The sequence below is a fragment of the Aeromonas sp. s10 genome (assembly GCF_040907975.1).
Lineage (GTDB): Bacteria > Pseudomonadota > Gammaproteobacteria > Enterobacterales > Aeromonadaceae > Aeromonas > Aeromonas caviae.
Genome location: NZ_JBFOCV010000038.1, coordinates 1 through 56,944, shown reverse-complemented (window position 1 = coordinate 56,944; position 56,944 = coordinate 1). Strand labels below are relative to the sequence as shown.

Here is a 56,944-nt window from a genome sequence, read left to right as displayed (position 1 = left end):
TCGACAGCACCCAGACGGAGGCACCGCGAGGAGTCGAGTTGTGGAAGCTGTCGGCATGCACCGACACCAGCAGGTCTGCCTTGGCCTTGCGGGCGATTTCGGAGCGTTTGTTGAGATCGACGAAGTAGTCGCCACGGCGGGTCAGCACGGCTCGCATGCCGGGCTCCCGGTCGATGAGGGCCGCCAGCTTCTGGGAGACCGCCAGGGTCACCCGCTTCTCGTAGGTGCGGCGCGGGCCGATGGAGCCCGGGTCTTCCCCGCCGTGACCAGGATCGATGGCGATGACGATGGCCTTGCCGTGCCCCCCGACGGGAGCGGGCTGCGCCGCAGCGCTCCCCTTCTCTTCATAGGGAAGATCGATCACAAGACGGTGGCCATAGGGACCTGCTGGCGCCAGCGGGAAGACCACCGGCTTGATGGCAGAGCCGAGATCCAGCACCAGTCGCAGGCCGCCCTTCTCCAGCGGCGTGCTCTCGCGGATCTTGCGCACCAGCTCGCTCTTGTTCTCGATGCGGGCCAGGTTGGTGGCGTTGCTCGCCCCTTTCAGGTCGATGACCAGACGGTTCGGACCGGTCAGGGTGAAGTAGTTGAAATTGGGGGCGCTGCTCATGTCGAGCACCACCCGGGTGTTGTCCGGTGATGGCCACACCCGCACACTCTTGAGCTGATTGGCCCAGGTGGGCAACGCCATCAGGGAGAGAACAAAGACAAGGATCACGCGCACTGAGATGACAACCGTTCCAGAATGGCTTCGCCGATAGCAGTGCGGGCATCAATCTGCACCTCGCGCTGCTCGTTTGCATAACTCAGGGTGATCTCGAGATCCGGGGCTGGCAGCCAGCCCTCGCCCTTCTGTGGCCACTCCACCAGGCAGAGGGTATCGGCGGCGAAATAGTCGCGAATGCCCATGAACTCCAGCTCTTCCGGGTCCGCCAGTCGATAGAGATCGAAGTGATAGACCTGCCACTGGGCAAGCTCATAGGGCTCCACCAGGGTATAGGTCGGACTCTTGACCTTGCCCTCATGACCCAGTCCCTGCACCCAGCCTCGGGTCAGGGTGGTTTTGCCGGCCCCGAGGGCACCGTGCAGAAATACCGTGGTGGCCTGTTGGCACGCCTTTGCCAGACGGCCACCCAGCGCCACTGTTGCTGCCTCGTCCGGCAGTGTCATCATCAAGGTTTTTGCCATGTTCTTCTTGTTACTTGTTACTGTGTCGGATTGACCAGACGACGGATCCAGGGCAGCAGATCCGATGCCAGCATGCCCCTCTCACCCTCGGCGGCGGCCAGATCGGCGGCCTCTGCGTGGATCACGGCCCCGAGTCGGGTGGCCATGCCCGCGGACCAGCCCTGAGCCAGGAGGGCGGCGATTATACCAGACAAGAGGTCACCCATGCCGCCACTGGCCATGCCGGGGTTGCCCTCGTCGCACAGGGAAATGCGCCTGCCGTCGCAGATGAGCGACCCCGCCCCCTTGAGCAACACCACACCACCGTAGCGCTGTTGCAGTCGCGAGACGGCCGCAAACCTGTCCCCCTCGATCTCGGCGATGGTGCAGCCCAGCAGGCGAGCCGCCTCCCCGGGGTGGGGCGTGAGCACCCAATTATCCTGATGACGGGGGGCCTGCGCCAGCCAATTCAATCCATCGGCGTCCAATACCAGTGGCACGGCGGCTCCGATGCCCTGTTCGAACCGGGCCCGGCCCCACTCATCCTGACCGAGCCCGGGGCCCAGTACCTGCACAGATGCCCACCCTTCATCCATGTCCGCCGGGCATCCCATCAGCTCGGGTTGAACCAGGCTGGCCGCCGGGCAATCTGGGTGCTGGCGCAGGCGTACCAATCCCGCCCCCGCCCGCAGACAGGCCTGACCCGCCAGCAGGATCGCTCCCTGCATGCCGAGGTTCCCCCCCGTCAGCAGTACCTTGCCGCTGTGTCCCTTGTGAGCCGAGCGCCTGCGCGGGGTCAGCAACCCCTTGAGGCTGGGATAATCGATCCGCTCGGCAGCGGGAACCCGTTCCTCCCCCGGCGTCACTCCCAGGGGATCCCGGTCGAGGTGGCCGACTCCGTCCACCCCGTCGGCGGTGAGCATGCCCTGCTTGATGCCGATGAAAGTGAGGGTGCGGGTGGCGCGCACCAGTGCGCCCATGGCGCGGCCGGTGTCGGCATTGAGACCGGAGGGGAGATCCACCGCCAGCACGGGCGCGTTCAAGCCATTGATTGTTGCGACGATCTTTGTCATTGACGAGGAGAGGGGAAGCTGGACGCCGGTACCGAGCAGTGCGTCTATGACCAGATCCGGCGGCGGCAGCGTGGCGGGCAGCAGATCCTCGGCCATGGTCACGCTCCCCCCCGATGCGAGCCACTCTTCGGCAGCCCGCCTGGCATCTCCCCTCAGCAGACCGGGAGCCCGGGCGGCAATCACCAAAGGCTCGAGGCCGATGCGCCGGGCAAGGCGGGCCAGCACGTAGCCGTCACCGCCGTTGTTGCCAGGGCCGACGAAGATCCACCACTGGCGGCTGTCGGGCCAGTGGTGACAGGCATAGTTGCACAGCGCACTCCCGGCCCGCTCCATCAGCACATAGAGGGGAAGCCCCTCCTGCTCGGCCCAGCGCCGTTCCATGCTGCGGATCTGCTCGGCCCGCCACAGGGGTTGTGCTAGACTCTCCCACTCATTTTTGCGGATAGCGTCCCCGAACACCTCTACCATGACGGCCCCCACGTTTCATCATCCCATGACCCGGCAACTGGCACGCCATATTGCCGCCCTGCGCCTGCCACACTCCTGCAGGCAGAGGGGGGATGCTGCATGACGGCTGCCGAACTTGCGCAACTGGCCCACGATATCAAGCTCTGGGCAAGGGAGCTAGGATTTGACCAGGTCGGCATCGCCGACACCGATCTCACCCTGGAAGAGCCGAGGTTGCAGGCCTGGCTGGATGCCGGTTATCACGGCACCATGGACTACATGGCGCGCCACGGCATGATGAGGGCCCGCCCCCACGAGCTGTTGCCGGGCACCTTGCGGGTCATCTCGGTGCGGATGAACTACCTCCCGTTCGAGGCGGGCTTTGCCGCCACCCTGCGCGATCCCACCCTCGGCTACATCAGCCGCTATGCCCTCGGCCGCGACTACCACAAGGTGCTGCGCAACCGGCTCAAACAGTTGGGGGAGCGCATCGAGCTGCGGTGCGAAACCCTGTTGCAGGCAGCGGGACAAACCCTGGGCGAGTGGCGCCCCTTCGTCGACTCGGCCCCTATTCTGGAAAGGCCGCTAGCGGCCAAGGCCGGCCTTGGCTGGGTGGGCAAGCACTCGCTGCTGCTCAACGAGTCCGCCGGTTCCTTCTTCTTTCTGGGAGAATTGCTCATCGCCCTGCCGCTGCCCGTGGATGCCCCGGTGGAGAAGGAGCTGTGTGGCAAGTGCGTGGCCTGCATCAACATCTGCCCCACCGGTGCCATCATCGCCCCCTATGTGGTAGACGGGCGGCGCTGCATCTCCTATCTCACCATCGAGAATGACGGCCCCATTCCCGAGGAGTTCAGGCCGCTCATGGGCAATCGCATCTATGGCTGTGACGACTGCCAGCTCATCTGCCCCTGGAACCGCTATGCCGATGCCAGCCCCGAACCCGATTTCAGCCCCCGTCCCGACCTGCATCGCCCTCCCCTGCTAGTGCTGTGGCGCTGGAGCGAGGCCGAATTTCTCAAGCACACGGAAGGCAGCCCCATCCGCCGCATCGGCTATCAGCGCTGGCGCCGCAACCTGGCGGTGGCCCTTGGCAACGGACCGGCCAGCAGCGAGGTCCTGGCCGCCCTGCAACAGGCGCTGCCTGAGGCCGGGCCCATGGTGGCCGAGCATATCGAGTGGGCGCTGGCGACCCTGGCCAGGCGTCAGCAGGAAGAGAATAAAAAGACACGATTGCTGATCCGCTGCATCGAAAAAGGTCTGCCGGATCACGCATAAGTGATCTGGCCCTTGCCGGATCGCAGCCATTTTTTCATGCTCTGCCGACCATTGAACATCGGCACAATAAAAGGAAGATTCTGATGCAGATGCTGGGAGTAGATATTGGGGGGTCCGGGATCAAGGGCTGCCTGGTCGACACCGAAACCGGGGAGCTGATTGGCGAACGCCACCGCATCGCCACACCGCAACCGGCAACCCCGGCCGCCGTGGCACACACCCTCAAGGCGCTGGTCGAACACTTCCAATGGAAGGGTCCCGTGGGGTGCGGTTTTCCCGCCACCATCCACAACGGCATCGCCAAGAATGCCTCCAACATCGACAAGAGCTGGATTGAGACCGATGCCGCCCACCTGTTTGCCGATGTGACCGGCCTGCCCTGCCATGTCCTGAACGACGCCGATGCGGCTGGTCTGGCGGAGATGCGCTTTGGCACCGGGCAGGATCGCCAGGGGGTCATCATTCTCATCACCGTCGGCACCGGCATCGGTACCGCCGTCTTCGTCAATGGCCAGTTGCTGCCCAATACCGAGCTGGGTCACCTGATGCTGGAAGGCATGGTGGCCGAACACTATTGCTCCGATGCGGTACGCAAGCGCGAGGATCTTTCCTGGGGCCGCTGGGGCAAACGTTTCAACAAATACCTGGCTCGCCTGGAGTTTCTGTTCTCCCCCGACCTCTTCATCCTGGGGGGCGGCAGCGCCGCCAAGCTCGACAAGTTCATCGACAAGATTGAGACCCGGGCTCCCCTGGTGGCGGCCGCGAACCTCAACCAGGCCGGTATCATAGGCGCCGCCCTCTATGGCGCGGCTCGGCAAGGGGGCTGACCGCCAGCAACATCAGAAGACCCGGCCCGTGCCGGGTCTCTCTCATCCGGGCTCAGAGATCGTCGAGGCGATGAGCACCGTGTACCAGACGGGTCAGGCGGGATTGGGCCATGGAGGCCAGGGCTTTCAGCAGCGCCGCCGTGTCGGGCGTGGGACACTCCCGGGCCAGACGTTCCAGCTCGCCGATGAGCCTCTCCTCCTGGCGTGACACCAGGGCCACTATCTCCGCGGGCTGGGTTGTGGCGGGCAGCGCCAGACGATCCCCCTCGGCCAGCAGATCCTCGCCAAACCCCTGATCCAGCCAGGTCTCCTTCACCGCGCTTCCCATCTGCTCGCGATAATCGTGCAGATGAGCCGCCGCGGCATCCTCCCGCCCTTGCAGATAGGCCAGCAACATTCTGCTGCGCTCAGCATCCACCCGGGGGATCTGGCGCCCGTAAATGTGCCCTTGCCGATGATGAAGCTCCTCGAGATAGAGCATCAGGTCCTTGATCTGTTGGAATCGCATCTCGCCTCCCTCCTGGCATCCACCTGCAGCCAGTATAGGGAGCTGGCATGTCGACACGGCCACGAACTGGTCATTTATTGTTCTGCATCAAGGAGATGGAAAAGAAAGCAGAAAAAGAGACAGCAGGAGGAAGGGGAAACCGGCAGCGAGGCTGCCCGGACAACCGGGCACCTTGTCCGAAGGGGAGGCATCAAATCGACGACATAAAAGATATTTACCAGCTTATATTCGGACTGGAGTCATCAAATCGGAATCTAATATTGATGCTGGTGGTGATACCTCCACACCATAGTCAAATGGCGGGAATTCTTATCCATTTTTTAGACGTCTAGACGTAAAAACATGCGTTGACACAGCCATCCGGACATCTTAGCATCATCCTCCATGATGACAGAGCTACCCAGTGAAACCTCTGCCCAATTTACCCGCCTGTAGCGCCCTGTGCTTTAAGGCTGTTAGCACGGAAGAATCCATGATTAAGTTGATCGGTCTCAACAAAGTCTACGGTAAAGGCAGTGATGCCGTGCACGCCCTGCGTGACGTGAGCCTGCATGTGCCCCAAGGCAAGATCTTCGGGGTGATCGGTGCCTCCGGGGCCGGCAAGAGTACCCTCATCCGCTGCGTCAACCTGCTGGAGCGCCCCACCGAGGGGCAGGTCATCGTCGATGGCCAGGACCTGGTCGCCCTCAGCGAGCGGGATCTGACTCAGGCTCGCCGCCAGATCGGCATGATCTTCCAGCACTTCAACCTGCTGGCCTCTCGCACCGTCTCCGCCAACATCGCCTTCCCGCTGGAACTGGCGGGCTGGAGCAAGGACAAGATCCAGAGCCGGGTCAGCGAACTGCTGGCCCTGGTCGGGCTGGAAGCCCGTGCCCACGCTTATCCGTCCGAGCTCTCCGGCGGCCAGAAGCAGCGCGTCGCCATCGCCCGTGCCCTGGCACCGGCTCCCAAGGTCCTGCTGTGTGACGAGGCCACCTCGGCCCTCGACCCGCAGACCACCCGCTCGATCCTGACCCTGCTCAAGGAGATCAACGTCAAGCTGGGGCTCACCATACTGCTCATCACCCACGAAATGGACGTGGTGAAGGGGATCTGCGACGAAGTGGCCATCATCAGCGACGGCCGTCTCATCGAGCAGGGGGAAGTGGCCTGGTTCTTCAGCAATGCCAAGACCCAGCTGGCCCGGGATTTCATCCACTCCACTATCCACCTGGAAGTGCCCCAGGAGTATCAGGATCGGATGAGTGCCGAGCGGGTGCCCGGCAGCTATCCCCTGGTGAAGCTCGGCTTTACCGGGACCACGGTGGATTCGCCGCTGATTTCCGAGGCGAGCCGCCGTTTCAACATCGACATCAGCATCCTGAGCGCAGACATCGAATACGCCGGTGGCGTCAAGTTCGGCTTCCTGCTGGCGGAACTGTTCGGGGACGAGGCCCAGTGCGAGGCCACCCAGCAGTTCCTCATCGACAACCACATTCAGCTGGAGGTAATGGGTTATGTCCGAAGCAATGATTAATCTGCTGATTTCGGCTCTGGGCGACACCCTCATCATGGTGTTTGCCTCCGCCCTGTTCGGCTGCCTGCTCGGCCTGCCGCTCGGCGTGGCGCTGCACGTGACCAAGGCGGGCCAGATCCTGGCCAATCCGCTGCTCAACAAGGTCCTGGGCGTCATCGTCAACGTCGGTCGCTCGGTGCCCTTCATCATTCTGCTGGTCGCCATCATTCCGTTGACCCGCTTCATCGTCGGCACCAGCATCGGTACCATCGCCGCCATCGTGCCGCTGACCGTGGGCTGCATCCCCTTCATCGCCCGCCTGGTGGAAGGGGCTCTGATGGAAGTGCCTGACGGCCTGCTGGAAGCGGCCAAGGCCATGGGGGCCAAGCCCCTGCAAATCATCACCAAGGTGCTGCTGCCCGAGGCCCTGCCGGGGATCCTCAACAGTGTCATCATCACCCTCGTCACCCTGGTGAACTACTCCGCCATGGCAGGTGCCATCGGAGGCGGTGGTCTCGGTGATGTGGGTATTCGCTACGGCTACCAGCGTTTCGATCCCACCGTCATGCTGGTCACCGTGGTCATTCTGGTGGTGCTGGTTCAACTCATCCAGAGCGCGGGTGAGCGCCTGGTCAAACAATGTGATCATCGTTAATCGTCGATTTCTGACAGGAGGTTTTTATGAAATTGGGCATCAAATCCGCAGCAGCTGCGCTGCTGGCAACCCTGGTACTGGTCGGTTGCGGCCAGAAGGAAGAGAACAAGACCCTGAAGGTGGGCGCCATCGCCGGTCCCGAGACCGAGCTGGTTGAGACCGCGGCCAAGGTTGCCAAGGAAAAATACGGCCTGACCGTCGAAGTGGTCACCTTCTCCGACTACGTCACCCCGAACGTGGCCCTGAACGACGGCAGCGTCGACGTCAACGCCTTCCAGCACAAGCCCTACCTGGATGCCCAGATCCGTGATCGCGGCTTCAAGCTGGTGCCGGTCGGCAACACCTTCGTCTACCCGATCGCCGGTTACTCCAAGAAGGTCAAAGCCCTGTCCGAGCTGAAAGACGGTGCCCAGATCGCGGTGCCGAACGATCCGACCAACCTGGGTCGCTCCCTGATCCTGCTGGAGAAGCAGGGCCTGCTGAAGCTGAAAGAGGGTGCCGGTCTGGAAGCGACCGTACTGGACATCGCCAGCAACCCGCGCAACTTCAAGATCGTCGAGCTGGAAGCCGCACAACTGCCGCGCTCCCTGGAAGACGTGGATCTGGCCATCATCAACAACACCTTCGCCGGTCAGATTGGTCTGACCCCGACCGAGAACGGCCTGTTTGTCGAAGACAAGGAGTCCCCCTACGTCAACCTGATCGTTGCTCGCGAGAACAACAAGGACGACGAGAAGGTCAAGGAGTTCGTCCAGTCCTTCCAGACCGACGAGGTCTTCAAGAAGGGGACCGAGCTGTTCAAGGGCGGTCTGGTGAAAGGTTGGTAATCACTCACTCTGGAAAAAAGGCCACGTCAAGCGTGGCCTTTTTTTTTACCCCCGTTATCATAGCCAGAAGCACGGCAACACGAAAAACAGAACAACAATGAAGAAATGGTATCTGGCCTACTGCAAACCCAAGGAAGAGGCCCGCGCCCGCGCCCATCTGGCAGCCCAGGGCGTTGAATCCTATTACCCCATGGTCGAGATTGAAAAACTGCGGCGAGGCAAGCGCGTGCCCCAGCGCGAGCCCATGTTCCCCAACTATCTCTTCATCTACGTGGATCTGGAAGAGGTCACCCCGGTCACCCTGAAATCGACCCGGGGCATCAGTCGCATCATCCACTTCGGCAAGGAGTGGACCCCCGTCAGCAGCCAGCTGATCTACCGGCTCATGAGCCGGGACGACAGCGACGAGGCGCGCGCCAGCTATGCCCGTCTGCCGACCCAGGGAGACAAGGTACTTATCGAATCCGGCCCCCTCGCCGGGTTTGAAGCCATCTATCTGGAACCGGATGGCGAAAAGCGGGCCATCCTGCTGGTCAACCTGCTCAACCAGGAGACCTGCAGCAGCTTCGAAAACCAGGCCTTCCGCCGCCTGGAGTGAACCGTCCTGTCGGCAGAAAGAGACACAGGGCAGTACACAAGACACCATCCCCCTGCTTCCGAACGGTCAGGACCGCTCCTGCGTCGTGCATCCTTCCACCACCAGGTTTTCGGGCCGAAAAAAACGGGGCAGACCCAGAGGTCTGCCCCGTTTTTCTCTCCCTTGCGTCAGGCATCCAGTTCGAAGCGGCTGATGGCCGATGTCAGTCTCCCGGTCTCCCGGGTCAGGCGGGCGGCGATCTGCTCCCCCTGCTGGCCATGCTCGCTGGACTGATGGCTGAGCCCGGCAATCTCCTCCACCGTGCCCGCCACCTCCTGCGCCGCCCTTGACTGCTGCTCGGTGGCGGTGGCGATGGCGGCAAGCTGGCCGCTGAGATCCTGCACCAGCGTCGCCATCGACTCCAGGGTCTCGGTCACCGAGGCCACGGCGCCGCGCCCCTGCTCCACCAGCAGGGTACCGCTGCCCACGGTATCCGCGGTCTCCCGGGTCTGCTGCTGGATGCTGGCAATGGTCTGGTTGATCTCCATGGTCGATGCGCTGGTGCGGCTGGCCAACTGCCTCACTTCATCGGCCACCACGGCAAATCCCCGTCCCTGCTCACCGGCCCGCGCCGCCTCGATGGCCGCATTGAGTGCCAGCAGGTTGGTCTGCTCGGCGATGGTGGCGATCACTTCGGTGACCCTCCCCACCTGCTCGCTCTGGCTGCTGAGCTGCGTCATCGCCTGGTTTGCCTGGGCAATCATGGCACCAATCTGCGCCATGGTGGTCCCCATGCGGGCGAGGGCCTGCTCCCCCTCCCTTGCCTGTTGCTCGGTCTGGCGAGCCGCTCCCGCCGCGTCCGCAATGTTGCCCGCCACATCCCGGGTACTGACCGACATCTGCTCGATGGCGGCTGCCACCGCATCGAGCCGCTGATTCTGGCTCGCCAGATCATCCACGATGGCATTGGTGGTCTGGCCCACCTCGCGGCCAGCCCCTTCCACCTGACCGACCGCCCCCTGGATCTCCCCCACCAGCTCGCGCAACTGTGCCGACATCCGGTTGATGGAGCCCGTGAGCCCTCCCAGCTCATCCTGACGAAGCACGGGCAAGGGGGTGACGGGGAGGCGGCCATCGGCCACCAGGCCCGCCCGTTTCACCAGGCTGGCGATGTCCCGGGTCAGGCGCCGGCTGAACAGCAGGGCCACCAGGGTGCCCAGCAGGATGACGCTGGTGGTGGCCAGCAGCAGGGTGCGGTGAATGGTCTGACTGGCGGCCGCCATCTCCCCCGCCATCTTGTCCACCTCGGCACGGGTATGGGTCACCTGGGTCGCCAGCTGATCCGCCAGCCGGGTCAGGGCGGGCTCTATCTCGGTAGCCATCAGGTGGTTGGCCCTGTCCCAGTCCGGGGCCTGGCGCTTCTCGATCACCTGACCGACCAGCTCTGCAAAGGGGGCTGACATCTCTTCAAAGAGCGTCCAGAGCCCCTTTTGTGCCTCGGTGAAGTTGGCCTCTTGCTGTTTCAGCTCGGCCACCCGCTGCTGGTGGAACTGGTAGTAGTCCCGATACTTGTCCAGGTACTCCTTCTCCCCCGAGATGAGGAAATCCCGCAGGGCGGAGAGCGCATTGCCCAGGCTGTTGTAGGCATCCCCCACCTGCTTGAGCAGCAGGCGCCTGTCACCGGGCAACGTCGCCTGGGGCGTTGCCACCTCTTCATTGGCAAAAGACTGCAACTGATCGAGGGCCGACTCCGCCAGGGGGCCGGCCTCCAGCAGCATCAGGGTGTGGGCGGGCAGGTTCTCTTCGGTGTGAGCCAAGGCCCACACCTGTGACTGTGCCCCCTTGAAATCCTTGAGTGCCCGGGTCAGGTCAGGGGCGAAACGCTGGCGTTCGATGGCGTGCCAGGCCTCTTCCCACTCCTGCTTGATGCGATCACCCTGTGCCGGATCCTTGCCGAGGATGAGATAGGCCCGCAGGGATGAAACGGTGGCAATCAGGGCTTTCTGGCTCGCCTCGTCCCGCTGCAGGGCGGGCAGGGCCTGGGCCAGCAAGGCATCTTGCGAGCCTTCGATCCGGCCGAGCTGATGATAGACAAGGGCGGAGGAGAGAATGATGAGCAGGTTGATAAAACAGAAGCTCAACAACAACTTGCTTGATATTTTCATGGCCATCCTTGGAATTCGTCGGGCATCCTGCCCGGGATTAGCGTCTGATGAGCGCGGGCAAACGAGCCTGCCAACCCTGATGCCATCCCATCAGCTCCTCGCGGGGCATGGGACGGGCGGAGAAGAAGCCCTGGCATTGATCGCACCCCAGCTTCGCCAGCAATTGCCAGGTCGCCTCATCTTCGACCCCCTCGGCCACCGATTTCAAGCCCAACTTGCGAGCCAGCTCGATGCTGGACTCGATGATGGCTAGGCGAGAGGGATCTTCATAGCAGCGATCCACGAAGGATCTGTCCAGTTTCAACTCGGTAAAGGGGAGCAGGGCGAGCTGCTGCATGGAGGAGTAGCCAGTCCCGAAATCATCGATGGAGAGGCCAAAACCGTGCATCCGCAAGCGGGTCAGCACCTCCAGCGACTTGCCGAGATCCTTGACGAAGGCGCTCTCGGTCACTTCGAGGGTGATGAGCTCGGGGTTGATGCTCCAGCGCTGGCAGTGGCTGAGCAGGGTGTTGCACAGATCCCCCTCGATGAGGGAGGTGGTGGAGAGGTTCATCGACAGGTTCAGGGAGAGCCCGGTCTTCTCCCACAGGTGGCCGTCCCGCAGCGCCTTGCCGATGATCACCTCGGTGAGCGGGTCGATGAGCCCGTTGTGCTCCGCCAGCGGGATGAAACGGGCCGGCGAGATGAGGCCATATTCGGGGTGCTGCCAGCGGGCAAGCGCCTCCATGCCGAGCCACTCCCCGTTGTGAAAACCCACCTTGGGTTGATACCAGGGCAGCAACTGGTCCTGATCCAGCGCCCGGCGCAGCTCATCCAGGGTCAGGTGATAACCATCCTCTTCCTGGCTGCGCACCTGCTGGGGCCGCCAGGCACCGATGAGCTGCGCGATCTGCTGGGGAGACGCGGGTTTCTCGATGCGCCCCAGCACCTGCAGGCCATAGGCCCGGCTCATGCGCAGCACGGCATCGACCACGTCATCCTCCAGGGCGCTGCACAGCACGATGCCGCCGCGGAACCCGCCAAGGGAGAGGCGGCGCAGCAGCGCCATGCCATCCATGCCCGGCATGCGCAGATCGCAGAACAGGATGTCGACCCTGTGGTGCTGGCACTGTGCCAGCGCCTCCTCCCCGTCCTGCGCCTCCAGCAGGTTGCCGTAGCCCAGTCCGCGGATCTGGTGCATCAGGGCCTTGCGCTGGAAGTTGTGATCCTCCACCACCATGATCGCCAACTCATGCCGTGCGCTATTCATCGAGCCATAACCCCGTTTCACCTCTGATAGAGTCCATCAATGCCTGTACCGCCCTGGCCAGGTCATCGAGCTTGTCCAGTTGTTTCAATCTGGCCGCCGCCTCCAGCCGGGCCGCCTCCTCTGCCAATGCCTGCTGTCCTACCATGCGCGCGGCCCCCTTGATGCGATGTGCCGTCTCCACCAGCGCCTGGGTATCCTGGCTGGCCAGCGCCAGCCTCATGTCCTCGCCATCCTGCTCGTTGGCGTCCAGGTATTCGCTGGCCATGCTGCGTGCCACCGCCTCATCCCCAAACAGGGTCAACCAGCTTATGCCTGGCAGCTGAACCCTGGCTTGCCGGGGCGCCTCCGAGGCGAGCTGTTCTTCCTGAGTCGGCAACCAGCGCCCCAGGGTCTGGCTCAGGGCATCCAGGCTGTAGGGCTTGAACAGCATGTCGTTCATGCCGGCATCACGCATCTGCTGGCTCGCCTCCTCAGAGGTATCGGCCGTCACCCCGATAATGGGAGCACTGTCCCCGGCATCCCGCAAGGCTCGCGTGAGGGCATAGCCATCCATCACCGGCATGTGGCAGTCGGTCAGCAGCAGGGCGAAGTCCTGCCCCTGCCAGGCGCGCAGCGCCTCCTCGCCATCTTCCACCACCTCGGATTCGAGCCCCAGGATAGCGAGCTGCCTCGTCAGCAATGCCCGGTTGACGGGGTGATCATCGGCCACCAGCACCCGCCCCCTGAGCTTCTCCCCCTCCATCCCCATCGACTGGCTCGCCTGCTGGTTGAACAGTGACTGGCAGGTTTCCAGCAACAGATCGGGGTAGAGAGGCGATTGTCCCAGTCGCCACCAGGCGTCACCACCCATGCGTCCCCGCAGGGCCTCATGGGGAGAGAGTACTATGCCCTTGAGGTTCGAACGCTGCAAACAGGCCAGCCAGTCACTGCCAAGGGCCTGTTCCAGGTGATTCTCCTGCGCCAGCAGATGCCCCTCGAGGGGCTGCTGCCAATGGTGTGCCTCCATGCGAACCAGTCTGGCGCCCAGCCTGACCATCACTGATTCCAGCCCCTCATCCTCCCCAAACCACCACCATACCTGACCGGTCAGGGGCGGCGCTTCCCACTGGCACTCGGCCAAGGGCAGCGTGAAGGTCACGCAGGTGCCCATTCCGGGGGTACTTTCCAGGGTCAGGCTCCCCCCCATTTTCTGGGTGAGTTGATGACAGATGGCAAGCCCGAGCCCGGTGCCGCCAAACCGGCGATTGGTGTCGGACTCCACCTGCTTGAACGGGATGAAGAGGGTGCGCTGCTGCTCCAGGGCGATGCCTATCCCGGTATCCCGGACCCGGAAGGCCAGCCGGTCGTCTTCATAATCCACCTGGATGGCGATCGCCCCCGCCTCGGTGAACTTCACCGCGTTGTTCAACAGATTGGAGATCACCTGCCCCACCCTGATCCCGTCGATGCAGGCCAGATCCGGCACCGTCTTCCCCCACCGCAGCGTCACGTTGAGCCCCTTGCCATAGGCCAGGGCCGCATGTCCCCGGATGACATCGCAAATCACCGAGGTCAGGCGGCAGTGATGGGGGTGCAGTTGCAACTGCCCGGCTTCCATCTTGGAGAAGTCCAGGATGTCGTTCACCAGATAGAGCAGATGGTTGGTGGAGGTCGAGATATTGCGCAACATGTAGCGCTGATCGTCGTCCAGCGCGCTCATTTGCAGCAGCTCCAGCATGCCGTGCATGCCGGAGATGGGAGTGCGAAGCTCATGACTCATGGTGGCGAGGAAGCGGCTGCGCGCCTGGGTCGCCTCCTCCGCCACCCGCCTGGCATGGCGCAGCTCCAGCTCCTGGCGCTTGAGCTTGGTGATGTCCTGCACCACGCCGTTCAATATGACCCCTTCAAGCCCCTCCTGGTGAACGAAATGACCACGGATCTGCAAATAGCCCGCCTCCCCCTGGCGCCGGATCTCCACCTCGAGATCCAGCGGCTGCATGCTCAGGGCATGACGATCCACCGTGGCCACGAAGTCCTCGTGCGCCTTGCCTGTCAGCCCCAGGATGGAGGCACCGGTGACCGCCATGCCGGCATGCTCCTCTTCGACCCCCACCATCTCCCTGACCCCTTGCGAGGTGTAGAGGAAGTGCCCCTTGCCCGGCCCAAGCCAGTGATACTGATAGACCAGACCCGGCATGCTGTCGGTGATCTGGGTCAGCCGGGTCTGCGCCTCCTGGGCCGCAAACCGCGCCTGCTCCAGCTCGGTCACGTCGGTCAGCACGGTCAAGATCCCGAGCCGCTTGTCATCGGGCCCCGCAAAGAGCCGCTTGGTGTAGATCATCTGGTGCAGGCGATCGTCATCAAACCGGATCTCGCCCCGGCCATGAAGCTCCTCTCCGCTCTCCCAGACGCTGGCATCCTCCTCCATCACCCTGGCGCGGATCGACTCGGGCAATCGATCCTGGAGCAACCGCTCATAGGAGCCCGTCAGGTTCTCCCCGCCGAGAAACATCTGCCGGTACGCCCGGTTCGTCATTGCCACTTCATAGCGCTCGTTGGTCAGCACCACCTGGTTGGGCAGGGCATCCAGCATCATCTGGACAAACACCAGCTGCTCCTCGAGCCGCCGCTCGGCCTCCCGCCGCTGGCTGATCTGGCGGCGCAACGTCCGGTTCCAGCCCATGAACAGCAAGAGGCAGAGCAGGAAAATGCCGCCGCCGAGGGAGGACCAGAGCAGCACCGTCTTCGGATCCAGTCCCGTCTGTATGGTCAGGGAGAGCCACTTTTTCTCCAGGGCGGAGAGCTCGTCGGGGGGAATGGCGATCAGCACCTTGGTGAGGATCTGCTGCAGCATGGGATCCTGCAACTGGGTCGCCATGGCGATGGGTACCCGCAGATCGCTGCCGGAGAAGACCACCTGGTAGCGGTCGCTGAATCCCTTTTGCAGCGACTGCTCCAGGGTGGTGGTGCTCATCAGCACATAGTCGACCTTCTGCTGGTCCAGCAGGGGCAGCAATTCGGCATCGCTGGCCACCGGCACGGCGATGGCCCCCACCTCGTTCAGCAAGACCTGCTCCACCGAGCCCCCCACCATGCCCACCCTGTGCCCTTTCAGTGCCCTGGCGGCGGTGAGCTCGGCCATCCCCTGCCTCGCCACGACCACCCGGTTGATCGACGCGTAGTTGGGGGTAAACCGGGCAAACTGCTGACGCTCCGCGGTGGGAGTCATGGCCGGGATGAGATCCAGCTTGCGATCCTGGAAGAGCGCCATGCTCTGGGCCCAGCTCCGGGTCGGCACCAGGGTGAACTGAAGCCCGGCACGCTGGCTCATCAGTGTCAGCAGATCGGCAATAAGCCCCTTGAGCCGCCCCCTGTCGTCCACCTCGCTCATCCCGGGCCAATCCGGGGCAACCCCGTAGCGGATGACCGGATGTGCTTGCAACCACGCCTGCTCCTGCGGATTGAAGACGATCTCCCTGCTCCTTTTCACCAGGGCATAGTCGAGGATATCCCCCGCCTCCAGAATGGCGCGACGCTCGAGGGGAGAGATATCCTCGAGGGCCCGCTCCAGCAATCCCTGCAAGACATTATTCCTGGGCGCCACGGCCATGGCGAGGGAGGTATCTCTCATCCAGTCGATCCTGGCCAGCGCCATGCCCGCCATGGCTTGCAGCCTGTTCAGCATGGGCAACTCGGCCAGGTAGGCATCCGCCTTGCCCTCCTTGAGCATGAAGATCGCCTCGTCCCGGCTGTCGGCCGTGATCAGGTTCGAGATCCCCAGGCGCAGCAGCTCATCGCAGGCGCTGACACCGAAGACGCAGACCCAGCGCACCCCATAGGCCTCCTCCAGGGAGAGGCTCTCCCGCCCCCCCGTCAGCAGCACGGCGCGGGGCAGTGCCATCAGCTCGGAGGTAAATTGCATCTGCAAGGTGCGAGTCGGGCTCGGTGCCACCCCGATCAACATGTCGACCTTGCCATCCAGCAAGGCCTGCTGGACCGCCGCATTGTTGACATAGGCACGGTAGCGAAGGCTCACCCCCAGCCTGGCTGCAATCTGGGAGGCGAACTCATCCAGGGGGCCGGTGAAATTGCCGCGCCCATCGGTATAGACATAGGGTGGCCAGGCCGCCGAAGGCATGCCGACAACCAGTTCATCATGGGTGGCAAGCCAGTGCAGTTCGTCCAGGGTGAAGTTGCTCTGGTCCAGTTGCGCCGGCGCAGCCGCAACCATCAGGCTCCAGAAAGCCAGACCACATAGCAGGATGAGACGACAGCAGCGGCGGAACATTATCAACTCCCATACGAAACGGAGGGGGATCATAGAGTGTTTGGCGCAATGTGCGACAACTAAATTGAGACAATGCTCATCAGGAAAGAAAAATGGCAGGCCCAGGCCTGCCATCCACCAGGTCGGGGGCCAGGCCCCCTCCCATCAGGTTATTCGGTTCCCGAGCCGGAAACCGGTTTGAAACTCCCGCTCACGGATGTGGGCGATCTGCACTTCCTTGCCTTCCAGCCCGATGTCTTTGAGCAGGGCAGGTGAAAGATGCAGGTAGCTGACGCGACGCTCCAGCCGGGTGATCCTTTTTTGAACCAGGGTCTCTACGTGGCGCAGCAGGGCGAGTTCGATAGACATAATATTCTCCAGTTGAACGTGCGGTTCCCCCGGAGAGAGGTGATCACCCTGCGGGACAACCGCGGGTGATGAAAAAAGCAGGTGTTACCTGTCCCCTCCACGCGGCAAATAAAGAGCACGAGTCTTCGCGCTGCCAGAGCAGCGATCGAACGCAACGTTGAACATGGAATGTTGCATGGTCGTCTCCTTACCGTGTGAAAGTTGAACAAGTTGCCGCAGTGTAAAAAAACACCGAATTTTACGCAATATCTCTCCCACCCATATGGGTGGAATGCGGTCAAAAAGAGGTTCAGTCAAATCCCTGACAACAACCGAAACTCCTCCAGCGCATAGGTATCCGTCATGCCGCTCACATAATCGAGCAGCAGCCGCACCCGGTAGTACCACTCCTGCTCGCTCTCCTTTTCGAAACGGGGATCCCGGCTCGCCACCGCCAGCCGGTACGCCTTGAGGTGGCGGGCAGAGAGGCGGTGGAACAGCCGCCGGGCAAAGAAGAGCTCGCTCCCGCCGTTGCCGGCGAGCAGCCGCTCGAACTGGCTGGCGGGCAGGGCCAGCAGGCAGGCGTAGGTGGAGAGCACCCCGCGCAGGGCGGCATAGCCTTCCAGCTCCAGCGCCTCCACCTCCGGGCGCATGAACACCAGCTCGCGAGCCACCCGCTTGAGGGTATCGAGTACCCGGGCTGCCGGAGCCTGACCGTGCAGCAGCGCCTGGGGATAGGCCCCGCTCAGGATCTGATCGTGCTCGGCCACATAGGTATGGGCGGCCAGCGCCACCAGATCCCGGGTCAGATGCTGGCGAAAATGGGGGAAGAACCCCCGACCGGAGGCAAGCGCCTCATCGAGCAGGTCGGCCATGTAACCGCCCTCGTCCGCCTCGCGCAGGGCTGCCAGCAGCTCGATCTGGGTGAGGATGCGCCTGTCCACTGCATCCTCGAGATCGGCGATGCAGTAAGAGATGTCGTCCGCCGCCTCCATGATGTAGACCAGCGGATGACGGCACCCCTCGGCCAGCCCCAGGCTCTGGCCGAGGGCACGATAGAGGGGTTGTTCGCTGAAGAAGATGCCGCGCTTGCTGGTCCAGCCGTGGTGCTGACCATAGCCCTGGGGATGGTGCAGGCCCGGCAGGGGCTGCTGCGGGTATTTGCACAGCGCCGCCAGCTGCCCCAGGGTGAGGTTCAGCTCATGCAGGCTGTGCACCAGTCGCAGGCTCTGGGCATTGCCGTCAAACACCAGCAGATCCTGGCGAAGGGTTGCCCACTGGGGGCTCGGCAACTGGTCGTGGGCACGGGCGAAGAGGCCGTCCAGCTCCTGGGCAAGCCACTGACTCATCACCTGCTCGCCGAAATGGCCAAACGGCGGGTTGCCGACATCGTGCAACAGGCAGGACATCTCCACCAGATTGATGAAGGCCCCCTCGCACACCACTCCGGCTGGCAACGCCGCCAGGATGCGGCGACTGATCTGGCGACCGGTCTCCTGTACCTCCAACGAATGGGTGAGGCGGCTGCGCACCGAGGCTTTCACATCGAGCGGGAAGACCTGGGTCTTCTGCTGCAGGCGGCGCACCGGCGCCGCCTGCACGATGCGGGTGCGGTCCTGCTCCGTCGCCTCCAGCAGGTCTTCGTCTCCCCAGGGGTGAATGCGCTCGGGGGGGATCAAACGGTCATACATGTCGTGGCTCCTTGCCTGAGGCGTCGTGTCTACGAGAGCAGCCAGCGCCGCAGGCGGGCGATGTCACCCGGGTATTCCCGGCGCAGGGTTTCAATCCAGTCCTCCACGTTCTCCCACCAGGCGGGGTGTTCCGGGCTCTGGATGAGCTGGGCCGTCTGCTGCAACCGGCGCAGGCCGATGGAGCCCGCCGCTCCCTTGATCTTGTGGGCCTCCTCCACCACACCGGCCTGATCCCTGGCAATCATGTTGGAGTCGAGCACCGCCATGTAATCCGGCATCATCTTCTCGAACAGCTCGACGCTGGAGAGCAGCACCGGCTTGCCGACCGTGCTGGCGTAATCGGTGAGGAAGGGCAGATCCAGCAGGGCATCCTGATGGTGGACATCGTCCTGCTCGTCCGCCTCGTCCCCGGCAAGATCCGCAAACAGGTGGCCTATCACCTCCCGCACCGCCTTGGAGCCCAGCGGCTTGTTGATCACATCCTGCATGCCGTGATCCCGGTAGTACTGGCGATCGCCGGTGGCGTTGGCGGTGAGCGCCACCATGGGGGGCAGGCTGTCGCCGTAGCGCGCGAGCAGCTGCTCCGCCACATCGAACCCCGTCATGTCCGGCAACTGGATGTCGAGCAGGATCAAGTCGAAATCATCCGGGTTGGCCATGGCCAGCGCCTCTGCACCATCCCGCGCCACCTTGACCTGATGGCCGAGCTTGTTCAGCAGGGCGCAGGCCACGGTCACGTTGAGCTCCACATCCTCCACCAGCAGGATGTCGAGGGAGGGCATCTCGGGCTCCGGGGCCGCGGCCTTGGGCTCGACGCAGTCCACCTCCAGCTCGGCGGTGAAGCAGGCGCCTTCGCCCGGGTCGCTGTCCACATAGAGTTGACCGCCCATGGCCTGCACCAGCTGGCGGGAGACCGCAAGGCCGATGCCGGTGCCGGTGGCGTGCTTCTTGCCCTGCACCTGATAGTACATGGCGAAGATCTTCTCCTGCTGGGCGCGGGGAATACCCACCCCGGTGTCTTCCACCTCGAAGTGCAGCGCCAGCTTGCCCGGTTCATCAGCGGCGTGGGCGAGACAGCGTATGGTGACGCCCCCTTCATCGGTGAACTTGACCGCATTGCCCACCAGGTTCCACAGCACCTGGCGCAGCCGGGTGCCGTCCGCCATCACGAACTGGGGCATGTCGCCGTCCCGGTCGAAGTGCAGGTAGAGCCCCTTCTGCTCCGCCTGGATGCGCGACAGCGTCTCCAGCTCGTCGAGGAAGGCGGGCAAATCCAGCGGAGCCGGCGCAATCTCCAGCCGACGACGGTCGAGCTTGTCCAGATCGATGATGTCGTTGAAGATGTTGCCGAGCGTCACCGCGCTCAGGTGGATGGTCTTGAGTTGCTGCTGCTGTCTGGCATCGAGAGGCGTATCCATCAGCATCCGGCTCAGGCCGACGATGCCATTGAGCGGGGTGCGCAGCTCGTGGCTGATGGTGGAGATGAAGGTGGTCTTGTCCCGACTCGCCTTCTCCAGCTTGTCCTGGTACTGCTTGCGCTCGGTGATGTCGCGACCAAAGCCGAGCAGGCCGAGCCGCTTGCCGAAGCGGTCGAAGAAGGGCACCTTGCGCAGCTCGAAGTAGGCCTTGCGGCCATCGGGATACTCCAGCCACTGCTCATAGGTGAGCGGCTCGTTCTGGGCGAAGACCTGCTTGTCGGTCTCCACCACCTTGCTGGCGATGTCGTGCTTGTAGACATCGAACGGGGTCAGGCCGATGAGTTCCGCTTCCACCTTGCCGGTGAGCTCCTCCATGGCGCGGTTGCAACCGGAGAACTGCTCGTCCTCGTTGCGGTAATAGACCAGATCGGGGGAGCAGTCGATGAAGGAGCGCAAGAGGGCGGTACGCTCCCCCAGATGCAGCTGGGCCTTCTCCCGCTGGAACACTTCGTTTTCGAGATCCTCGATGGCTTGCTGGCGCAGGGTCTCGGCCCGGTTGGTCTCGGCGATCTGGGCATTGAGGCGGCTGATGTTCTCCTGCAACTGGCTGTTGAGCTCGAGATCCCGCTCGCGCATGTCTTGCAGCTTGCGCACCATCCGGGTCAGCCGCTGGCGGGAGTCCTCCAGCTGATCCACCACGATGGAGAGAAAATAGACGGCCCAGGGGGTCACCAGCAGACCGAAGAAGACAGAGCGCACCAGGTCGACGATGTCCACGGTGCCGCGCAAAAACAGGGTCACCCCCATCTGGATCGACACGGCCAGCACTATGATGGCGGTGGCCAGGAACATGCTGAAGCGCACCAGTCCCAGCTTGGTCATCAGGTCGACGTAATATTGCGCCCAGGATTTGATCTGCTTCATCTCGTTGTTTTCTCCCCTTTTCTTGCGCAAACAGGATACCAGTACGGCGCCATGAACTCTTGTCCGTCGCGTATTCAATTATTGATTAACGTCACACTCCGGCTGGGGTAGCATGCCTGCCATGCCTCAGTCAGCACCGGTTCCACCGGAATACCGGGGCACACTGTCACCCTTCTCATTCGTTATGTCAGGAGCATACCCGATGCGAAATCATGTTCTGTTGAGCCTTGGCCTGCTGGTCGCCACCACCGCCCACGCCGATCTGGGGGAGATCCCCCGCCAGACCGGCTGGTCCGGTTTTCTGCTGGGCGGAGTCAATGCCGGCAGCCACAAGTCCAACTTCTATGCCGGTGACGACAGCAACAGCCGTATCGATGATCTGGGCTCCCCCGGCCGCGAAAGCGGTCTGAGCCCGCTGCTCAATGCCGATATCCGCTACACCTTCGCCGATACCCGCACCCAGGTCTTTCTCGGCAACCTCATCCAGGACGCGGTGCGCTTCGACTTTACCCAGCAACTCGGTCTGCGCCAGGAGATGGGTGACAAGGGTATCGTCGCCACCTCCCTGGTGTTCAACCTCATGCCGGTGGAAGTGTGGAGCGATCCCTTCGCCACCGGCGTGGACCGCAGCGCCACCGATCTCACCTCGAAAGGGGTGCGCTTTGCCTGGGACAGGATCTGGGGCAGCAACGTCTACGCCACCCTGACCAGCCGGGAAGTGGAGCTCGACGAGGAGCGCAGCGGCCAGCAATATGACCTGACCCACGGCACCCACTACGCCTCCATGCTGAGCCGCAACGGCAAGGTCCACGACCTGGCTGTCTCCTACCAGTACCACTTCGGCGGCGACCAGCTGCTGGAGCCCGCCTTCCTCTACAAGGAGGCCCGCCTGGACGGGAGTGCGGAGAGCTTCAAGAATACCGGTCTGCAGCTGACCTATGCCAAGCGCGCCTCCCAGTGGTCCATCGTGAGCAACCTCTACGCCGGCAAGCGCAAGTATGACGAGGCGAATCCCCTGTTCGGCCAGCGCGCCGATGCCAGCGAATTCGCCCTCAATGGCACCTTCTTCTGGCACAACCTGTTCGGCATCAAACCCCTTGCCGCCACCTTCACCGCGGCCTATTCCAGCGCCGACTCCGACATCGACTTCTACGATGCCGAGGCGCTTCGCTTCAGTACCGGGCTGCTTTACAACTTCTGACCCGCCCCAAGCAAGGAGGCCACCCCCGGGGTGGCCTCTTCATTTGCACAACCCTCGACCATCAGATGCCGAGGGAATCCAGCAGATCGTCGTGCTCGTTGCTCGCCGGCGCGGCCGCCGGTGCCGGTTTGGCTGACTGCTTGGCCTGGGCGATCAGCTCGTCGGGATCCACCTCCTCCTGCACGCCGCCATCATGGATCCGGATAAACTCCGTCTTGTCCATGGCCAGCTCCAGATAGAAGATGTTGTTGCTGGCGGTGAAGAAGGTCACCCGGCGGGTCTCGGGATTGTCGAGGTTGGTGTCGACGCTCAGCATCACCTGCTTGTTGAGCGCCAGCATCTTGGGCTGGTTCTGGGTGATGTGGGTCTGCAGCTCGCGCCCCACCTTGGTGGTGAAGCTGCCGACGATCTGGTTCATCAGCTCGCCCATGACGTTGCTCACCTCGTCCGAGGTGTGGGAGATGGCAAGATCCTCCTTGGAGAGCCCCATGCTCAGCATGTAGCTCTGGTAGAGCTCCATGGCCGCGGCGGCGGAGAAGTTGATCACCACCAGCCCGGAGAAGCCGCCGTCAAACAGCACGAAACAGCCGATGTCAGGCTTGAGGCAGGTCTTGCTGATCCGCTGCACCATGCCGGAGAAGCGCACCTGGGTCTGGGTCGCCGCACTCAATACGCTCGTCACCGAATTGCACAGGCTCAGCAGTACGTCCTCTGTGGTCAATACGGCATCATCCTCGGATCTTGTCACTATCATGGAACCTTCCTGCTGATCGAAATAATGGGGCTGTCACTCGTGTCGCCCATGTCACCATGCACCGGCGCGATACGCTAACAGATTGCGTGATCCCGGTGCCCAAAGCGCGAGCCACCTCTCACTTGACTGGATTATCAGTCAGAAATGGCTGAAATCCATCCAGGGTAGCCAGACGGGTTTGCCAACTGGCAGCCGCCCCTTGCAAGGCCTGCTCCTCATAGGGAATGGCGGGACAGGCACCCCAGATGGGACCGGGCCAGGCCGCATCCGAGCTGAAGCGGGCCACGTGGTGCAGGTGCAGCTGAGGCACCAGATTGCCGAGGGCCGCCACGTTGATCTTGTCCGGGCCGAGTGCCCGCTCCATCAGGGTGGCGACGGCGCAGGACTCCTGCATCAACTGCTGTTGCTGCTCGGGGGCCAGATGATGGATCTCCCGCAGGTTGGCGACCCGGGGCACCAGAATCAGCCAGGGATACTGGCTGTCTTTGGCCAGCAGGACGCGGCACAGAGGCAGATCCCCGAGTATCCGGGTATCCGCCTGAAGGCGGGGGTGCAATTCAAACATGGGGGCCTCGCTGATCAACATGGGCACATCGGGAATCAAAGATGTGCCCACGTTACTGCAACGGGGAGCAAACTTAAAGGCGCGGCACGGCCCAACCGATGAAGCGCTTGCGAAGAGCGGGGTCCGCCTGCAGGAAAAGCTGTTGCAACTGCCCTTCCAGGGCGCTGGCCGGCACGGAGGAGGCCCGGGGCGTCGCCACGGCGGCCGCAGCCACATCCGCCGCACCGGCGAGCACGGCAGGCCCCTCGCCACGGTTGTACTCCATCAGCCTGGCATGCCAGTCCATGCCGATCTGCATCCCCTGCACCATCAGCGTATCCTGGCGCACCTCGAGGGGCTGCCCCCCCGCCACCAGGCCCAGGACAGGAGCCTTGGCGTAGCGTTCCATCCCGGCCTCGTCCGCAGGCACGGGAGCCTGCAGGCGCACCGACTGCCCGCGGGCCTCATAGCGAAGCACCTGGGGCTCGGAGCGAACCTGGCGATCGTTGTCGCTGCTGTTGCGACTCGGGATCACCCCCTCGTAACGCACCAGCAGTTGCTGCTCTCCGTCGGCCAGCACGGCGTGCTGCTCGTCCTGCACCTTGCCTGCGCTCACCGCCAGGATCTGGAAATCCCGGGGCACCTCGACCCTGACCTCGGCCTGCACACCGCCGCAGCACAGCAGCGCAACCCCTGCCCAACCCTGATGACGCTTCATTCCCTGACTCTCCTTTCGCGATGAAGGGCGCAGGGTAGCAGCCCCAGATGACAGAAAAATAACGGGATGCAGGCTCACCCCAGCAGATAATGGGGCCGCTCGGCAAACCACTGGGCCAGCACCTGCTTGAACAGCCGGATCTTGCGCGGCACCCGGCGCTGCTGGGCGTGCAGCACATGGATCGGGTGCAGGCCGGTCTGCCACTCCGTCAGCACGGCCACCAGCTCCCCTCGGGCCAGGCTGGCTTCCACCAGCATCAGTGGACACTTGGCAAAGCCCATGCCCGCCCGGGCCAGTTGCAGCAGGGTGCTGTAGTGGTTGGCCCGCACTCGCCCCTGCACCAGGATGTGCGCCTCCTCCTCCCCCTGGCGAAAGTGCCACTGCTCCCAGTCCGGGTTGTGGCCCTGCAGCAGGCAGGAGCGCCCCCCCAGCTCATAGGGAGTGGCGGGGATCCCCTCTCGCGCCAGCAGGGCGGGGCTTGCCACCACCACATCCTTGAGCCTGCCGAGCGGCAGGGCCACCAGGTTGTCGGGGATCAGTTCCATGGCCCGCAGAGCGATGTCATTCTCCCCCTGGCTCATGTCGATCATGGCATTGGTGAAGTTGAGCTCGACCTGGACGCCGGGGCAGAGCTCGGCAAAACGGGCGAGCAGCTCGCTCACCATGCGGTCCCCCGTACTGACCGGGCAGGTGAAGCGCAGGCGGCCGCTGTCCTCCTCGGTCAGGGCGCGGATCCCCTCCTCCGCCTCCCGGGCCAGGGCGAAGATCTCGCCGGCCTGCTGGTGAAGCACCCGCCCCGCCTCGGTCAGGCTGAGTCTGCGGGTCGTGCGCTGGAGCAGCTGGGCATTGAGGGCGGACTCCAGGGAGCTGACATGGCGACTCAGCATCCCCTTGCTCACCCCCAGGGCATCGGCAGCGGCGGAGAAACTGCCCCGCTGCACCACTTCATAGAAACTGGCCAGGTGAGTGATATCCATCATTAGCTCCAATGTGGAAACAATGGGTTCATCATAAGCGCTTTTTCTCCCTTTTCATCCCGCTATCATCAACTCATCTCAACCAGGAGCGATAGATATGAAGATTGTGATTGTGGGTGCCTCCGGCACCATTGGCGCCGCCGTCAGCGAACTGCTTGCCCAGGATCACCAGGTGATCCGGGTCGGTCACAGCCAGGGGGATGCCAGAGTGGACATGCGCGACCCCGCCTCCATCCGGGCGCTCTTCGAGCAGATCGGATCCTTCGATGCCCTGGTGGTCGCCAGCGGCAGCGTCGCCTTCAATGCCCTGACCGAGATGACGGACGAGCAGTGGCAGGTGGGGCTTCAGAGCAAGCTGATGGGCCAGATAAACCTGACCCGGGCCGCCATTGCCCACCTGAGCGACCGTGGCTCCATCACCCTCATCAGCGGCATTCTGAGCGAGGAGCCCATCCACTGGGGGGTGAGCGCCACCACCATCAACGGTGCCATCGAGCACTTCGTGAAAGGGGCCGCCTGCGAGCTGCCAAGGGGCATTCGCATCAACGTGGTCAGCCCCACCGTGCTGGAAGAGTCCATGAGCAAGTATGCCGACTTCTTCCCGGGCTTCGTGCCGGTACCCGCCGCCCGGGTGGCCCAGGCCTACAAGAAATCGGTACTGGGGGTACAGACCGGCCAGACCTTCCGGGTCAATGGCTGAGCGCTCCGGACAACCCAATGAAAACGGGCCCCGTCATGGGGCCCGTTTTGTCATCTGCGTTGCAAGTGCCTCGCCAGCCACCGGCAAACGTTTGTGCGCCTGCGGCAAAAAAAGCGGTCGGCCTCAGTCGATCAGGCCGTACTGCTCCCGCAGTACCTCGATGATCTCCTGCTTCGGATTGGCACTGCGTACCAGCGGCTGACCGATGATCATCTCGGCGATCCCCACATAGGTGCGGGAGATATCCATCATCACCTCGGTGGGCAGCTTGTTGTCCCGGGCCAGGGCGAAGCGCTCGGGCATGCGGTTCTTGTTGAGCAGGATGTCCGGATCCGGGAAGTGGTTCAGCAGCCACTGGCGGAAGCCCTCTTTGGACTTCTCGATGATCTCGCCGCCGCGAAGGGCTGCGCCGTCCCAGATGCGGGAGCTGTCGGGGGTGCCCACTTCATCCATGTAGATGAGCTTCTCGCGACCGGCGGCATCGGTCACGTAACCGAACTCGAACTTGGTGTCGACGAAGACCTGATCCAGGGCAGCCAGCGCCTCGCTGATGACGTTGAAGCCCTCTTTGAGCAGCGCCTCGTAGCGGTCGATGTCCGCCGGGGAGCGGAAGCCGAAGGCCTGATGGTGGCGCTCGATGTCGCCGCGGGAGACGTTGACGTCGTCCGCTTCCGGCACGCCATCCAGCCCCTTGAGGATCCCCTTGGTGGACGGGGTGATGAGGATCTCGGGCAGCTTCTGATCCTTCTTGAGCCCTTCCGGCAGGGTGATACCGCAGAATTCCCGCTCACCATCCTTGTAGGCACGCCACATGGAGCCGGTGATGTACTGGCGGGCAATGGCCTCGATCATCACGGGACGGGCTTTTTGCACGATCCAGACGAAGGGGTGCGGGATGTCCAGGATGTGGCTGTCCGCCAGCCCCTGCTCCTTGAACAGCTTGAACCAGTGGCTGGAGATGGCATTGAGCGCCGCGCCCTTGCCCGGCACGCCGTTCAGACCGTCCACCCCTTGCCAGATGCAGTCGAAAGCCGAGATGCGATCACTGATCACCATGAGGGCCAGGGGCGTATCGGCCGGCACATCATAGCCTTTCTCCCGAATGAGCCGGGCACTGTCTGCCGGGGTCAACCAGTAGACGCTGCGCACTTTGCCGGAATGGACAGGTTTATCGGTACGGATCGGCAAATCGTCGTTCACCGCCAATACTTGATCTGCAAGACTCATGGCTAATAACATTTCCTGTTGTGGGACTAGTTAGGCAGGGGCACCAGACCCCTGTCTGTGGGGGATTCACATCATCAGGTACTCAGGCCCGGGGCAACCGGCTCGGCACGCTGACCCTGCGGCAACCCGGACATAACAAAACAGGGGCGCGAGGCCCCTGTTTCCATGCTTACTTCGCCCCCTGATCGGCCAAGCCCTTGGCAAAGGCCTCGGACAGGCTGATGTACATCTGGGAGATGACACCGGATGCGACAGGTTTCTTGTCCTTGTCGAACAGGGTGATGGAGGTCTTGCCGCCCGTCATCTCGCCGAGCTGGAAGCGATACGTGTCTTCCTCGAGCTTGAACGGCTCCGCTCCCTTGGCCTTCCAGAACTCGCTGTCCGGCTCGTCGTACTCCACGTCGATCCAGCCCAGGGACTGCTGGGTGTCCTTGATGGTGAAACCATAGGCAGGCAGCACCTGATTGAGGCGGCGCCACACCTGGTCAAACGACCCTTCGGCAATCCAGGCGCTCAGCTCGTTGTTGTCCAGACCCAGCTCCAGCCCCATGCCATCGCTGGATTTGTGCTGTTCACGGGCCTTGAGCTGCTTGTCGTAATAGAGGGAAAACTGGTTCAGGGCGCGGGTGGCATAACGCTGGGCGTCCGCCGGCGTCAGCACAGTGCTGGTCTCGCCGTCGATGGTCTCTTCGTGATCCAGCACCCGTACCGACATCTTGATGGCGTGACGCTGCACATCGTTGCGCAGGGTGAACTGGTAACGCTGACGGATCTTGAAGTCATCGTCATCTTCCGCCCAGCCATCGAGCACCGCTGAGTTGTCAAACCAGCCGGTCTGCAAGACGCCGTCCTGTTGATCCAGCTTCTCGGTGGTGACCTTGTGTTCGGCCAGGAAGTTCATCAGGAAGGCCCAGGTATCGCGCTCCACGCTCTGGGAGGTGCTGAGGGCATAGAAGGCGACGGTCGGCTCGCTGGCATTGGCCACCACCTGGCTGCCGGGCACCACGGTGAGCAACTGGGCAGGCGGACGCACGTCCACCTTGGCCCCGAGGGCGCCCTCACGGCTGCTCTCGGGCAGGGCCGGAATGTCGAAATTGCTGTTAAAGGCGGGGGTACTCAACCCGGCGGGCACAAGGAAGGCGCGGCCTTCGAGGCGGCTCTCTTCATACTCGAAGCCACGGTTGGCCATTTTGCGTTCCTGGGGTGAGCTGCAGGCAGCCAGCACGGCCACCGTCGCGACACTCAGTACCAGGCGCACTGCATTTCCCTTTCCATTTGCTTTAAACACTCGCCATCAACTCCGCAGTCGTCAGTGCTCGCGCCATCGCCGCTTCCCCCTCGGGGGTGAGATCGGTCAGGGGCAGACGCAAGGTCGCCGTCGCCATCAATCCCAGCCGGGCACAGGCCCATTTCACCGGGATGGGACTCGGTTCACAGAACAGAGTCTGATGCAACGGCATCAATCGATTGTTGATGTCATGAGCCTGCCCGGCATCACCGGCCAGGGCAGCACGACACATGTCGGCCATCTGGGGCGCCGCAATATTGGTGGTGACCGAAATGACACCATCGCCCCCTTGCAGCATAAAATCACATCCGCTGGCGTCATCGCCACTATAAAGCGCAAAATCCGGCCCGCACAGTTCGCGCAGCAGCGGGGTACGGCCAAGATCGCCAGTCGCTTCTTTCAAACCTATGATGCCGGGCACCTTGGCCAGACGGGCCACCGTCTCGGGTTTGAGGTCACAGCAGGTGCGACCGGGCACATTATAGAGAATTTGAGGCAGACCACTAGCCTCGGCGATCGCACAATAGTGACGATAGAGGCCTTCCTGGGTGGGTTTGTTGTAATAGGGGGTAACCGAGAGACCCGCCACCACGCCCATGGTGGCGAAACGCCGGGAAAGGGCGATGGCGTGAGCAGTGTTGTTGGAGCCGCACCCCGCGATGACGGGAATGCGTCCGGCGGCGTATTCCACCGTCTTCTCAACCACGGCGATATGTTCCTGCTCGCTCAGGGTGACCGACTCTCCCGTGGTTCCCACGGCGACAATGGCGCTGGTCCCGGCATCCACATGATATTCCACCAGCGCTGCCAGACTGACCCAATCGATGTCGCCCGAAGGCAACATGGGGGTAACGAGCGCAACAATACTACCGCGTAACATGGATAATTCTCCCGATTTTCAGGGGCGTAATGGTAAAGCTGCCCCTTTTGAAAAACAAGGGAGGCACGGGACAAGCCGTGTTACCATCCGGCACAAAACGTATGAATGCACGAGCGCACAAGAGGCCTCCCGGCAGGGTGCCGGCACCCGCGGTCAACGCATTCTCAATAATGGACGAGAGACGATTTATGACTCACTACCTGGTCGTAACGGCCATCGGCACGGACAGGCCTGGCATCGTCAATGAGGTGACCCGTCACGTCAGTGGCTGCGGTTGCAACATTGTCGACAGCCGTCTTGGCATCTTCGGCAACGAATTCACCTTCATCATGCTCCTGTCCGGTGACTGGAACAGCCTGATGCAACTGGAAATCAGCCTCCCACTGCGCAGCCAGGAGTGGGATCTCATCACCATGATGAAACGCACCGAGCGCCACCACTCCCTGCAATATGACATCAGCGCCAGCGCAGAGGTGCTGATCCGGGATCAGCCGGGCATCGTAAGTCAGTGCACCCAGTTCTTCAGCGATCACGGCTGGGACATCCAGGCCATGCAGACCATCACCCTGGAACAGCAGCCCTTCAACCTGCTCAAGGCGAACTTTCAGTTGAATCTCTCCAAGCAGGGAGAAGAGCCCGGCTCGAAGACAGCCTTCGCCGATTTCTGTCGTGGACTGGGCGCCGAGTCGTTCGAATTCATCGTCAATCACAAGTACGCCTGACGGCGTTTATCCGAGGAGACCCCATGTCACCACTAGAAGCTGGTACCCAGGCCCCCGATTTCTCCCTCTCCGATCAGGACGGCAATCAGGTTCGCCTCGCCGACCTGCGCGGCAAGAAGGTGCTGATCTATTTCTACCCCAAGGCGATGACCCCGGGTTGCACCACCCAGGCCTGCGGTCTGCGCGACGTCAATAGCGAGCTGGCTGCCCTCAATGTGGTGGTGCTCGGCATCAGCCCGGACAGCGCCAAGCGCCTGAAAAAGTTTGAGGAGCGCGACAACCTCAACTTCCGCCTGCTGGCCGATGAGGATCACGCGGTGGCCGATGCATTTGGCGTCTGGGGCCCGAAGAAGTTCATGGGCAAGGAGTATGACGGCATTCATCGCCTGAGCTTCCTCATCGATGAAGAGGGCAAGGTTGCCCATCGCTTCGACAAGTTCAAGACCAGCGATCACCATCAGGTGGTGCTCGACCTCGTCAAGGGGTAAGCCACCAGCGGCATTGTTGCAGGGCTCGCCATGGCGGGCCCTGCTCGTTTCACCACGGCATCAGCCCCCACTCTCTGGCGGCTCACCAGAGCGCCTCTCCCCCCTTTTCTCGCCAACCTCCCCTCTCAGATCAAAAAATTCATCCTGGATATGGGTTAACGTGACCCCAGATTCATTTTCCAGCGAGACAGCCCATGAACATGAGCCACACCGAACGCCTGATCCTGAGCAACCAGTACGAGATCCTGGCCAAACTCAATCCGGAAAAGGCGGCGTTTTACCAGCGTGCCAGCACCATCGTCGAGCGCGGCTACTGCCTGCAGATCCTCGAGCTGGAGAAGAGCTTCGGCCATCTGGATCTCGCCACCTGCCAGGAGGTGCTGGACACCCTGGAGCTGCACCATGCACTGGCCATCTCCTGGGGCAACCTGGATGCCAGCGCCCGGGCCGATGTCAACGAGAGCCGCCTTGCCTTCAACGGCTACAGCCGCAGCCAGGAGCGGGAACTGGCGGATTACGTCTGCTTCCTGCTGGAAGTGGACAAGCGCTTCCCCGAACTGCCCTGCCCCTGCGATGAGCTCTCCAGCGACATCGCCATGCGGGACAAGTACCAGCGCATGCTGGCGGTCTGGCGTCAGTGCCCCCGTCAGTACAAGCTATCCATCCAGGAGATCAGCAAAGTGCTGGCCGCCTGAATGTGAAAAAGGCGCCTGAGGGCGCCTTTTTCATCAGTCTGACTTCGGAAAGTCATTCGTAGAGGAAGGATTTGTCCAGCTGCTTGAAGGCGGCGTTGAGGGTATCGGCCAGCTCTTCGTAGCGGGGACGGGCCACCAGCTGACGTTGACCGCCCTGCTCGTTCATCTTGCCGTTTATCTCCCGATACCAGGTGGCGAGGGAGGGGGGTAGCCGGGTATCGGCGCGCTGGCCGAGCCAGTAGTACCCTTGCAGCGGCAGGCTGAGCAGGAAGAGCACGGACGCCATCACGGAGGGCCAGTAATGAAGCTCGCCAAATTGGAACTGCACCATGACGCTGAGCACCGCCAGTGCCGGGATCACCTTGAGGGCGAATTCGGTGGCCTTGATCACCCGATTCTCCGGGAACATGGAATTAAGCTCGGGACGGCGCGGCCAAAGAGTCATATAATGACGGCCTTGCTGTAATTTAGTTCCAAAAATGTTCATGCTCATGCTACCTCCGAGCTCTTTTCGAACGCATTAACGGCAAAACCTCGACAATATTTGAGAGGCAATAACAAAGGTTGAGGATGACTTTGTTATTTTTCAACAATCAGGTTATCCTTTGTACGCCCATTTTTACGCTGGGGCACGGCCACTGACCAGTCAGGGACGTCTGAATTTCGGGTCTTGTATCACTATACAAGGGGCAAGCAACAGATTGCCAACCCTCATAAGGATAAGTTGATAGTTTTTGGACGCACCGCGTCCGGCGCATCCTCCAACCCAACCCAATCTGCGATAGGATTTATTCATGAGTAAGCTGGTTCTTGTTCTTAACTGTGGCAGCTCGTCCCTGAAGTTTGCTGTCATTGACGCAACCACCGGTGATGACCTGCTGTCCGGCCTGGCCGAATGCTTCAACCTCGACGACGCCCGCATCAAGTGGAAGCTGAACGGCGAGAAAGGCAACGCTGATCTGGGTGCCGGTGCCGCTCACCAGGAAGCGCTGGACTTCATCGTTCACAAGATCCTGCCGCTCAACCCGGAACTGTCCAAGAACCTGATCGCCATCGGCCACCGCGTGGTACACGGCGGCGAGCGTTTCACCTCCTCCGTTCGCATCTGTGATGACGTCATTGCCGGCATCGAAGCCGCCATTCCTTACGCACCGCTGCACAATCCGGCTCACCTGATCGGTATCCGTGCCTCCCTGAAGGTCTTCCCGGAACTGGCCGAGAAGAACGTCGCCGTGTTCGACACCGCCTTCCACCAGACCATGCCGGAAGAAGCCTTCCTGTACGCCCTGCCGTACAAGCTCTACAAAGAGAACGGCATCCGTCGCTACGGCGCCCACGGCACCAGCCACTACTACATCAGCCTGGAAGCGGCCAAGCAGCTGAACAAGCCGGTGGAAGAGCTCAACATCATCAACTGCCACCTGGGCAACGGCGGCTCCGTCTGCGCCATCAAGAACGGCCAGTCCGTCGACACCTCCATGGGCCTGACCCCGCTGGAAGGCCTGGTGATGGGTACCCGTTCCGGTGACATCGATCCGGCCATCATCTTCTTCCTGCACGACAAGCTGGGCATGAGCGTTGCCGAGATCAACACCATGCTGACCAAGGAATCCGGCCTGCAGGGTCTGACCGAAGTCACCTCCGACTGCCGTTTCGTTGAAGACAACTACGACAGCAAGGAAGAAGCCAAGCGCGCCATGGACGTGTACTGCTACCGTCTGGCCAAGTACATCGGTGCCTACGCCGCCGCCATGGACGGTCGTCTGGATGCCGTGGTCTTCACCGGCGGCATCGGCGAGAACTCCGCCCCGATCCGTGAGATCACCCTGAACAAGCTGGGCCTGCTGGGCTTTGACGTCGACCACGACGCCAACCTGAAGGCTCGCTTCGGCAAGGGCGGCGAGATCACCAAGGCTGGTTCCACCAAGGCCCTGGTTATCCCGACCAACGAAGAGTGGGTCATCGCCCACGACGCGCTGGAACTGGTCGGCGCATAAATTAGCTGTAGAGCAAGGCCGCCCCAGGGCGGCCTTTTCCTGATCCCAAAAAATGAACAAGGGGTAATAAGTGGCACGCACTATTATGCTCATCCCGGTCGGCACTGGTGTCGGCGTAACCTCCGTGAGTCTTGGCGTCGTTCGCGCCATGGAACGTCACGGTGTCAATGTCAGCTTCTTCAAACCGGTCGCCCAGCCGCGTCCGGGTGAAACCGGTACCGAGCGCTCCACCGCCGTGATCCGCGCCGCTGCCAACATCAACCCGCCCGAGCCGTTCGCCCTCTCCTACGCCGAGAACATGATCACCTCCAGCAACACCGACATCCTGCTGGAAGAGATCGTGGCCCGCTTCGAAGAGCACGTGAAGACCAGCGGTGCCGAAGTGGTGGTGATCGAGGGCCTGGTTCCGACCGACAAGCAACCCTTTGCAAACAAGCTGAACTACGACGTCGCCAAGGCGCTGGACGCCGACATGGTGTTCGTGACCCATCCGGGCAACGACTCCAGCCAGAAGCTCAAAGAGCGCATCGAGCTGGCCTGCTCCAACTTCGGTGGCGTCAACAACCCGCGCATCGTGGGCTGCGTCATCAACAAGGTGGGTGCCCCGGTTGACGAGCACGGTGTGACCCGTCCCGACCTGACCGAGATGTTCGAAGCGCACCACCACGGCGCCGATACCGGCCACAACCTGGAAGTGCTGCAAGTCTTCGGCAAGAGCCCGCTGCGCATCCTCGGCTGCATCCCCTGGAACACCCAGCTGATCGCCCCGCGCGCCAAGGATCTCGCCAAGCACCTGGCCGCCAAGATCATCAACAAGGGTGAGTTGGAAAGCCGCCGCCTGCAGACCGTGACCTTCTGCGCCCGCTCAATCCACAACATGATCGAGCACTTCCGTCCGGGCAGCCTGCTGGTGACCTCCGGCGACCGCTCCGACGTCATCGTCTCCGCCTGCCTGTCCGCCATGAACGGCGTCAAGCTGGGTGCCCTGCTGCTGACCGGCAACTACCACCCGGAACCCCAGGTGATGGCACTGTGCCAACAGGCCATGGCCACCGGTCTGCCGATCATGATCACCGGCACCAACACCTGGCAGACCGCCGTCAGCCTGCAGAACTTCAACGTCGACATCCCGGAAGATGACCGCGAGCGTATCGAGCTGGTGCAGGACTACGTTGCTGGTCACATCGACAAGCACTGGATCGAGTCTCTCTCCGCCAAGTCCACCCGTTCCCGTCGCCTGAGCCCGCCGGCTTTCCGCTACCAGCTGACCGAACTGGCCCGTCAGGCCAACAAGCGCGTCGTGCTGCCGGAAGGGGAAGAGCCGCGGACCATCAAGGCTGCCGCTATCTGTGCCGAGCGTGGCATCGCCCGTCCGGTCCTGCTGGGCAACCCGGAAGAGATCCGTCGTGTTGCCGAACAGCAGGGCGTGGTACTGACCGACCGCGTCGAGATCATCGATCCGGTTGCCGTACGCGAGCGCTATGTGGCTCGTCTGGTCGAGCTGCGCAAGAACAAGGGCATGACCGAAGTGGTTGCCCGCGAGCAGCTGGAAGACAACGTGGTACTGGGTACCATGATGCTGGAGCGCAACGAGGTCGACGGTCTGGTATCCGGCGCCGTGCACACCACGGCCAACACCATCCGTCCGCCGATGCAGATCATCAAGACCGCCCCGGGCTCTTCCCTGATCTCCTCCATCTTCTTCATGCTGCTGCCGGATCAGGTGCTGGTCTACGGTGACTGCGCCATCAACCCGGATCCCACTGCCGAGCAACTGGCCGAGATCGCCATCCAGTCCGCCGACTCCGCTGCCGCCTTCGGTATCGAGCCGCGCGTGGCCATGATCTCCTACTCCACCGGCACCTCCGGCGCCGGCGCGGACGTGGAGAAGGTGCGTGAAGCGACCGAGCTGGCCAAGGCCAAGCGTCCCGACCTCATCATCGACGGCCCGCTGCAGTACGATGCGGCCATCATGGAGAACGTCGCCAAGTCCAAGGCACCGAACTCCCCGGTTGCCGGCAAGGCCACCGTGTTCGTCTTCCCGGATCTCAACACCGGCAACACCACCTACAAGGCGGTACAGCGCTCCGCCGAGCTGGTCTCCATCGGCCCCATGCTGCAAGGCATGCGCAAGCCGGTCAACGACCTCTCCCGTGGCGCCCTGGTGGACGACATCGTCTACACCATCGCCCTGACCGGCATCCAGGCAGCCCAGGCTGAGTAATCGACCCGCAGTCCGATGCAATGAAAAACCCGCCGAGAGGCGGGTTTTTTTATGGCTCGCGCCCAGAAATGTTGATCCGCAAGATCAGATCGGGATCCCGTGCGGATCCACGGACAGATCCGCGTTCCGCCCTTGGCAAGGCACGAGGGATAAGCAAACGCTCACACCCTCGCCAGGGGATTGCACAAATGCGATCCAGCCAGGATCAAATTGAAATATCCCTTTAAGATCATGAGACTAACGCCAGACACACCGCTAATCTACAGAGTTTTCCACAGCTTTTGTGGATAGTTTACCGATCATTTGAAAGAAAATGACAGGTGAAGACCCTCCCTTCCCCCTTCTCTTTCACCCCCTCGATAACCTCCTGATGCTGTGGCCTGCATCCCTACCGGCCCCCCCACTTGCCCGCAACGCTGCCAGACACGAAAAAGGGCTCCGAAGAGCCCTTGAACAGCTATTTTCACATCCGGCCACATCAGGGACGCAGGGATTTGTCCGCCCGGGAGATGCCACAGACACCGGAGCGCACCACTTCGATGATCTCGTTGGTCTGGGCAGCCGTCTTGATGAAGGCGTCCAGCTTTTCGCTGGTCCCGACGAGCTGCACCGTGTAGAGCTCGGGGGTGACGTCGACGATCTGGCCACGGAAGATGTCCGCCAGCCGCTTCAGTTCGTCACGTGCACCACCGGCGGCGCGCGCCTTGACCAGCGCGATCTCCCGCTCGATGTGCTCACCCTCGCTCAGGTCACACACCTTGAGCACGTCCACCAGCTTGTGCAGCTGCTTCTGGATCTGCTCCAGCACCCGCTCATCACCCATGGTGACGATGGTCATGCGGGACAGAGTGGGATCCTCGGTGGGGGCCACCGTCAGGGTCTCGATGTTGTAGCCGCGCTGGGAGAAGAGACCTACCACACGGCTCAGGGCACCGGATTCGTTCTCCAGCAGAACGGAAATTATATGTCTCATCAGGTTCTCTCCGTCTTGCTCAGCCACATCTCGTCCATGGCACCAAATTTGATCTGCATCGGATAGACGTGCTCGTCCGGATCGACCGAGATGTCCATGAACACCAGTCTGTCCTTCATGGCAAAGGCCTTCTCCATGGCGCTCTCCAGCTCCGCCGGATCGCTCACCGCAATGCCGACGTGGCCATAGGCTTCCGCCAGCTTGACGAAGTCAGGCAGGGATTCCATGTAGGAGTGGCTGTGACGGCCACCGTAGAACATCTTCTGCCACTGCTTGACCATGCCCAGCGCACGGTTGTTGATGGAGATGATCTTGATGGGCACCCCGTACTGCATGCAGGTGGAGAGCTCCTGAATGTTCATCTGCACCGAGCCGTCGCCGGTGACGCAGCAGACCACCGCATCCGGGTTGGCAAACTGGGCGCCCATGGCGGCAGGAATGCCGAACCCCATGGTGCCGAGACCACCTGAGTTGATCCACTGACGTGGTTTGGCAAACGGGTAGTAGAGGGCGGCAAACATCTGATGCTGGCCCACGTCGGAGGCGACGAACGCCTCCCCCTTGGTCACCTTGTAGAGAGTCTCGATGACCTGCTGCGGCTTGATCAGGGTGGGATGGGTCTCGTAGGCCAGGCAGTTGCGGGAGCGCCACTGGTTGATCTGCTCCCACCAGTCCGCCAGCGCCTGCTTGTCGTTGTCAAAGCCGCACTCGCGGATCACTTCCAGCATCTGTTCCAGCACGGTTTCCACCGAGCCGACGATGGGCACATGGGCCTGTACCGTCTTGGAGATGGAGGTGGGGTCGATGTCGATGTGGACTATGGTAGCGTTGGGGCAGAACTTGGCTACGTTGTTGGTCACGCGATCATCGAAGCGGGCACCCACTGCGAAGATGAGATCCGCGTTGTGCATGCTCTTGTTCGCTTCGAAGGTACCGTGCATCCCCAACATACCGATAAACTGCGGATGGGTGCCGGAGAAGGCGCCCAGCCCCATGAGCGTGGTAGTCACCGGCAGGTTCAGCAGCTCCGCCAGCTTGGTCACCAGGTGATCCGCATTGGCGTTGATGGCGCCGCCACCCACGTACATGACCGGGCGACTCGCCTCGGTCAGCAGCTTGGCAGCCCGCTTGATCTGGCCCTTGTGTCCGGCCTTGGTCGGATTGTAGGAGCGCAGGGAAACGGACTCGGGATACTGATAGGGGAACTTCTCTTTCGGATTCTGCACGTCTTTGGGCAGATCCACCACCACGGGCCCCGGGCGGCCACTAGCGGCAATGTAATAGGCCTTCTTGATGGCCTCGGGAATGTCGCTGGCTTTCTTGCACAGGAAGCTGTGCTTCACCACCGGGCGGGAGATGCCGATCATGTCGGTCTCCTGGAACGCATCCTCCCCGATCATGCTGGTCGGCACCTGGCCGGACAGGATCACCAGGGGAATGGAATCCATGTAGGCGGTGGCGATCCCCGTGATGCAGTTGGTGGCGCCGGGACCCGAGGTCACCAGCACAGTGCCCACCTTGCCGGTGGAGCGGGCGTAACCGTCCGCCATGTGCACTGCGGCCTGCTCATGCCGCACCAGGACATGCTCCATCTTGCCGTTTTCGAAGAGAGCGTCATAGATGTCGAGCACTGAGCCACCAGGGTAGCCGAAAACGTGTTCCACTCCCTGATCTTCCAGCGCTCTAACCACCATCTGGGCGCCTGATAACATCTCCATGATAAAGCCCTCCAGGCTTTGCTCCGTTAAGCGAAAGCTATCGACAGTCCGCTGCTTCCCGGCAGCGCCGATCCGAGTCTTGTTGTTGTCTGCAGGCAGATCAGGCGAGTTCGGAGCCGTCGATAGTAGAAAAATAGGGGTTTTCCATCATTCACCCGAAAAGCGGGTGAAAAACCAACTTAACCCGCCCGTGAACGCTTGTCCACGGCTTTGTCTGGCCATAACAGTCATAAATTTCAAACAGCTATTAACATTCAGTGACTTGGCCACCAGACGGGCAACAAAGAGGGGCCCTGGGGGGAACAACCAGCGGATCATGCTGCCCGCGTCGGTCAGGAACAAAATAAACGGCCCACCCCGAGGGGGTGGGCCGTCAAAAACTGGCTGGTTTCACTGCTCGTCTTCGGGTTCTGCCAGCCAGATCTGCTGATCCGGATCCGTCTCTTCGCAGACCGAAATGCTGACACCCATGTCGAGCAGCTCATGCAGGGTGAGATTGTCTGCCAGAGTCATGGTGTCGCCGTTTTCATTGGTAAAGCGCATGGTGTCCGTCCTCTCCGTGGTGGGATCGACTCAGTTTAGTCAAAGGCGCTGAGTTGGGATAACCAGGGACGCTCCTGGCCGGTGCGGCTGGCAAGCTCCCCCAGGCTGTCACACACCTCCTCCGGAAAGAGAGTCCTGCCCCAGAGGCGGCGGGAGAGCGCCCCCACCTCCTCCCCTGCCCCGGCCAGCAACCAGTCGGCCAGCTCTCCTGCCACATCGGGATAGCGTACCCTGCCAGGAGAAGGGGCCTCCAGCCAGCTTCGCACCGCATTGGCATCCAGGCTGTCCATCAACTGGGCCAGCCCCATCAGCTCCAGGGTCCTGCCGTTGGTCAACTGCTCGAACTGGCCACCCAGGGGTTTGACCAGCAGCTTCTTGCCAAGGGAGAGCGCCTCGGAGGCAAGCTCGAATCCCGCATTGCTGATGACCCCGCGACAACCGGCCAGCGCCAGCTTGAACCCCTCTCTGGCCTGAGGTTCAAAGCGGATGTTGCGCCACTCGCTGCGCTTGCGCACCTCGGGATGGAAGCAGATGAACGACTGCGTGCTGAAACGCGACAACAGGGCCGCGATCGTCTCTGTCTGCTCGAATGGCAGATAGACCAGGATCTGCTGGTTGTCCGGCACCGGCTCGAGGGGATCGACGATGGGAGGCAGCAGGGGCTGGCCGAAATGGAACCAGTGCAGTCCCAGGGACTGGCGTACCGGCGCAAAATGGCGCATCAGCTGGCGGTTGAAGCCGCTCTCTCCCCAGCGCGGGATCGGCCAGTCGAAGCTCGCCTGATGGCTGATGGTGAGGCTGGGTTTGCCCCAGCGGCGAGCAGCATGGGCACTGAGCGGCTCGAAGTCGCTGATGACCAGATCGTACTCGCGACAATCGAGGGTACGCAGATCTTGCCAGAAACGCAGGGGAGAGAGTCCCTTGAGGGTGCGCCAGCCCGAGATGCGCCCCTGATGGCTGGCGAAAGTGATACCGGGGAAGGTGCGATAATCCCCGAACTCCCCCATCTCGAAGTAGCCGTCGGCGGCGCGCCCGCTGAACAGATAGTCCACCGCCACGCCCCTGCTCTTCAATGCGCGCGCCAGGGTCCGGCTACGACTGATGTGGCCGTTGCCGGTCCCCTGAACGCCGAACAGTATCCTCATCCCTGGCTCCAACCCAGCGCCCAGAGGGCGCAACCACCGCCAAGCAGCGCCCCGGCCACCAGATCACTCAGATAATGCACCCCGAGCAGCAGGCGGGACGCCCCCACCAGCGCGGCCCAGACAAACAGCAGCGGTGCCCAGAGCGGGAAACTGGCGGCCACTACGGTCGCCATCAGAAAGGCGGCCGCAGTATGGCCAGAGGGCAGGCTGTAACGATCCGACGGGGTGATGAAGACAGGCAGCCCTGCCGGGCGCTGGCGTTTGAGGGCATTCTTGAGCAGCAGGTAGAGCGGCAACTCGAGGGCAAACGCCCAGAGCGCCACCCTGACCACCTCCTGCCCGGCGCTCCCCTGCCACCAGAGCAGGCAGGCCGCCACGGCATAGAGGGGGCCGTCACCGGTACGGGAGACAAGCCGGCTTATCCTGGCCTGCGGCTGGTTGTAGGGATGAAGCAGGCAGACACGGCACACCCGCAGGTCCCATTGCTGGATCTTGTTCATCACGGCCCTCCCTTGCATCCTGAGTGCAGACTAGGAGGGCGGCATGACACTTCGTTGACGCCCAGATAACAGATTGATGAAAAAAAAGGGCCCAGGGGCCCTTTTTCATCCGTCATCCCGGAAAAGTCAGTTCAGGGCACCGCGCAGGCCGTTTTCCATCAGGCGGCAGTTGTGGGCCGCGAGGCGGCTCATGAAGTGCTCGTCCACCGTCAGCCCAAACACCTGCTCGTAGAGATCCTTCATCACGAAGGGCTGCCACATCATGCTGAGGAAGGAGATCTTCAGCATCTCGGGGTCCAGGTTGTCCGCCAGCTGGCCGTTGGAGCGCATGGATTCGAGCAGGGCATCGAACTGGGGAAGTTGGCGATCCAGCAGGCGGCTCAGCACAAAATCACGCCCCGGGCTCTTTTCAGTGGACAATGCGCTGGAGATGGCGGAGGTCAGCTCGCTGTTGGGCGCCATCACCTGATAGTAGGTGTTGAGCAGATCGGTCAGGCTGCGGTTGCTGCTCTCGTCGTGCCAGGCTTGCTCGAGGGGCTCGGCCACATCCCCCAGCACCGCCTTGTAGAGGCCTTCCTTGCTGCCGAAGTAGTAGTGGATCATCGCCAGATTGGAGCCTGCCAGCTCGGCAATCTCGCGGGTCGTCACCTTGCTGTAGGGGGTGTTGAGAAAACGTTCGCGTGCGGCGGCAAGCAGCTTGTCACGAATGTCGGAACGTCCGACTGGACGGCCAGGTCTGCGTTTTTCCATGGAATACCTCAGATAATTCAGCAAGGGCTGATAAGTCGATCTGATTGTGCGGGTGATCGAGTACAGCAGGAATGACCAGATAATCAGGCATGAACCGAATATGGGACAAGAGAATTTGCACTCCTTTACAATCCGATTAAATAAACCAGTGGATTGAACCTGTCCATTCCGGTTGACACAGCATAAAAATCTCGTTATTGGTAGTAGCGTTATCGACTGGAAGGATTGAGACATCATGCGTATTGCCGCTCCGCTACTACTGCTCTCCCTAATCGCGACTCCTCGCGCGGGATCCTTGTAGCCGGGCTAAGGCATAGCCGGAATTTACAGAAACCCGTGCACCCCGCACGGGTTTTTTTATGCCATGCAGGATGCACGCAGCGAACTTAGGAAGAGGGAAGTCACATGTCAGATCGGGTCATCATATTCGACACCACCTTGCGTGATGGTGAGCAGGCGCTGTCGGCCAGCTTGACGGTCAAGGAGAAGCTGCAGATCGCCCAGGCGCTGGAGCGGCTCGGTGTCGATATCATGGAAGTGGGTTTCCCCGTCTCCTCCCCCGGCGATTTTCAATCGGTTCAGACCATCGCCCGCCACATCAAGAACAGCCGGGTCTGCGCCCTGGCTCGCGCCCTGCAAAAAGACATCGATGCCGCCGGCGAAGCCTTGAAAGTGGCAGAGGCGTTTCGCATCCATACCTTCATCTCCACCTCCTCCATCCACGTGGAGAGCAAGCTGAAAAAGAGCTTCGAAGACGTGCTGGAGATGGGGGTCGGCGCCATCAAGCACGCCTTGCGCTACACCGATGACGTGGAGTTCTCCTGCGAGGATGCGGGCCGCACCCCGATAGACAACCTGTGCCGCATGGTGGAAGCCGCCATCAAGGCCGGCGCCCGCACCATCAACATTCCTGACACCGTGGGCTACACGGTGCCGACCGAATTCTCCGGCATCATCCACACCCTGTTCAACCGGGTACCCAACATCGACAAGGCCATCATCTCGGTGCACTGCCACGACGATCTGGGCCTCTCGGTGGCCAACTCCATCAGTGCCGTGCAGATGGGGGCCCGCCAGATCGAGTGCACCATCAACGGCATCGGCGAGCGTGCTGGCAACTGCTCCCTGGAAGAGGTGGCAATGATCCTGAAGACCCGCGCCGATCTGCTCGGGGTACACACCAACATCCGCCACAGCGAGATCCACCGCACCAGCACCCTCGTCAGTCAAATCTGCAACATGCCGGTGCAGCCCAACAAGGCCATCGTCGGCGCCAACGCCTTCTCCCACAGCTCAGGCATCCATCAGGATGGGGTGCTCAAGGCGAAGAACACCTATGAAATCATCACCCCCGAGAGCATCGGTCTCACCCAGAACAACCTCAACATGACCTCCCGCTCCGGCCGCCACGTCATCAAGCACCGGATGGAGTCCATGGGCTACGCCGAGAGCAGCTACGACCTCGACGATCTCTACGCCAAGTTCCTCACCCTGGCAGACAAGAAGGGCCAGGTGTTCGACTACGACCTGGAGGCCCTCGCCTTCTTCAGCCAGATCCACGAGGAGCCCGAGCACTTCAAGCTGGAGTACCTCGGCGTGCAGAGCGGCAGCTCGGTGCTCGCCACCGCCTCGGTCAAGCTCAAGGTAGGCCAGGATCTGGTGTGCGAGGCCGCCACCGGCAACGGCCCGGTGGATGCGGTCTACCAGTGCATCAACCGCATCACCGGCTACGAGATCCGCATCGATAAATACGAACTCAAAGGCAAGGGCGAGGGCAAGAACGCCCTCGGCCAGGTGGACATCGTCGCCGAGTACAAGGGGCGCAAGTTCCACGGCATGGGGCTGGCCACCGACATCATCGAATCCTCGGCCCAGGCCCTGGTCCACGTGATCAACAGCATCTGGCGCGCGGACCAGGTCGCCGAGCAGATGGAGCGCAACCACACCATCAAATCGGAAACCGTCTGAGCCCGCCGCCGGACAAGATGACAACATGACATGGGGAGGACCGGGGCCAGGGCAGTGGCCCGGACCGGCCTCCCGGATGAAACGGAATCACACTATCAAGACGGAGAGAGTATGAGCAGTTATCGGATCGCAGTATTGCCGGGTGACGGCATTGGCCCGGAAGTGATGGCAGAGGCCATCAAGGTACTGGAAAAGGTGCAGACCAAATTCGGCTTCTCCCTCGACTATGACCGTCACGACGTCGGCGGCATCGCCATCGACAACCACGGCACACCGCTGCCCCAGAGCACGATCAAAGGCTGCGAAGCGGCCGATGCGGTGCTGTTCGGATCGGTGGGTGGCCCCAAGTGGGAGCACCTGCCGCCCAACGATCAGCCGGAGCGCGGTGCCCTGCTGCCCCTGCGTGCCCACTTCAAACTGTTCTGCAACCTGCGCCCGGCCCGCATCTACACCGGTCTGGAGCAGTTCTCCCCGCTGCGTGCCGACATCTCCGATCGCGGTTTTGACATCGCCTGCGTGCGCGAGCTGACCGGCGGCATCTATTTCGGCCAGCCCAAGGGGCGTGAAGGGGAAGGCGCCACCGAGAAGGCCTTCGACACCGAGGTGTACCACCGCTTCGAGATCGAGCGCATCGCCAAGATAGCGTTTGAATCGGCCCGGGTGCGCAAGTCCAGGGTCACCTCCATCGACAAGGCCAACGTGCTCGCCTCCTCCATCCTGTGGCGCGAGGTGGTGACCGAGGTCGCCAAGTCCTACCCGGACGTGGCCCTGAACCACATGTACATCGACAACGCCACCATGCAGCTCATCAAGGATCCGTCCCAGTTCGACGTGCTGCTCTGCTCCAACCTGTTCGGTGACATCCTCTCCGACGAGTGCGCCATGATCACTGGCTCCATGGGCCTGCTCCCCTCCGCCAGCCTCAACGAATCCGGCTTCGGCCTGTTCGAGCCGGCCGGTGGCTCGGCCCCGGATATCGCCGGCAAGGGGATTGCGAATCCCATCGCCCAGATCCTCTCCGCCGCCCTGATGCTGCGTTACAGTCTCGGCCAGGAAGCCGCCGCCCAGGCCATCGAGCAGGCCGTGGCCCAGACCCTGGCAGAAGGCTATTTCACCGCCGACCTGCATCAGGCCAGCGCCACGCACCCGGTGCAGAGCACGGCCGACATGGGCAGCCAGATCGCCGCGCGCATCTGATCCCACGGCATCGATAACAAGGAAACCGAGCAATGTCCAAGACCCTCTATCAGAAAGTGTTCGACGCCCACGTGGTGCGGGAAGTGGAAGGGGAAACCCCTCTCATCTACATCGACCGTCATCTGGTGCATGAAGTGACCAGCCCCCAGGCATTCGACGGCCTGCGCGCCATGAACCGCCAGCTGCGTCGCCCGGATCTGACCTGGGCCACCATGGATCACAACGTCTCCACCACCACCAAGGACATCGCCGCCTCCGGCGAGATGGCCCGCATCCAGATGGAGACACTCGCCGCCAACTGCAAGGCGTTCGGGGTTCGTCTCTATGACTTGAACCACAAATACCAGGGCATCGTCCACGTGATGGGCCCCGAGCTCGGCATCACATTGCCCGGCACCACCATCGTCTGCGGTGACTCCCACACCGCCACCCACGGCGCCTTCGGGTCGCTCGCGTTCGGTATCGGCACCTCCGAAGTGGAACACGTGATGGCCACCCAGACCCTGAAACAGGGCCGCGCCAGGACCATGCGTATCTCTGTCAACGGCAAGCTGGCCGCAGGCATCAGCGCCAAAGACGTGGTGCTCGCCATCATTGGCAAGGTGGGTCATGCAGGCGGGACCGGCTACGTGGTGGAGTTCGCCGGTGAAGCCATCGAGGGGCTCACCATGGAAGGGCGCATGACGGTGTGCAACATGGCCATCGAGCTCGGCGCCAAGGCCGGCATGATTGCCCCCGACCAGACCACCATCGACTACATCCGTGGCAAGGAGTTCGCTCCCAAGGGGGAGGCGCTGGAGCAGGCCATTGCCTACTGGTTGACCCTCAAGAGCGACGAAGGTGCCCACTTCGACGCCGAAGTGGTGCTCGACGCCGCCGACATCGCCCCGCAAGTGACCTGGGGAACCAACCCGGGCCAGGTGATTGCCGTCAATGAGCCCATCCCTGCACCGGAATCCTTCGCCGATCCGGTGGAGCAGCAGTCCGCCCGCAAGGCCCTCGCCTACATGGACCTGCAACCGGGCCAGAAGCTCTCCGACGTGGCCATCGACAAGGTGTTCATCGGTTCGTGCACCAACAGCCGCATCGAGGATCTGCGCGCTGCCGCCGCCATCGCCCGCGGTCGCAAGGTCGCCGCAGGGGTACAGGCCCTGGTGGTGCCGGGCTCCGAGCAGGTGAAGGCCCAGGCCGAGGCCGAGGGGCTGGACAAGATCTTCATCGATGCAGGCTTTGAGTGGCGCTTGCCCGGCTGCTCCATGTGTCTGGCCATGAACAACGACCGGCTGCAACCGGGGGAGCGCTGCGCCTCCACCAGCAACCGCAACTTCGAGGGGCGTCAGGGTCGTGCCGGTCGCACCCACCTGGTGAGCCCGGCCATGGCCGCCGCCGCCGCCGTCACCGGCCGCTTCGCCGACATTCGCGCGCTGTAAGAGGGGTTGAGGATGAAAGCATTCAAACAACACGGACGGCTCTTCGCCGTCACCGACATCATCTTCGCCGACATTCGTGCACTGTAAGAGGGAACGTACATGACAGGTTTCAAACAGCATAAAGGGATCGTCGTTCCCCTCGACAGCGCCAACGTCGACACCGACGCCATCATTCCCAAGCAGTTCCTGCAGAAGGTCAACCGCATCGGCTTTGGCAAGCACCTGTTCCACGACTGGCGCTTTCTGGACGATGCAGGGGAGCAGCCCAACCCGGAGTTCGTGCTGAACAAACCGCAATTCGCCGGTGCCAGCATCCTGCTGGCCCGCGAGAACTTCGGCTGCGGCTCGAGTCGCGAGCACGCCCCCTGGGCGCTGGCGGACTACGGCTTCAAGACCATGATCGCCCCGAGCTTTGCCGACATCTTCTACGGCAACGCCATCAACAACGGCATGGTGCCGGTTCGTCTGAAGGAGGAGGAGGTCGACGCCCTGTTCCAGCTGGTCGCCGCCCAGCCGGGCATCGAGATCGAAGTGGATCTGGAGGCCAACCAGGTGCGTGCAGGCAGCCTCACGTTCGGCTTCGAAATCGACGAGTTCCGTCGCTACTGTCTGCTCAACGGGCTGGATGCCATCGGTCTGACCCTGCAGCACGAGGCCGCCATCAGCGCCTTCGAGGCGAAGCAGCCAAGCTGGATTTGACGAGCCTGCGACAAGAAAGCGAGTAGAATCAACAGGGAGCCGAGGCTCCCTGTTTTATTGTCGGGTCGCTGTACAAAGCCCGCCACCTCTGCATGTCCGACAGGAGACACCTATGTCCGCAAGGGGCGCCCTTTCATTGCTCTGCCTGCTGCTCAGCCTCCCGGCCCTGGGCGGACAGACCTCTTTCACCAACAGTGGCGGTCAGCTCAATGTCGGCTGGCAGGACAGAGAGGGCAAGGCGCAGCAGCTCAGCTACCGGCTGGAGGCGGGCAAGCTGCTCCCTCTCATCGCTTACCGTCCGGCCAGGATGCAGGAAGACGTACTGCAAAGCCTGCTGCAACAGGCCCCCCTGGCGTTCCCCGAGGTGCAGTTCTCCCTCGTTCGCCCCGCCATGAGCCTCAGCATCAAGAGCCGCAACGCCGACAAGGCGCGGGAAGCCTCCCAATGGGTCAAGCCCGAGCAGGCCAAACTGGAGGCCGCCTGGCTCACGCAGCACTACTTCCAGCCCTTCACTGCCCCCGACGGCGCTCCCGCCATCAAGCAGGATCATGTGCGCATCGCCCTGGAGAGCCGGGACGAACTGGCCCCGTTGATGGAGCAGCTCAAGCAGGAAGGGGCCACCGAGACCGAGGCGCGCCAGAAGACGGTGGCCCACATGCTCGACTTCATCCAGGCCATCCCCTATCAACTGCTCGACAGCCAGTCGGGCCGCTCTGGCAAGGGGTTTCTGAGCCCGCGCCAGGTGCTGGAGCAGAACCGGGGGGATTGCGACAGCAAGGTGACCCTGATGGCCGCCCTGCTGGCCCAGGGGTATCCCGATCTCAAGCAGGCCATGGTGTTCGTGCCGGGACACGCCCTGCTGGGGGTGGCCCTGCCAGCCAAACCGGGGGAGGCCACCTTGAGCCGGGCGGGGGAGACCTACCTCCTGATGGAGCCGACCGGCCCGGCACAGCTGCCCATGGGCCAGCTCGCGCCCACCAGCAAGACGCTGGTCGACAGCGGCCAGTTGAGCGTGCAGCCGGTGCAGGATGAGGGGAAATGAGACAGGCCAGCCCATGGCTGGCCTGTCTCGAGGAGGACGGGCGCCCGGGTCTCAGGTGAGGGAGAGAAACTCCAGCGCCAGCAGGAGACCGTCTTCTTCCTCCAGCACCCGCACGATGCGGGCCTGGGCCTCGAAGGGAGGCAGAAGATTGCTGCTGGTCGCCAGGCTCACCCGGATGGGCTGGGCCAGATCGAACTCGTGCTTGTTCACCTCGACGCCCATGCCGTTGGCGCTGAGATCCCGGCAGACCCCCTCCAGCACCTGCTGATGCTGGAACAGGGTGACGGGGGCATTGATGACCATGCGCTGGAAGGCACGTCTTTCCTTGGTGCTGGTGATCACTGGGGACTTCCTCCTTGGTGGTGGCTCGCACGATGCGGCCCGTGAAACATAGTGCTGGCCTCCCCCCAGGAACGCCAATACAATGCGATGCGTTGCTCAAACGGGGTGCGGTTTACCGCTGAGATTATACCCGTGAACCTGATCCAGATAATGCTGGCGGAGGAATTTGAGGCATGGCGCGCGTTTTTTGTGCCCTCATCCGCCGGCGCTCACCACACGCGAGGTGCCATTGATGAGCACCCCGATATCCACAGGAGTGCCATTGATGAAGACCCTGCTGCTGATCGCCACCAGCCTACTCTCTGCCCAGGCGTTTGCCGCCGACACCCTCACCGTCTACACCTACGGCTCCTTCGCCGCCGAATGGGGGCCGGGTCCCAAGATCAAGCAGGCCTTCGAGAAGGAGTGCGGCTGCACCCTCAATCTGGTGCCCCTCGAGGATGGCGTCGCCATCCTCAACCGGCTGCGGCTGGAAGGCCAGCACAGCAAGGCCGACATGGTGCTGGGGCTGGACGATGCCCTCATCAGCGAGGCCAAGCAGAGCGGCCTGTTCGCCCCTCATTCCACCAGGCTCGATGACCTCAAGGTGCCGGGTGGCTGGCAGGATGACACCTTTGTCCCCTATGACTACGGCTACTTCGCCTTCGTCTATGACAGCAACAAGCTCAAGCAGCCCCCCAAGAGCCTGAAGGAGCTGGTGGCGCGCCCCGATATCAAGGTGATCTATCAGGATCCCCGCACCTCCACCCCGGGTCAGGGCCTGATGCTCTGGATGAAGTCGGTCTACGGGGATGAGGCACCGACCGCCTGGGCGCAACTGGCCAAAAAGACGGTCACCGTCACCAAGGGGTGGTCAGAGGCCTACGGCATGTTCCTCGACGGCGAGGCGGACATGGTGCTCTCCTACACCACCTCCCCCGCCTATCACCTGATTGCCGAGAGCAAACCCCAGTACCGGGCGGCCGCGTTCGAGGAGGGTCACTACCGCCAGGTGGAAGTAGCAGCCAAGCTCAAGGGCGCCACACAGGGCAAACTGGCTGACCAGTTCCTGCAATTCATGGTGAGCCCCGCCTTCCAGAACGAGATCCCCGGCGGCAACTGGATGTATCCGGTGACAGACGTGGCGCTGCCCAAGGGGTTCGAACAGATGATCACCGTAGCTAAGCCACTCACCTTCAGCTCTGACGAGGTAGCCGCCAACCGCAAGGGGTGGATCCGCGAATGGCTGCAAGCCGTCACCCAGTGAGTTCAGGTCGTCGCACCCTCTGGTGGCTGCCCGGCAGTGCAGCCACCCTGGTCATCCTGCTGCTCTCCATTGGGCCGCTGGTCGCCCTGTTGTGGCAGGCGGGGGCCCTCTCCCCCCGCGCCCTGCTAGGCGATCCCTACCTGCGCCACGTGCTGGGTTTCAGCCTCTGGCAGGCACTGCTCTCCACCCTGCTGAGCCTGGGACTTGCCATCCCGGTGGCCAGAGCCCTGGCGCGACGCCGTTTCACCGGACGCCGCCTGCTGCTCAAGCTCTTCGGTCTCTCCCTGGTGTTGCCGGTCATCATCGCCATCTTCGGCATGGTGGCGGTGCACGGTCGCCAGGGCTGGCTGCCGCAACTGCTGCACGGCCTGGGCCTGGATCCCGGCAACTATCTCTACGGCCTGTTCGGCATCCTGCTGGCCCATGTCTTCTTCAACATGCCGCTGGCCGCCCGCCTCATCCTGCAGAGCATAGAGAGCATCCCCGAGTCCTCCTGGCGCCTCGCCAGCCAGCTCGGCATGCGCTCCTCCCACATCTTCCGGCTGCTGGAGTGGCCGCTCATCCGCAGCATCTTGCCGGGGCTCGCCAGCCTCATCTTCATGCTCTGCTTCACCAGCTTCACCACAGTGCTGGCGCTCGGGGGCGGCCCCAAGTCCACCACACTGGAGGTGGCTGTCTACCAGGCGCTGCGCTTTGACTTCGATCTCGCCACCGCTGGCGGGCTCGCCCTGGTGCAACTGCTGCTGACCCTGGCCCTGCTCCTGCTGCAACACAAGCTGCAGACCACCCCGGCCAGTCGCCTCACCAGCCGTCGCCCCTGCCTGCGTCCCGACAGACACCAGAAGGGCAGCGCTCTGGTGGATGGACTGGCCCTGACCATGGGGCTCGCCATCTTCCTGCCGCCCCTGCTGGCCATCGTGGTCGCCGGGTTCAACCCCGGTCTGCTGGCGGCGCTCGGCTCACCCCGGCTGTGGCAGGCAGGGGGGCAGTCCCTGGGCATAGCCCTGGCGGCGGGCTCCCTGGCCACTTTGCTCGGCGCCGGGCTGCTGCTCACCAGCCGGCATCTGAGGGTGCGGGATCGCAAACGGCGGGCCGCCGCCCTGTGGGAGGCCAGCGGCTCCATGATCCTGATGATCCCGGCGGTGGTGCTCTCCACCGGCCTCTTCATCCTGTTCATGCCCTTCACCGACGTCTTTGCCCTGGGCCCCTGGCTGGTGGTGCTGGTCAACGCCCTGATGGCGCTGCCCTATGTGCTGCGCACCCTCTCGGCCCCCATGCAACTGGTGGTGCGCCAGTACGATCGGCTGGCGGACAGCCTGGGGGTGCGCGGCCTGCATCGCCTGCGCCTGGTGGAATGGCCCCTGCTGCGCCGTCCGCTGGCCCTGGCCATGGCGCTCTCGATGATATTGTCCCTCGGGGATCTCGGGGCCATCGCCATGTTCGGTAGCCAGACCCTCACTACCCTGCCCTGGCTGCTCTATCAGCAGCTCGGCAGCTACCGGCTGACCGAGGCGGCCGCCACCGCCCTGCTGCTGCTCACCCTCTGCTTCTCCCTGTTCTGGCTGGTGGAGCGGGGACTGGGAGGCAGGCATGTGGATCACTGATCCCCGGCGGCATTGCCGCCTCCCTGCCCCCAGGATCCGGCCGGGCACGCCCCTGGGGCGCCCCTTGGAGCAGTCACTCACGCTGCCTTTCATCAATTTTTCTTACTTGTTGTTCTATAAAACGACATTCAGGAGCCAAACATGCTGGTAATTGAGGAACTGGTCACCAGTTATCCCGACTGGCAGGTGACCTTCAGTGCGACCTTGCCCAAAGGGGAGATCACCGCCCTCATCGGTCCGAGCGGCGCCGGCAAGTCCACCCTGCTCGGCATGATCGCGGGCTTCGTGCCGGTGGAGTCGGGCACCCTCACCTTCGACGGCCAGGATCTGCTGTCACTGGGCCCCGCCGAGCGCCCGGTCACCACCCTGTTCCAGGATCACAACCTCTTCCTGCACCTGTCGGTGTTCGACAACATCGCCATCGGCCTGCATCCCGGCCTGCGCTTGAATCCGGCCCAGAAAAGGCAGGTGCAGGAGGCCGCTGACAAGGTGGGCCTGGGGGAGATGCTGACGCGCCTGCCGGAGCAGCTCTCCGGCGGCCAGCAGCAGCGGGTGGGGCTGGCCCGCGCCCTGGTGCGGGGCAGGCCGCTGCTGCTGCTGGACGAGCCCTTCTCGGCCCTCGATCCGGCCCTGCGGCGGGAGATGTTGGCGGAGGTCGCCCGCCTCGCCTGCGAGCAGGGCATCACCGTGCTGATGGTCTCTCACAACCCCGAGGATGCCCAGCTCATCGCCGATCAGGTGCTCTTCATCGACGCGGGACGCATCGCCTTGCAGGGCAAGCCGGATATTCTGCACAGCAGCGATCACCCGGGGCTGCTGCGCTACCTGGGCCGCGCTCTGGCGCCACAGTGAAGGGCTGACAAGCTGATGGTCTCTCCCTGTCGTTCCCAGGACGATGCCCAGCTCATCGCCGATCAGGTGCTTTTCATCGACGCAGGGCGCATCGCCTTGCAGGGCAAGCCGGATATCCTGCACAGCAGCGATCACCCCGGGCTGCTGCGCTACCTGGGCCGACCGAGAGAGGCATGAGATAGGCGGGATCAAAAAAGGGGAAGCCGTCCGGCTTCCCCTTTCTCATGCAGAGATCCCGTCAAATCAGAGATTTTCCTCGGCGAACGAAGCCAGCCTGCTGCGCACCACCCCGTTCAGGAAGATGTTGGCACTGCCGTCGAAGTCCTTGAACCGCTCGACGATGTAGGTCAGACCCGAGGTCACCGGGCTCAGGTAGTTGGAGTCGATCTGAGCCAGGTTGCCGGAGCAGACGATCTTGGTCCCCTCCCCGCAGCGGGTGATGATGGTCTTGATCTGGGACGCGGTCAGGTTCTGGCACTCGTCCAGCAGCACGAAGGTGTTCTGGATGCTGCGCCCGCGCATGAAGTTGACCGATTTGAACTGGATATTGGCCTTCTCCATGATGTAGCTGAGCGACCCGCTCATGTTCTCGTCCTGCTTGTGCAGCACCTCCAGGGTGTCGGTCACCGCCGCCAGCCAGGGCATCATCTTCTCTTCTTCGGTCCCGGGCAGGAAGCCGATGCTCTCGGCAATTTCCGGGGTATTGCGGGTGACGATCACCTTCTCGTAGATCCCCTTCTCGATCACCAGCTCCAGCGCCGCCGCCATGGCAAGCAGGGTCTTGCCGCAGCCCGCCGGGCCGGTCAGGATCACCAGGTCGATGTGCGGATCCAGCAGGGCATCCAGCGCCATGCCCTGATAGACGTTCTTGGGATGCACCCCCCAGGCCTTGCGGGACATCAGCCGCTCGCGGCCGAGATCTTTCAGGCGGATCTTGTTGCCGTCGTGGCTCAGTACCCGCGCGGCAAAGAAGTTCTCCTCGTCCAGCAGGTACTGGTTGACGTGGACTCCCTCCAGCAGGTTGGCATCGATAACGTGGACCGTATCGCGGCCATGGGTTTCGCTGTCGCACTCGCCGACCCGCTCCCAGAAGCTGCCGGGCACCACCTGGAAGCCCTTGGCGAGCAGGCGGATGTCGTCGATGAGCTGGTCGCTGCGGTAATCCTCCACATGGGCAAGACCTGCTCCCTTGGCCTTGAGGCGCATGTTGATGTCTTTGGTGACCAGCACCACCTGACGCTTCATCTCGTGCTTTTGCAGGTAGAGGGCGGCGTTGATGATGCGGTTGTCCGCCTCCTTGTCGGTGAACACCTCGGCATCCTGGGGCAGATGGTGATCGCTGAAGATGGAGATACGGCCGCTCGCCTCGCCGGCCAGTGCCACTCCTTGCACTATCTGCTCCGGAGTCGCATCGCGGAACACATCTTCCAGGGCACGGATGGCGATGCGGGCATCACGGCTGACGTCCTTCTGGCGATCCTTGATGTTGTCGAGCTCTTCGAGCACCGTCATGGGGATGAGCACGTCGTGCTCTTTGAAGGAGTAGATGGCGAGGGGTTCGTGAAGCAGAACGTTGGTATCCAGGATAAACAGCTTTCGGTCCGTGTTGTCCATAAGCATCCTCCTTGGCACTGAAGGTGCCACGTGTGTGAATCTCAGATGTCATTGAAACCACACGGCCGTGACAGTTTTATTACCCCCAACGCTACGCCCGAATTTACCGGTGCGCAACAAATCGCTGCCATCACGGGCGTCGTTCGAACATAAAATCAGCAACGAAAAGGCCGGCATGTTGCCGGCCTTTGGTGGCAATCAGCACCTCAACCGCACTTGGAATCCCCGCAATTGAGACAGGTCATGCAGCCATCCTTTTGCACCAGCGCCTTGGTGTGGCACTTGTAGCAGAGCGCGGCACTGGGTGGGAAACCGCTGCCCGCCGGCTGCTCTTCTGCCTGTTGCTGTGCCTGCAATTGCGCCTGCTTCTCGGCCAGGAACGCCTGCTGGTGCTCGTCCAGCCCGGGCACCTTGAGCATGCCGATCTCGGTGAGATGGGTTTCGATCACGTTGCCAATTTCGGCGATGAGAGAGGGCACGTACTTGCCCTTGTTCCAGTACCCCCCCTTGGGATCGAACACGGAGCGCAACTCCTCCACCAGAAAGGTGACGTCCCCTCCCTTGCGAAACACCGCCGAGATGATGCGGGTCAGCGCCACTATCCACTGATAGTGCTCCAGGCTCTTGGAGTTGATGAAGATCTCGAACGGGCGCCGGGTCTCGTGCACCGTGCCCTCGTTGAGAATGATGTCGTTGATGGTGATGAACAGCGAGTGCTCGGAGACATGCTCCGGCGTTTTCAGCTTGTAGGTGGTGCCCATCAACCGCTCCGGGCGCAGCACGGTTTCATGCATGTGCACCACGTCATCCTTGGGCGTCGGCGCATCTTGCGGCTCATCCCGGGTTTTTACCTTGTAGGCGACGATTTTTCTGTCGATCTTCTTGACCATGTCTCGTCCTCAGAACTTGCCGTAATAGCCTTCTTTCAAGGCGTCATAGAGGTTGGCGGCGGTGTGCAGCTCGCCATCGTATTCGATCTCCTCGTTTCCCTTCGCCGTGATGACGGTGCCATCTTCCAGGGTGAACTCGTAACTGGTGTTCTCCAGATCCTTCTCCTTCACCAGCACGCCCTGGAAGGCGGCCGGGTTGAAGCGGAAGGTGGTACAGCCCTTGAGGCCGGAGTCCGAGGCATAGAGGTAGATATCCTTGAACTGCTCGAACGGAAAATCGGTCGGCACGTTGGCGGTCTTGGAGATGGAGGAGTCGATCCAGCGCTGAGCCGCCGCCTGGATATCCACGTGCCCGGTCGGCGTGATGTCGTCCGCGGTGATGAAGTAATCCGGCAGGCGGCTACCCTCCTCCTCGGCATAGGGCATGGCGGCCGGGTTCACCAGCTCCCGATAGGCCAGCAGCTCGAAGGAGTAGACATCCACGCTCTCCTTGCTCTTCTTGCCCGGTTTGATGACATTGCGGCTGTAGTGGTGGGCAAAGCTCGGCTCGATGCCGTTGCTGGCGTTGTTGGCGAGCGACAGGGAAATGGTACCGGTCGGCGCTATGCTGCTGTGGTGGGTGAAGCGTCCACCCACCTCGGCCAGCTCGGCTACCAGAGCAGGATCCACCTCGGCCACCTGCTGCATATAGCGGCTGTAGCGGGCATGCAACACCTTGCCCTTCACCTTGTCGCCGAGCTTGATGCCATCTGCCGCCATTTCGGGGCGCAGACGCAGCATCTTGCCGGTGACTTCGAACTCCTGCTCCATGATGGGGGCCGGCCCCTTCTCCTTCGCCAGACGCAGAGACTCCTGCCAGCCGGTCATCGCCAGCTCCTGGGAGACCTGTTCGGTGAAGGCGACGGAGGCCGCAGAGCCGTACTTGATGCGCAGCATGGTGAGGGTCGAGCCCAGCCCCAGGAAGCCCATGCCGTGGCGACGCTTGGCGGTGATCTCCTCGCGCTGCTTGGCCAGCGGCAGCTGGTTTATCTCCACCACGTTGTCGAGCATGCGGGTGAAGATGGCCACCACCTTGCGAAACGCGGGCCAGTCGAAGGCGGCCTGCTCGGTGAAGGGATCGCGCACGAAGGTGGTCAGGTTGACCGAGCCCAGCAGGCAGGCCCCATAGGGCGGCAGAGGCTGTTCACCGCAGGGGTTGGTGGCACGGATCTCTTCGCAGAACCAGTTGTTGTTCATCTGGTTCACCTTGTCGATCAGGATGAAACCGGGCTCCGCATAGTCGTAGGTAGAGGTCATGATGACGTTCCACAGCTTGCGCGCGGGCAGGGTCTTGTAGACCTTGCAGGCCACCTGGCCCAGCTCGTTGATCACCACACCCTCCTTGTTGGGCCAGTCCGCCCAGACCACCCTCGCAGGGTCATCCAGCACGATGCCATCCTGCTCCACCTCCTTGGCGGTGTAGGGGAAGATCAGTTGCCAGGGTGCATCCTCTTTCACCGCACTGACGAACTCTTCGGTGATGAGCAGGGAGAGGTTGAATTGACGCAGCCGACCATCCTCCCGCTTGGCCTGGATGAACTCGACGACGTCGGGGTGACGGATATCCATGGTGCCCATCTGGGCGCCACGACGGCCACCGGCAGAGGAGACGGTAAAGCACATCTTGTCGTAGATATCCATGAAGGAGAGCGGCCCGGAGGTATAGGCCCCCGCTCCCGAGACGAAGGCTCCACGCGGTCGCAGGGTCGAGAAGTCGTAACCGATGCCGCAACCCGCCTTCAGGGTCAGCCCCGCCTCGTGCACCTTGCCGAGGATATCGTCCATCGAATCCTCAATGGTGCCGGAGACGGTGCAGTTGATGGTGGAGGTCGCCGGCTTGTGCTCAAACGCCCCGGCGTTGGAGGTGATACGGCCCGCTGGAATGGCACCATTGCGCAGGGCCCACAGGAAGGGTTCATACCAGGTGTCGGGTTCGCGCTCCTGCGCAGCCAGCGCGCGAGCGACACGCTGGTAGGTCTCGTCGATGGAGCCGTCGATGGGGGCGCCATCCTTGCTCTTGAGACGATACTTGCTGTCCCAGATCTCGAGAGACGTCTCCTGCAGAGGGATCTGGCGGCTGGCGGTGACGCCCTCCAGTACCGGAATGGATTTAGCCATGGTCAATCAACCTCCTGTGAATGGGGCAATATCGTGACAAAAATACTACCAGTAGTAAGTTTAAGGACTTAAAACACAATATGTTGTGATTTATCCGTCGTAAGGGCGCCGATTCTATCCTAAAAAAATGCCCCGGCCAGCAGATTTCTGGGCCAGGGCATTTAACCGGTTCAATTTCCGAGAGATTTAAAGCGAGAGACTATCTCAGGGTTTCTTGACGTATACGCTCGGTGTCTCACCCGCCATATTCAGATAGAACTCATAGACGCCATCCGCCTCGGGCGAGAACTTCATGTCCTCATACTTGGAGCACGGGTTGACCGGTACAGGTTCCCCGCCGAGCACGGCAACGCCATCGCTCGGGCTCTTGTAACCGAAGTTGGTGCCACAACTCCAGCCGGAGTCGGCAAACTTGAACTTGTAAGGAGCCCACTCTTTCTTGAGCGTCCCCTTGGCCATGTAGAGCTTGTCGGCAACCTTGACGACCTTGCTTTCGTCGGTGGCCATCCAGTCGTTCATCTCACCACGCAGGTAGATGGACTTGCCGCCGAAGTCACTGTTGTCCGCCGCCGCCTGCTCTGCAGCACCATTGGATGCGCAACCGCCTAATACCAGGGTTCCCGCCGCCAGCATCATCGTTACTGTTCTTTTGAACATGTGTCCATTCCTCAAATTATTGTGATTCCTTGGTCCATCGATGTGGACCCGGGAATTAAACCAGAGCAGGCATGACAAGAAAGGTAGAAGCATCACATTCTGTGCTTTTTATATCCAGAACGCAGGCTTTCGAATAGATGTTGAGCAGAGACAAGCCACAAACAAGTCGATATTGGCTGGGATGATGAATGCGAGTATCAGAAAACACGGCGAGAAACAGCACCATAGTGCCCGTTTGCCCTCCAGTGAGGGCTGAATTTCAGGCAATAAAAAACCCCGCTCGAGTGAGCGGGGTTTCTTGTATTGGGTG

General features: G+C 62.3%; 51 protein-coding genes and 1 riboswitch (1 of these 52 cut by a window edge). Of the genes, 22 read left to right on the top strand and 29 right to left on the bottom strand.

Features of this window, described 5'->3' with window-relative positions; translation table 11 throughout:
• The 3 genes in view from AB5Y59_RS13370 to AB5Y59_RS13360 are tightly spaced (at most 17 nt apart) and all read right to left on the bottom strand, a layout consistent with a single transcriptional unit that may run on beyond the window.
• Positions 1-724 carry the 5' portion of an N-acetylmuramoyl-L-alanine amidase gene (locus AB5Y59_RS13370; RefSeq protein ID WP_041211134.1) on the bottom strand. Its footprint begins 827 nt before the window's first position, so 724 of the gene's 1,551 nt are visible here — the first part of the coding sequence; the start codon lies at positions 722-724; its stop codon lies off the left edge, out of view.
• On the bottom strand, positions 715-1,188 hold the full coding sequence (gene tsaE / locus AB5Y59_RS13365; RefSeq protein ID WP_286700526.1) for a tRNA (adenosine(37)-N6)-threonylcarbamoyltransferase complex ATPase subunit type 1 TsaE: 474 nt from the start codon (positions 1,186-1,188) through the stop codon (positions 715-717). The genes AB5Y59_RS13370 and tsaE overlap by 10 nt, the downstream gene beginning before the upstream one ends.
• A 17-nt stretch (positions 1,189-1,205) precedes the next feature.
• Complete coding sequence (locus AB5Y59_RS13360) at positions 1,206-2,708, bottom strand: NAD(P)H-hydrate dehydratase (RefSeq protein ID WP_286700527.1); 1,503 nt, start codon at positions 2,706-2,708, stop codon at positions 1,206-1,208.
• Positions 2,709-2,807: 99 nt separating this feature from the next.
• On the opposite strand from AB5Y59_RS13360, the gene queG reads away from it, so the two are divergent.
• Entirely contained in the window at positions 2,808-3,962 is a 1,155-nt protein-coding gene (gene queG / locus AB5Y59_RS13355; RefSeq protein WP_368212124.1) for a tRNA epoxyqueuosine(34) reductase QueG, read from the top strand.
• 83 nt (positions 3,963-4,045) lie between these two features.
• Positions 4,046-4,789: a polyphosphate--glucose phosphotransferase gene (gene ppgK / locus AB5Y59_RS13350; RefSeq protein WP_010673187.1), complete on the top strand. Its 744-nt coding sequence runs from the start codon at positions 4,046-4,048 to the stop codon at positions 4,787-4,789.
• 52 nt (positions 4,790-4,841) lie between these two features.
• Here the strand turns inward: ppgK and AB5Y59_RS13345 are convergent, their stop codons facing one another.
• Positions 4,842-5,297, bottom strand: a complete 456-nt coding sequence (locus AB5Y59_RS13345) for a hypothetical protein (protein ID WP_010673186.1) — start codon at positions 5,295-5,297, stop codon at positions 4,842-4,844.
• A 472-nt stretch (positions 5,298-5,769) separates the two neighbouring features.
• On the opposite strand from AB5Y59_RS13345, the gene metN reads away from it, so the two are divergent.
• The 4 genes from metN (at position 5,770) to rfaH (ending at position 8,872) form a co-directional block, all read left to right on the top strand.
• A complete protein-coding gene (gene metN / locus AB5Y59_RS13340; RefSeq protein WP_010673185.1) occupies positions 5,770-6,813 on the top strand; it encodes a methionine ABC transporter ATP-binding protein MetN in 1,044 nt (347 codons plus the stop codon).
• The gene (locus AB5Y59_RS13335) at positions 6,794-7,447 is read left to right on the top strand and encodes a methionine ABC transporter permease (RefSeq protein WP_160837498.1); all 654 of its coding nucleotides are present in this window, start codon (positions 6,794-6,796) and stop codon (positions 7,445-7,447) included. Before metN ends, AB5Y59_RS13335 begins: the two co-directional genes overlap by 20 nt.
• A 26-nt stretch (positions 7,448-7,473) precedes the next feature.
• Positions 7,474-8,274 (top strand): methionine ABC transporter substrate-binding lipoprotein MetQ, encoded by an 801-nt coding sequence (metQ, locus tag AB5Y59_RS13330; RefSeq protein WP_010673183.1) that lies wholly within the window; start codon positions 7,474-7,476, stop codon positions 8,272-8,274.
• Positions 8,275-8,371: 97 nt separating this feature from the next.
• Positions 8,372-8,872 (top strand): transcription/translation regulatory transformer protein RfaH, encoded by a 501-nt coding sequence (gene rfaH / locus AB5Y59_RS13325; protein WP_010673182.1) that lies wholly within the window; start codon positions 8,372-8,374, stop codon positions 8,870-8,872.
• A gap of 167 nt (positions 8,873-9,039) precedes the next feature.
• On the opposite strand, the gene AB5Y59_RS13320 is transcribed toward rfaH, so the two are convergent.
• The 6 genes from AB5Y59_RS13320 to arcB all read right to left on the bottom strand — a co-directional run bounded on the left by AB5Y59_RS13320 (position 9,040) and on the right by arcB (position 20,892).
• Positions 9,040-11,016: a methyl-accepting chemotaxis protein gene (locus AB5Y59_RS13320; protein WP_223915118.1), complete on the bottom strand. Its 1,977-nt coding sequence runs from the start codon at positions 11,014-11,016 to the stop codon at positions 9,040-9,042.
• Positions 11,017-11,053: 37 nt separating this feature from the next.
• Complete coding sequence (locus AB5Y59_RS13315; RefSeq protein ID WP_041214588.1) at positions 11,054-12,265, bottom strand: EAL domain-containing protein; 1,212 nt, start codon at positions 12,263-12,265, stop codon at positions 11,054-11,056.
• Positions 12,258-16,532 carry a transporter substrate-binding domain-containing protein gene (locus AB5Y59_RS13310; RefSeq protein WP_268452331.1) on the bottom strand — a complete coding sequence of 1,425 codons (4,275 nt, stop codon included), beginning with the start codon at positions 16,530-16,532 and terminating at the stop codon, positions 12,258-12,260. Before AB5Y59_RS13310 ends, AB5Y59_RS13315 begins: the two co-directional genes overlap by 8 nt.
• Before the next feature lie 144 nt (positions 16,533-16,676).
• Positions 16,677-16,880, bottom strand: a complete 204-nt coding sequence (locus tag AB5Y59_RS13305; RefSeq protein ID WP_041211124.1) for a hypothetical protein — start codon at positions 16,878-16,880, stop codon at positions 16,677-16,679.
• Between the two features lie 293 nt (positions 16,881-17,173).
• Positions 17,174-18,550, bottom strand: a complete 1,377-nt coding sequence (dgt, locus tag AB5Y59_RS13300) for a dGTPase (RefSeq protein ID WP_069651844.1) — start codon at positions 18,548-18,550, stop codon at positions 17,174-17,176.
• Between the two features lie 29 nt (positions 18,551-18,579).
• Positions 18,580-20,892 (bottom strand): aerobic respiration two-component sensor histidine kinase ArcB, encoded by a 2,313-nt coding sequence (gene arcB, locus AB5Y59_RS13295; protein ID WP_221436037.1) that lies wholly within the window; start codon positions 20,890-20,892, stop codon positions 18,580-18,582.
• Positions 20,893-21,094: 202 nt separating this feature from the next.
• Here arcB and AB5Y59_RS13290 point away from each other — a divergent pair, with 202 nt between their 5' ends.
• The gene (locus AB5Y59_RS13290) at positions 21,095-22,093 is read left to right on the top strand and encodes a DUF2860 family protein (protein WP_042881204.1); all 999 of its coding nucleotides are present in this window, start codon (positions 21,095-21,097) and stop codon (positions 22,091-22,093) included.
• A gap of 61 nt (positions 22,094-22,154) precedes the next feature.
• On the opposite strand, the gene AB5Y59_RS13285 is transcribed toward AB5Y59_RS13290, so the two are convergent.
• The 4 genes from AB5Y59_RS13285 to AB5Y59_RS13270 form a co-directional block, all read right to left on the bottom strand.
• Positions 22,155-22,847, bottom strand: coding sequence for a DUF3334 family protein (locus AB5Y59_RS13285; RefSeq protein WP_029313837.1), 693 nt, complete (start codon positions 22,845-22,847; stop codon positions 22,155-22,157).
• A 118-nt stretch (positions 22,848-22,965) separates the two neighbouring features.
• Positions 22,966-23,412, bottom strand: coding sequence for an HIT domain-containing protein (locus AB5Y59_RS13280; protein WP_039040966.1), 447 nt, complete (start codon positions 23,410-23,412; stop codon positions 22,966-22,968).
• Positions 23,413-23,485: 73 nt separating this feature from the next.
• Complete coding sequence (locus tag AB5Y59_RS13275; protein WP_368212120.1) at positions 23,486-24,109, bottom strand: DUF2057 domain-containing protein; 624 nt, start codon at positions 24,107-24,109, stop codon at positions 23,486-23,488.
• A gap of 74 nt (positions 24,110-24,183) precedes the next feature.
• Complete coding sequence (locus AB5Y59_RS13270) at positions 24,184-25,086, bottom strand: LysR family transcriptional regulator (RefSeq protein WP_039040949.1); 903 nt, start codon at positions 25,084-25,086, stop codon at positions 24,184-24,186.
• Between the two features lie 97 nt (positions 25,087-25,183).
• Between AB5Y59_RS13270 and AB5Y59_RS13265 the strand changes: the two genes are divergently transcribed.
• On the top strand, positions 25,184-25,786 hold the full coding sequence (locus tag AB5Y59_RS13265) for a short chain dehydrogenase (protein WP_368212118.1): 603 nt from the start codon (positions 25,184-25,186) through the stop codon (positions 25,784-25,786).
• Positions 25,787-25,909: 123 nt separating this feature from the next.
• Here the strand turns inward: AB5Y59_RS13265 and AB5Y59_RS13260 are convergent, their stop codons facing one another.
• From AB5Y59_RS13260 to dapA, 3 genes are all read right to left on the bottom strand, one after another.
• Entirely contained in the window at positions 25,910-27,013 is a 1,104-nt protein-coding gene (locus AB5Y59_RS13260; protein ID WP_010673169.1) for a phosphoribosylaminoimidazolesuccinocarboxamide synthase, read from the bottom strand.
• Between the two features lie 169 nt (positions 27,014-27,182).
• Positions 27,183-28,301 (bottom strand): outer membrane protein assembly factor BamC, encoded by a 1,119-nt coding sequence (bamC, locus tag AB5Y59_RS13255; RefSeq protein ID WP_081843969.1) that lies wholly within the window; start codon positions 28,299-28,301, stop codon positions 27,183-27,185.
• Positions 28,294-29,181, bottom strand: a complete 888-nt coding sequence (gene dapA, locus AB5Y59_RS13250) for a 4-hydroxy-tetrahydrodipicolinate synthase (RefSeq protein WP_029313831.1) — start codon at positions 29,179-29,181, stop codon at positions 28,294-28,296. The genes bamC and dapA overlap by 8 nt, the downstream gene beginning before the upstream one ends.
• A gap of 188 nt (positions 29,182-29,369) precedes the next feature.
• Between dapA and AB5Y59_RS13245 the strand changes: the two genes are divergently transcribed.
• From AB5Y59_RS13245 to AB5Y59_RS13235, 3 genes are all read left to right on the top strand, one after another.
• Positions 29,370-29,903, top strand: a complete 534-nt coding sequence (locus AB5Y59_RS13245; RefSeq protein WP_010673166.1) for a glycine cleavage system protein R — start codon at positions 29,370-29,372, stop codon at positions 29,901-29,903.
• Positions 29,904-29,926: 23 nt separating this feature from the next.
• Entirely contained in the window at positions 29,927-30,391 is a 465-nt protein-coding gene (gene bcp / locus AB5Y59_RS13240) for a thioredoxin-dependent thiol peroxidase (RefSeq protein ID WP_010673165.1), read from the top strand.
• A 194-nt stretch (positions 30,392-30,585) separates the two neighbouring features.
• Entirely contained in the window at positions 30,586-31,086 is a 501-nt protein-coding gene (locus AB5Y59_RS13235) for a YfbU family protein (RefSeq protein WP_039040945.1), read from the top strand.
• Between the two features lie 52 nt (positions 31,087-31,138).
• Here AB5Y59_RS13235 and yfbV read toward each other — a convergent pair whose 3' ends face one another.
• The gene (gene yfbV / locus AB5Y59_RS13230) at positions 31,139-31,579 is read right to left on the bottom strand and encodes a terminus macrodomain insulation protein YfbV (protein ID WP_029313829.1); all 441 of its coding nucleotides are present in this window, start codon (positions 31,577-31,579) and stop codon (positions 31,139-31,141) included.
• Positions 31,580-31,880: 301 nt separating this feature from the next.
• On the opposite strand from yfbV, the gene AB5Y59_RS13225 reads away from it, so the two are divergent.
• Positions 31,881-33,083: an acetate kinase gene (locus AB5Y59_RS13225; RefSeq protein ID WP_368212116.1), complete on the top strand. Its 1,203-nt coding sequence runs from the start codon at positions 31,881-31,883 to the stop codon at positions 33,081-33,083.
• A 70-nt stretch (positions 33,084-33,153) separates the two neighbouring features.
• On the top strand, positions 33,154-35,307 hold the full coding sequence (gene pta / locus AB5Y59_RS13220; protein WP_010673161.1) for a phosphate acetyltransferase: 2,154 nt from the start codon (positions 33,154-33,156) through the stop codon (positions 35,305-35,307).
• Positions 35,308-35,785: 478 nt separating this feature from the next.
• Here the strand turns inward: pta and ilvN are convergent, their stop codons facing one another.
• The 6 genes from ilvN to AB5Y59_RS13190 all read right to left on the bottom strand — a co-directional run bounded on the left by ilvN (position 35,786) and on the right by AB5Y59_RS13190 (position 40,936).
• The gene (ilvN, locus tag AB5Y59_RS13215) at positions 35,786-36,280 is read right to left on the bottom strand and encodes an acetolactate synthase small subunit (RefSeq protein WP_010673160.1); all 495 of its coding nucleotides are present in this window, start codon (positions 36,278-36,280) and stop codon (positions 35,786-35,788) included.
• Positions 36,280-37,998, bottom strand: coding sequence for an acetolactate synthase 3 large subunit (locus AB5Y59_RS13210; RefSeq protein WP_043156169.1), 1,719 nt, complete (start codon positions 37,996-37,998; stop codon positions 36,280-36,282). Before AB5Y59_RS13210 ends, ilvN begins: the two co-directional genes overlap by 1 nt.
• Positions 37,999-38,388: 390 nt before the next feature.
• Positions 38,389-38,541: a hypothetical protein gene (locus AB5Y59_RS13205; protein ID WP_010673158.1), complete on the bottom strand. Its 153-nt coding sequence runs from the start codon at positions 38,539-38,541 to the stop codon at positions 38,389-38,391.
• 35 nt (positions 38,542-38,576) lie between these two features.
• The gene (locus AB5Y59_RS13200) at positions 38,577-39,686 is read right to left on the bottom strand and encodes an MJ1255/VC2487 family glycosyltransferase (RefSeq protein WP_210537825.1); all 1,110 of its coding nucleotides are present in this window, start codon (positions 39,684-39,686) and stop codon (positions 38,577-38,579) included.
• Positions 39,683-40,186 carry a phosphatase PAP2 family protein gene (locus tag AB5Y59_RS13195; protein WP_368212114.1) on the bottom strand — a complete coding sequence of 168 codons (504 nt, stop codon included), beginning with the start codon at positions 40,184-40,186 and terminating at the stop codon, positions 39,683-39,685. The genes AB5Y59_RS13200 and AB5Y59_RS13195 overlap by 4 nt, the downstream gene beginning before the upstream one ends.
• A gap of 126 nt (positions 40,187-40,312) precedes the next feature.
• Positions 40,313-40,936: a TetR/AcrR family transcriptional regulator gene (locus AB5Y59_RS13190; RefSeq protein WP_010673155.1), complete on the bottom strand. Its 624-nt coding sequence runs from the start codon at positions 40,934-40,936 to the stop codon at positions 40,313-40,315.
• 405 nt (positions 40,937-41,341) lie between these two features.
• On the opposite strand from AB5Y59_RS13190, the gene leuA reads away from it, so the two are divergent.
• The 5 genes from leuA to AB5Y59_RS13165 all read left to right on the top strand — a co-directional run bounded on the left by leuA (position 41,342) and on the right by AB5Y59_RS13165 (position 47,272).
• Positions 41,342-42,904 carry a 2-isopropylmalate synthase gene (leuA, locus tag AB5Y59_RS13185; protein ID WP_010673154.1) on the top strand — a complete coding sequence of 521 codons (1,563 nt, stop codon included), beginning with the start codon at positions 41,342-41,344 and terminating at the stop codon, positions 42,902-42,904.
• A gap of 111 nt (positions 42,905-43,015) precedes the next feature.
• The gene (gene leuB, locus AB5Y59_RS13180) at positions 43,016-44,101 is read left to right on the top strand and encodes a 3-isopropylmalate dehydrogenase (RefSeq protein ID WP_039041178.1); all 1,086 of its coding nucleotides are present in this window, start codon (positions 43,016-43,018) and stop codon (positions 44,099-44,101) included.
• 32 nt (positions 44,102-44,133) lie between these two features.
• On the top strand, positions 44,134-45,531 hold the full coding sequence (gene leuC, locus AB5Y59_RS13175) for a 3-isopropylmalate dehydratase large subunit (protein ID WP_368212112.1): 1,398 nt from the start codon (positions 44,134-44,136) through the stop codon (positions 45,529-45,531).
• 99 nt (positions 45,532-45,630) lie between these two features.
• Entirely contained in the window at positions 45,631-46,230 is a 600-nt protein-coding gene (gene leuD / locus AB5Y59_RS13170; protein WP_039041180.1) for a 3-isopropylmalate dehydratase small subunit, read from the top strand.
• Positions 46,231-46,342: 112 nt separating this feature from the next.
• The gene (locus AB5Y59_RS13165; protein ID WP_368212110.1) at positions 46,343-47,272 is read left to right on the top strand and encodes a transglutaminase domain-containing protein; all 930 of its coding nucleotides are present in this window, start codon (positions 46,343-46,345) and stop codon (positions 47,270-47,272) included.
• A gap of 51 nt (positions 47,273-47,323) precedes the next feature.
• On the opposite strand, the gene AB5Y59_RS13160 is transcribed toward AB5Y59_RS13165, so the two are convergent.
• Complete coding sequence (locus tag AB5Y59_RS13160; RefSeq protein ID WP_010673149.1) at positions 47,324-47,614, bottom strand: PilZ domain-containing protein; 291 nt, start codon at positions 47,612-47,614, stop codon at positions 47,324-47,326.
• A gap of 91 nt (positions 47,615-47,705) precedes the next feature.
• Positions 47,706-47,796, top strand: a riboswitch (TPP riboswitch).
• An 83-nt stretch (positions 47,797-47,879) separates the two neighbouring features.
• Here AB5Y59_RS13160 and thiB point away from each other — a divergent pair.
• From thiB to AB5Y59_RS13140, 4 genes are all read left to right on the top strand, one after another.
• A complete protein-coding gene (thiB, locus tag AB5Y59_RS13155) occupies positions 47,880-48,860 on the top strand; it encodes a thiamine ABC transporter substrate binding subunit (RefSeq protein ID WP_109111917.1) in 981 nt (326 codons plus the stop codon).
• On the top strand, positions 48,836-50,464 hold the full coding sequence (thiP, locus tag AB5Y59_RS13150; protein WP_319893479.1) for a thiamine/thiamine pyrophosphate ABC transporter permease: 1,629 nt from the start codon (positions 48,836-48,838) through the stop codon (positions 50,462-50,464). The genes thiB and thiP overlap by 25 nt, the downstream gene beginning before the upstream one ends.
• A gap of 141 nt (positions 50,465-50,605) precedes the next feature.
• On the top strand, positions 50,606-51,316 hold the full coding sequence (gene thiQ / locus AB5Y59_RS13145) for a thiamine ABC transporter ATP-binding protein (RefSeq protein ID WP_049637131.1): 711 nt from the start codon (positions 50,606-50,608) through the stop codon (positions 51,314-51,316).
• Positions 51,317-51,331: 15 nt separating this feature from the next.
• A complete protein-coding gene (locus tag AB5Y59_RS13140) occupies positions 51,332-51,493 on the top strand; it encodes a hypothetical protein (RefSeq protein ID WP_164882965.1) in 162 nt (53 codons plus the stop codon).
• A 66-nt stretch (positions 51,494-51,559) separates the two neighbouring features.
• Here AB5Y59_RS13140 and AB5Y59_RS13135 read toward each other — a convergent pair whose 3' ends face one another.
• The 4 genes from AB5Y59_RS13135 to AB5Y59_RS13120 all read right to left on the bottom strand — a co-directional run bounded on the left by AB5Y59_RS13135 (position 51,560) and on the right by AB5Y59_RS13120 (position 56,634).
• Complete coding sequence (locus AB5Y59_RS13135; protein ID WP_010673145.1) at positions 51,560-52,930, bottom strand: PhoH family protein; 1,371 nt, start codon at positions 52,928-52,930, stop codon at positions 51,560-51,562.
• 206 nt (positions 52,931-53,136) lie between these two features.
• A complete protein-coding gene (locus tag AB5Y59_RS13130) occupies positions 53,137-53,820 on the bottom strand; it encodes an NrdJb (protein ID WP_045523810.1) in 684 nt (227 codons plus the stop codon).
• Positions 53,821-53,829: 9 nt separating this feature from the next.
• Positions 53,830-55,977 (bottom strand): adenosylcobalamin-dependent ribonucleoside-diphosphate reductase, encoded by a 2,148-nt coding sequence (locus AB5Y59_RS13125; protein WP_368212108.1) that lies wholly within the window; start codon positions 55,975-55,977, stop codon positions 53,830-53,832.
• 204 nt (positions 55,978-56,181) lie between these two features.
• Entirely contained in the window at positions 56,182-56,634 is a 453-nt protein-coding gene (locus AB5Y59_RS13120) for a pullulanase (RefSeq protein ID WP_279988786.1), read from the bottom strand.
• Positions 56,635-56,944 lie beyond the last annotated feature (310 nt).

Coding starts and splice junctions, on each gene's coding strand:
- AB5Y59_RS13165 (WP_368212110.1), top strand. CDS start 46,343: ATGTCCGCAAGGGGCGCCCTTTCATTGCTCTGCCTGCTGCTCAGCCTC.
- arcB (WP_221436037.1), bottom strand. CDS start 20,892: ATGAAGCAGATCAAATCCTGGGCGCAATATTACGTCGACCTGATGACC.
- AB5Y59_RS13225 (WP_368212116.1), top strand. CDS start 31,881: ATGAGTAAGCTGGTTCTTGTTCTTAACTGTGGCAGCTCGTCCCTGAAG.
- leuC (WP_368212112.1), top strand. CDS start 44,134: ATGTCCAAGACCCTCTATCAGAAAGTGTTCGACGCCCACGTGGTGCGG.
- AB5Y59_RS13270 (WP_039040949.1), bottom strand. CDS start 25,086: ATGGATATCACTCACCTGGCCAGTTTCTATGAAGTGGTGCAGCGGGGC.
- AB5Y59_RS13210 (WP_043156169.1), bottom strand. CDS start 37,998: ATGGAGATGTTATCAGGCGCCCAGATGGTGGTTAGAGCGCTGGAAGAT.
- leuD (WP_039041180.1), top strand. CDS start 45,631: ATGACAGGTTTCAAACAGCATAAAGGGATCGTCGTTCCCCTCGACAGC.
- AB5Y59_RS13290 (WP_042881204.1), top strand. CDS start 21,095: ATGCGAAATCATGTTCTGTTGAGCCTTGGCCTGCTGGTCGCCACCACC.
- AB5Y59_RS13360 (WP_286700527.1), bottom strand. CDS start 2,708: ATGGTAGAGGTGTTCGGGGACGCTATCCGCAAAAATGAGTGGGAGAGT.
- AB5Y59_RS13235 (WP_039040945.1), top strand. CDS start 30,586: ATGAACATGAGCCACACCGAACGCCTGATCCTGAGCAACCAGTACGAG.
- AB5Y59_RS13320 (WP_223915118.1), bottom strand. CDS start 11,016: ATGAAAATATCAAGCAAGTTGTTGTTGAGCTTCTGTTTTATCAACCTG.
- queG (WP_368212124.1), top strand. CDS start 2,808: ATGACGGCTGCCGAACTTGCGCAACTGGCCCACGATATCAAGCTCTGG.
- AB5Y59_RS13345 (WP_010673186.1), bottom strand. CDS start 5,297: ATGCGATTCCAACAGATCAAGGACCTGATGCTCTATCTCGAGGAGCTT.
- AB5Y59_RS13190 (WP_010673155.1), bottom strand. CDS start 40,936: ATGGAAAAACGCAGACCTGGCCGTCCAGTCGGACGTTCCGACATTCGT.
- AB5Y59_RS13130 (WP_045523810.1), bottom strand. CDS start 53,820: ATGGTCAAGAAGATCGACAGAAAAATCGTCGCCTACAAGGTAAAAACC.
- AB5Y59_RS13315 (WP_041214588.1), bottom strand. CDS start 12,265: ATGAATAGCGCACGGCATGAGTTGGCGATCATGGTGGTGGAGGATCAC.
- AB5Y59_RS13285 (WP_029313837.1), bottom strand. CDS start 22,847: ATGATAGTGACAAGATCCGAGGATGATGCCGTATTGACCACAGAGGAC.
- rfaH (WP_010673182.1), top strand. CDS start 8,372: ATGAAGAAATGGTATCTGGCCTACTGCAAACCCAAGGAAGAGGCCCGC.
- thiP (WP_319893479.1), top strand. CDS start 48,836: ATGGCTGCAAGCCGTCACCCAGTGAGTTCAGGTCGTCGCACCCTCTGG.
- tsaE (WP_286700526.1), bottom strand. CDS start 1,188: ATGGCAAAAACCTTGATGATGACACTGCCGGACGAGGCAGCAACAGTG.
- AB5Y59_RS13305 (WP_041211124.1), bottom strand. CDS start 16,880: ATGTCTATCGAACTCGCCCTGCTGCGCCACGTAGAGACCCTGGTTCAA.
- ilvN (WP_010673160.1), bottom strand. CDS start 36,280: ATGAGACATATAATTTCCGTTCTGCTGGAGAACGAATCCGGTGCCCTG.
- leuA (WP_010673154.1), top strand. CDS start 41,342: ATGTCAGATCGGGTCATCATATTCGACACCACCTTGCGTGATGGTGAG.
- AB5Y59_RS13310 (WP_268452331.1), bottom strand. CDS start 16,532: ATGTTCCGCCGCTGCTGTCGTCTCATCCTGCTATGTGGTCTGGCTTTC.
- AB5Y59_RS13335 (WP_160837498.1), top strand. CDS start 6,794: ATGTCCGAAGCAATGATTAATCTGCTGATTTCGGCTCTGGGCGACACC.
- AB5Y59_RS13135 (WP_010673145.1), bottom strand. CDS start 52,930: ATGGACAACACGGACCGAAAGCTGTTTATCCTGGATACCAACGTTCTG.
- AB5Y59_RS13265 (WP_368212118.1), top strand. CDS start 25,184: ATGAAGATTGTGATTGTGGGTGCCTCCGGCACCATTGGCGCCGCCGTC.
- AB5Y59_RS13125 (WP_368212108.1), bottom strand. CDS start 55,977: ATGGCTAAATCCATTCCGGTACTGGAGGGCGTCACCGCCAGCCGCCAG.
- thiB (WP_109111917.1), top strand. CDS start 47,880: ATGAAGACCCTGCTGCTGATCGCCACCAGCCTACTCTCTGCCCAGGCG.
- AB5Y59_RS13140 (WP_164882965.1), top strand. CDS start 51,332: ATGGTCTCTCCCTGTCGTTCCCAGGACGATGCCCAGCTCATCGCCGAT.
- yfbV (WP_029313829.1), bottom strand. CDS start 31,579: ATGAGCATGAACATTTTTGGAACTAAATTACAGCAAGGCCGTCATTAT.
- metN (WP_010673185.1), top strand. CDS start 5,770: ATGATTAAGTTGATCGGTCTCAACAAAGTCTACGGTAAAGGCAGTGAT.
- AB5Y59_RS13260 (WP_010673169.1), bottom strand. CDS start 27,013: ATGAGTCTTGCAGATCAAGTATTGGCGGTGAACGACGATTTGCCGATC.
- AB5Y59_RS13275 (WP_368212120.1), bottom strand. CDS start 24,109: ATGAAGCGTCATCAGGGTTGGGCAGGGGTTGCGCTGCTGTGCTGCGGC.
- leuB (WP_039041178.1), top strand. CDS start 43,016: ATGAGCAGTTATCGGATCGCAGTATTGCCGGGTGACGGCATTGGCCCG.
- AB5Y59_RS13120 (WP_279988786.1), bottom strand. CDS start 56,634: ATGTTCAAAAGAACAGTAACGATGATGCTGGCGGCGGGAACCCTGGTA.
- thiQ (WP_049637131.1), top strand. CDS start 50,606: ATGCTGGTAATTGAGGAACTGGTCACCAGTTATCCCGACTGGCAGGTG.
- AB5Y59_RS13195 (WP_368212114.1), bottom strand. CDS start 40,186: ATGAACAAGATCCAGCAATGGGACCTGCGGGTGTGCCGTGTCTGCCTG.
- AB5Y59_RS13205 (WP_010673158.1), bottom strand. CDS start 38,541: ATGCGCTTTACCAATGAAAACGGCGACACCATGACTCTGGCAGACAAT.
- AB5Y59_RS13280 (WP_039040966.1), bottom strand. CDS start 23,412: ATGTTTGAATTGCACCCCCGCCTTCAGGCGGATACCCGGATACTCGGG.
- ppgK (WP_010673187.1), top strand. CDS start 4,046: ATGCAGATGCTGGGAGTAGATATTGGGGGGTCCGGGATCAAGGGCTGC.
- dapA (WP_029313831.1), bottom strand. CDS start 29,181: ATGTTACGCGGTAGTATTGTTGCGCTCGTTACCCCCATGTTGCCTTCG.
- metQ (WP_010673183.1), top strand. CDS start 7,474: ATGAAATTGGGCATCAAATCCGCAGCAGCTGCGCTGCTGGCAACCCTG.
- bcp (WP_010673165.1), top strand. CDS start 29,927: ATGTCACCACTAGAAGCTGGTACCCAGGCCCCCGATTTCTCCCTCTCC.
- dgt (WP_069651844.1), bottom strand. CDS start 18,550: ATGTATGACCGTTTGATCCCCCCCGAGCGCATTCACCCCTGGGGAGAC.
- AB5Y59_RS13200 (WP_210537825.1), bottom strand. CDS start 39,686: ATGAGGATACTGTTCGGCGTTCAGGGGACCGGCAACGGCCACATCAGT.
- AB5Y59_RS13245 (WP_010673166.1), top strand. CDS start 29,370: ATGACTCACTACCTGGTCGTAACGGCCATCGGCACGGACAGGCCTGGC.